This is a genomic window from Mesorhizobium sp. P2_B11, from assembly GCF_056404855.1.
Genome location: NZ_JBFUDF010000007.1, coordinates 330,041 through 387,035 on the forward strand (window position 1 = coordinate 330,041; position 56,995 = coordinate 387,035).

Consider the following 56,995-nt stretch of genomic DNA (forward strand, 5'->3'; position numbering starts at 1 on the left):
ACTCACCATGCGCTTTGACTCACCGCAAGAGCATGATGGCAGGAGCCTTTGCGCCAGCGTCGAAAATTGCCGAAAGCGGCTGAGCGCGCAATCTCCCCCCTGGGGGGCGATTGGCAGTTCGAGCGCCTAGCTCACGACGCGCAGGTTCGACAGCTCGTTGGCGATTTCCTTGAAATTGTCCGACAGCGTGGCGCCCGTGGCATTCCAGAACAGTTTCGCAGGCTTGCTCGCGTCGGTCGGATCCTTGCGGAAGCGCGAGTCGGACGAACACGTCTTCAGCGCGTCCATCGCGCTCTTGTCGCCGGCGTCGGTCGTCGACATGTCGAGCGCCACGGTCATCACCATGATGTTGGCCGCCTTGGCGTTGTTGCACAATGTCGCCATCTGCTCGTTGAGCGCGGCGGTGTAGTTGCTCGACGAATAGTTGAGCTGGCCGATGGCGCTTGACGTGCCGCCGAACAGGCGGGTGACCGCGGTGCCGTTGTAGCCGACGCCGGTATAGCCATAGGCGGCATAAGTCGACTTGTTGCCGGCGGGGTCGGAACTCAACGCCGAATAGGTGTTCTCGCCGTCGGTCAGCACGATGACCACCTTGTCGTTGCCGCGCTCGGTCTCCGGGCGTCCCTCGGTGAAGGGCTCGGTGTTGGAGACGGTGCGCCAGCCCCACGCCATGCCTTCCGGCACATTGGTGTTGCCGTTGGGCGCCATCAGGTCGATCGCAGCCTTGATCTTGGCCAGCCCGTCGGCGTTGGTGACATCGGTCAGCGGCGTGATCGGCGTCGTGGTGCAGCTGTAATTCGGCCCGGCGCCTTTCGACAGCACCGGCGCATTGATCGGCCGCGGCTGGAAATACTTGGCCATGTTGGACTGTCTGGTCTTGCCGGTGGTGCTCGACGGATCGTCGTTCCACCAGCTGTTGACAGCGCCATAGGTCTTGGGCGCCGCCTCGTCGGGATCCTGCGTGATATACCAGTGGTTGCCCGGCTCGTCCGGCGCAAACATCGGCACGAACATGGTCGCGGGGTCGCCGACGCCGGTGCCGGTGTTGTTCGGTCCGCCGGAGGCCGGCGCGTCGTTGACATTATAGGGGTAGGGGCGGACTTCGACGCAGCCCTGCCAGCTGGCGAACGGTCCGTATGTATCGTTGTAGTCGTACTCGTCGTGGCTGCGCTTGCAGGTGTGGTTGGACCGGTATTCGTCGCAGACCACGCGCTTGCTGCCAACGATGCGCTCGTGGCTGGTGACCACCTTCATGTCGCGGTAAAGCGAGAAGCGGGTCAGCATCTGCCCTTCCTCTTCACCCCAGCCAGTGCCTTTCTTGAACCAGATGCCACCGATCTTCTGAGCATATTTGTCAGCGGCGTTCAGCGTCGACCAGTCGAAGTTCTCATTGTGGATGGGCGACAGCCCATAGGCGTCGATCCATGACGCGTTGTCGTTGCTGGCGCCGACATTGACCGATGCGGCGAACGGCACCAGGCTGAACTGCACCGGCTTGTCGATCTGCTTGATCATCGCTGCCTGCGAGGCCAGCGTGTCGACCAGCTGCTTTGCGGCCTGCTTGAGAAGGTCGATGCGCTTTTGGCCGGAGCCGGTGCCGTTGTTCGACATCGAGCCTGAATTGTCGAGCACCATGGCCACTTCCAGCGTGTTCTTCAACCGCACCTGCGAGCACACGGAGTAATCGATGTTGCCTGACGTCTTGCCGATCAACATCGAGGCTGCCGGCAGGAAATAGGGCTTGTAGACCAGGCTGGCGCAAAGCTTGACGATGCCGCCGCCGGCTGTGCTGCTGGGCAGTGTAACGTTGAGCGTCGTGTTGGCGGGATCGACGTCGTTGAGGTTTGCCTTGAAGAAGTCGAGCGCATAGGCCCGCAACTGGTCGTCGGTGGCGCCTTCCACCAGCCGGCGCGCGGTGGCGAAGTTGGCGGCGTCGAGCGCGTTGACCACCTTCTGCTTCTCGCTGATCATGCCGCTGAAGTCGACCGCCATCGCCACGCCGCCCATCAGCGGCACCATGGCCAGAACGGTCATGAGAGCATAATTGCCGCGCCGGTCGCGCCAGAAGTCACGCCAGAAATTGCGCATGTGATGTAAGCGGCCCCGCCTGCGGATTCTTCAATGCCGCCACACTTTCACAAAACGCTGAAGGACGGGTTTGGGAAACCGCTCGATTGCGCGCTGAGCGCTTCACCAAGCGCTAACCAAAGGTGGCGGCCAGTGGATGACCGCTGCTCGCAGAAACGCCCCGCCGGGAAGACGGGGCGTTTCGTTTCCAAAGGGATTGTGCCGGTCAGCCGACGATGCGCAGGTTGGACAGCTCGTTGGCGATTTCCTTGAAATTGTCCGACAGCGTGGCGCCGGTGGCGTTCCAGTAGAGCTTCGCCGCCTTGCTCGGATCCGAGGGGTCCTTGCGGAAGCGCGAATCCGACGCGCATTCCTTCAGCGCGTCCATAGCCTTCTTTTCGTCCGTCTTGGTGTCGACGAGGTCGAGCGAGACGGTCATCACCAGGATGTTGTTGGCCTTGGCATTGGCGCAAAGCGTCTTCATCTGCTGGTCGAGCGCGGCGGTGTAGTTGGCGGAGGTATAGGTGGTGCTGGGAACGCTCGTGTTCATGAACAGGCGGGTGACGCTTCCCGATCCCGGATAAGTCAGGCCTGTGTAGCCATAAGCAGCGTAGGTTGACCTGTTGTTGGCATTGGTGGAATCGCTGACAGCGGTATAGGTGTTGGCGCCGTCGGTCAGCACGATGACCACCTTGTCGTTGCCCTTTTCGCTGTTCGACCGGCCCTCGGTGAAGGGCTCATTGCTCGACACCGTACGCCAGCCCCAGGCCATGCCTTCCGGAACGTTGGTGTTGCCGGTCGGTTCCATGGCGTCAATGGCGTCGTCCAGTTCCGTTTTCTGGTCGGTGTTGGTTACGTCTTTCAGCGGTGTGATCGGCGTGGTCGTGCAGCCAGCATTGGGACCATTGCCCTGAGGGGCGTCGGCTGAACCGTAGGGCTTCACCAGGAAATATTTTCGCATATCCGACTGCCGCTGCTTCGCGGTCGGATTGGCCGGATCGTAGGGCCAGTCAGCCCACCAGTTGTTGTCGGAGCTGTAGCTTGCCGATGAAACGTCGTTGACGCCGTCGCGATTGAAGTCGCGCCAGAGCGTGCCGGCCTCGTCCGGCCCGAACATCGGCACGAACAGCGTCGCCGGGGTCGCGGTCGTCGGGGTCGTATCGTCGTCATTGTATGGGTAGGGCCTTGCCTCCACGCAGCCCTGCCAACTCGCGTAGCGGCTCGTGGTGTAAACGTATTGCGGCGTCGGAGTAACCCAATGGCCGGACTTGCAGGTGCCGTCCTTCTTGGTGACGTCGCAGACATACTGCTTCGGAGGGGTCACATCTTCGCGGCCGGATTCGACGGTCATATCGGAATAAAGGCTGAAGCGGGTCAGCGGCTGGTCCTTAGTGTCTCCCCAGCCCGTCCCGCGTTTGTACCAGACGCCGTTGACCTTCTCGGCATACTTGTTGGGGTCGTTGGCGGCGGTCATCTTCGTCCAGTCGAAATCCTCATGCTGGATCGGCGAGACGCCCATCTGGTCCATCCAGGTGTCCTGGTCGTGCTCGGGGCCAACGTTGACCGACGCCGAAAACGGAACCAGGGAAAACTGCACCGGCTTGGAGATCTGCTTCATCTGCTGCGCCTGAAGCGCCAGCGTGTCGACCAACTGCTTGGCCGCCTCCTTGAGCAGATCGATGCGCTTCTCGCCGGTACCGGAGCCGAGGTAGGCCATCGACCCCGAGTTGTCGAGCACCAGCGCAACCTCGAGCGTGTTCTTGAGGCGAACTTCGGAGGTGGCGGTCATCTGGATATCGGTGCTGCCCGACGATTTGCCAAGCATCCAGGCCGCGACCGGCAGAAAGTATGGCTTGAACGTCAGCTTCGCCTGAAGTTTCAGTGTGCCGCCACCGGCATTGTTGTTGGGCAATGTCACCGTGAGCAACGTATTGGCGGGTTGGACGTGGCCGAGATTGGCCTCGAAGAAGTTCTTGGCATAGGCCTTGATCGCATCGTCGGTTGCGCCGGAAACGATCTGCCGGGCAGTGGCGATGCCTGCGGCATCGAGCGCATTCAGCGTTTGCTGGCGCTGGCGGACCAGCTCGGTGTAATCGATGGCAAGTGCCAGCGCGCCCATCAACGGCACCAAGGTTATCACGGTCATCAAGGCATAGTTGCCGCGTCGGTCGCCTAGAAATCTGCGGATCATGCCTACAGCACCCCTGCCAGGACCCAATTGTCGAATATCGGCGGGAAGATGCCCACAAATCGTTAAATTTCAGGTTTCTGAAATACGTCCAAGACCGGCCCATCTTTTCAAGGCTCGTTAACCATTCGGCCTGGTGATCGGCGATGCGACATTTCCTGATCGGCCGAAGCTTGGGCACAAGGCGCGCTTTCTGCGAGATGCAACCGCCATCAGCCCGTGGCGCGACGGCGTCGAAAACGCCGAAAGCTGGTGACAGGATGAAACGCTTCGGTTAATGCGGGGCCGGCTGCGGCGGACCGTCGGCTGCAGCTCTCGCAACGATCGTCACATCAGGAAAACGGCATGGCGGATTCGCCTGACATCATCGGCTCGCTCGCGGATTTGTCGGGAGCCTACTCGGCCATCCTGTGCGACGTCTGGGGCGTGATCCACAATGGCGAATGGCACTTTCCAGCAGCGGCGCTGGCGCTGGAAACCGCGCGCGCGGCCAAGCTTCCGGTTGTCCTGATCACCAATTCACCGCGCCGCAGCGCCGATGTGGTGGCGCAAATGAATGCGATCGGCGTTCCCGCCGCTGCCTACGACCGTGTCGTCACCTCGGGCGATGTGACCCGCGATCTCATCGCCGAAGGCCCGCGAAAAATCTTCCATATCGGCGCCGATCGCGACTTCACCCTCTATGACGGTCTCGACGTCGACCTCGTCGAGGAGTTCGAGGCGACCAGTGTCGTCTGCACCGGCCTGTTCGACGACGAGGTGGAAACACCTGAGGATTACGCCGAACTGCTGCGCCGGCTGCGCGCCAGGAACCTGCCTTTCATCTGCGCCAACCCCGACATCGTGGTCGAGCGCGGCGAGCGCATGATCTGGTGTGCCGGGGCCTTGGCCCGCGACTATGCCCAGCTCGGCGGCCGCACGCTGATTGCCGGAAAACCTTTTGCGCCGATCTATGACCTTGCAATGCGCGAAGTTGCCGGCCTTCTCGGCCGTGATGTCGCGCGTTCCGAGGTGCTGGCCATCGGCGACGGCATGATGACCGACGTCAAGGGCGCCGCCGACAAGGGCATCGACGTGCTTTACGTGTCGGGCGGCATTCACGCGCGCGACTATGGCGATCCCATGCAGCCGGACCCCGCCAGGCTTGCAGCCTTTCTGCAAAAGCACGGCTACCGGCCGGTCGCCGTCATTCCGAGACTGCGGTAGGGTCGCGTCCATGAGCGCAACCTTCGATCATATTTCCGCGACCGCGCCGCTGCCGGCGCACTTGCGTGGCGGCGTGGTGGCGATCGGCAATTTCGACGGCGTTCACCGCGGCCACCAGGCCGTGCTCGAACGCGCGCTTGCCGAGGCCGGGCGGCGCGGCGTGCCGGCACTGGTGCTGACCTTCGAGCCGCATCCGCGCAAGGTGTTCAGGCCCGATATGCCGCTGTTCGTGCTGACGCCGCCGCCGATGAAGGCGCGGCTGTTGTCGCATCTGGGCTTTGCTGCACTGGTCGAACAGCCATTCACGCGCGCCTTTGCCGGCCTGTCGGCCGAGGCTTTCGTGACCGATGTGCTGGAAAGCAATCTCGGCATCACCCATGCCGTCACCGGCTTCGATTTCCACTTCGGCAAGGACCGGCAAGGCGGCCCGGCCTTTCTGATGGCGGCAGGCGAGCGCCACGGTTTCGGCGTCACCTTGGTCGACGCTTTTCGCGACGAAGGCGCCGAGGTGGTGTCGTCGAGCCGCATCCGCGCATTGTTGTGCGAAGGCGAAGTCGCAGAAGCTGCCGGCCTGCTGGGTTACCGCTTCACCGTCGAGAGCGAAGTCATCGGTGGCCAGCAGCTCGGCCGCACGCTCGGCTTCCCGACAGCCAACATGAGGCTTTCGCCGGAAGCGACTCTGAAGGAAGGGATTTATGCCGTCCGCTCCCGCCGCGCCGACGGCACGCTTTATGACGGTGTCGCCAGCTTTGGCCGCCGCCCGACCGTCGACGACAATGGCGCGCCGCTGCTCGAAACCTATGTCTTCGACTTTTCCGGCGATCTCTATGGCGAGATCTGCGAGGTCTCGTTCTTCGGCTTCCTGCGCCCTGAGGTGAAGTTTGACGGGCTCGACGCGCTGGTGGCGCAGATCAAGCGCGACGAGACGGAGGCGCGCGCGCTTCTTGCCGGTGTCCGGCCGTTGTCGGAACTAGACAGCGCAATCGCTTTTTGACTTTCCGGCGAACTATCCGGAACGCTGTCAACTGTGAAACAGTTCATCGTGAGCCGCTAATATAGCGTGCAGTGTTCCACGATGAAGATCGACGTTTTCGTCTGGAGCATTGTGCTCGCATGCGCAGGCCTGTTCATCCTCTGCGATGGGCTTAGCGCGCATTGGGGCAAGACCGGCAGCGGCCGCAGCCTGGCATATGTCATGCTGCTGTCGCCGCTCTCCTACTGGGCCTTCGCGCTGATCAACACACGATTGAATCTCGCCGTGACCGGCGCGCTGGTCAACACCATCGTGGTGGCCGGCGCCGTGCTGGTCGGCGCGGTTGTTTTCAAGGAAGAGGTGTCGTCGCTACAGTATGTCGGGATCGCGCTCGCGCTGATCTCGGTGACGCTCCTCAACCTTTCCTGATTGGATCGTCAGCGGCTTACCGTTTCAGGGCAAGTCCGAGAGCAATGAAGCTCCAGCCCTGGAAGATCAGGTCGATGGCGAGGAATAGTCCGAGCACCCACAGGCTGTTGACTGGCCAGCCCATGGCGATGGTCAGGCCCGCCAGCACGCTGATCAGGCCGGCCGCGACGACCCAGCCCCAGCCATTTTCGGGCCGGTGGCTGTAGCCGACCCAGACCCTGAGCGCGCCTGAAGCGACCAGCGCCACCGCCAGCAGCAAGGTCAGCACCGTCGATGCCAGCAGCGGATTGTCGAAGGCAAAGAAGCCGGCAACCGCATAGAGCAGGCCGCTGAGCAGCCAATAGAAGAAGCGGCTCCAGCTCTTCACGCCGAAGGCATGGATTATCTCGATGATGCCGGCCATCAGCATCAGCCACCCCACGACATAGACCGAAGCGACGGTGGCGATGAACAGATTGCCGAAGGCAATGCCGCCGAAAATGAGCAGCAGCACGCCGAGCGCGACGAACCACCCCCATTTGTCTCGTGTCCGGCCGATCGCGTCTTTCAGGGTGTCACCGTCCAGGGTCATAGCCGCATCTCCTCAAAGTTGCTGTGCATCAAAGATTGCCGGGCTTGTCGCCGTCGCTGAGGTTAGTCCGGGCGTCGGCACCCGTCCAGCGATGGCGGCCAGCTGCAAACCGCGATCTCTGTCTCGGATTTAAATCAAATTTTACCAAACGGCCGTCAAAGCTGTGGCTGGGGCGCGGCTGTGTTGTGTTAGTGGAGTGACCATGAGTCCGGTCGGGAAAATGTCTGCGGTTGTGGCGGCGATCATGCTGGGTGCGCCGACGGTGGCAAACGCAGGCGAGGGGACCTTCGGCTGGTTCCACGGCGACTGGTATCTGACGCTTGGCGCCACCGGCATGGTCGCGCCGAAATTCGAGGGCTCCAACAGCCTTCTGCTCAGCGCCACGCCGATCATCTCGCTGGGCAAGGTCGGTCCCGCTGCCCGCTTCACCTCGCGCAATGACAACATTTCGCTGGCGCTGGTCGACGATGGCGGCGTCCGCGCCGGCCTGACCGGAAAGTTCCTGTTTTCGCGCAGCAGCAAGGACGAGCTGAAAGGCCTCGACCCGGTGCGCTGGGGCGGCGAGGTCGGCGGTTTCTTCGAATTCTACCCGACGGACTGGCTGCGCGCCCGCGCCGAACTGCGCCACGGCATCCGTGCCCATGACGGCTTTGTCGCCGACATCGCCGCCGATGCGTTCTACGATGTGACGCCGACGGTCAGGATTTCGGGCGGCCCGCGCGTGTCGTTCGCCTCGTCGGGCTATTTCGACTCCTACTACGGCGTCAACGCCAAGGAGGCCGCAGCCTCGGGCCTGAGCGAATATCACCCAGGTGGCGGCGTGAAATCGACCGGCCTCGGTGGCGCCATCACCTGGAAGGTGACCGAGCCGATGACCGCCAGCCTGTTCGGCGAATATGCGCGCCTGATGGGCCCGGCCGCCGATTCCAGCCTGGTCAATGAGCGCGGTCAGCGCGACCAGTTCACGGTCGGCGTCTCGACCACCTACCGTTTCAACTTTTCAATGTAGGCGATTTCCGCGCTTTATTCCTGCCGTGGCTTCGGCTAAAAGCCCAGCCATGACCAGCTTTTCGCGCCTTTTCGCGATTGCGATACGAATTACGAGCCCGGTGTTCCAGGCAGCTTGAAGGCTGCCGGAGCCGCCGGGAATCTTGGCGTGCGCTCTCGCACTTTTTCCAGATATTGATAATTCAACGCCCGAGCCTCTACGCCCGCCGGGCAATGCACATGGCAGACCAATGACCGACACTGTTGAAACGATCGACTATTCCAAGACGCTTTATCTGCCGCAGACGGATTTCCCGATGCGCGCCGGCTTGCCGGAGAAGGAGCCGCTGCTGGTCAAGCGCTGGCAGGACATGGACCTTTACCGCAAGCTGCGCGAAAGCGCGGCCGGCCGCGAAAAATACGTGCTGCATGACGGCCCGCCCTACGCCAACGGCAACATCCATATCGGCCATGCGCTGAACAAGATCCTCAAGGACGTCATCACCCGCTCATTCCAGATGCGCGGCTATGACTCCAACTACGTGCCGGGCTGGGACTGCCACGGCCTTCCGATCGAATGGAAGATCGAGGAGCAATACCGCGCCAAGGGCAAGAACAAGGACGAGGTGCCGGTCAACGAATTCCGCAAGGAATGCCGCGACTTCGCCGCGCACTGGATCTCGGTGCAGGGCGGCGAGTTCCAGCGGCTCGGCGTCGTCGGCGACTTCAAGAACCCCTACACGACAATGGCCTTTCACGCGGAGTCGCGCATCGCCGGCGAGCTGTTGAAGTTCGCCATGTCGGGCCAGCTCTATCGCGGCTCCAAGCCGGTAATGTGGAGCGTGGTCGAGCGCACCGCTCTGGCCGAGGCCGAAATCGAGTACCACGACTATGAGTCCGATACGATCTGGGTGAAGTTTCCTGTCCTTAACCGGGAATTTCATCGAGATGTGACAGGCGATGGCAACCATCACACCAAAGCGTATTTTGATACACATTCAGTCCCGGCAGAGCAGCAGATCTACGTGGTCATCTGGACGACCACGCCCTGGACCATCCCCGGCAATCGCGCCGTCAACTATTCGCCACGCGTCGCCTATGGCCTCTATGAGGTTACCGCGGCCGAGAACGCATTCGGTCCGCAGCCCGGCGAAAAGCTGATCTTTGCCGATAAGCTTGCAGAGGACTCCGCGACCAAGGCCAAGGTCACCTTGAATCGCCTTTGCAGCGTCTCGGCAGAAGTGCTTGGAAGCCTTGTACTTTCGCATCCGTTCAAGGGTTTTGGCGGCGGCTACGAATTCCCGGTGCCGATGCTGGCCGGCGACCACGTCACCGACGATGCCGGCACCGGCTTCGTCCACACTGCGCCCGGCCACGGCCGCGAGGACTTTGATGCCTGGATGGGGGCTGCGTCGGATTTGCGCCAGCGCGGCATCGATCCCGCCATCCCGTTCACCGTCGACGATGCCGGCTTCTTCACCAGGGACGCGCCGGGTTTTGGCCCGGACCGCGAGGGTGGGGCGGCGCGCGTCATCGACGACAATGGCAAGAAGGGCAACGCCAACCAGGCGGTCATCGACGAACTGATCAAGCGCAACGCGCTGTTCGCGCGCGGTCGGCTGAAGCACAGCTACCCGCATTCGTGGCGCTCGAAGAAGCCGATCATCTTCCGCAACACGCCGCAATGGTTCGTCTATATGGACAAGGACCTCGGCGACGGCACGACGCTGCGCAGCCGCGCGCTGAAGGCCATCGACGACACGCGTTTCGTGCCGGCTGCCGGCCAGAACCGCATCCGCGCCATGATCGAGGAGCGCCCCGACTGGGTGCTGTCGCGCCAGCGCGCCTGGGGCGTGCCGATCGCCGTCTTTGCCGACGAGGACGGCAATGTGCTGAAGGACGAAGCCGTCAACCAGCGCATCATGGATGCTTTCGAACAGGAAGGCGCCGACGCCTGGTTCGCGGAGGGCGCCAAGGAGCGTTTCCTCGGCAATCATGATGCCTCCAAATGGAAGCAGGTGATGGACATCCTCGACGTCTGGTTCGATTCGGGCTCGACGCATGTCTTCACGCTGGAAGACCGTCCGGACCTCAAATGGCCGGCCGACGTCTATCTCGAAGGCTCCGACCAGCACCGCGGCTGGTTCCACTCCTCGCTGCTCGAAAGCTGCGGCACCAGGGGCAGGGCGCCTTACGACACCGTCGTCACCCATGGCTTCACCATGGATGAGGAGGGGCGCAAAATGTCGAAGTCCCTTGGCAACACCGTCGTGCCGCAGGACGTCATCAAGCAGTCCGGCGCCGATATCCTGCGGTTGTGGGTGGTGACGACCGACTATTGGGAAGACCAGCGGCTCGGCAAGAACGTGCTGCAGACCAACATCGACGCCTACCGCAAGCTGCGCAACACCATCCGCTGGATGCTGGGCACGCTTGCCCATGACGACGGCGAGGAAGTGCCGCTGGAAAAGATGCCGGAACTGGAACGGCTGATGCTGCACCGGCTGGCGGAGCTCGATGAGGTCGTGCGCTCGGGCTATGACGCGTTCGAGTTCAAGCGCATCACCCGCACCTTGCTCGACTTCATGGTGGTGGAGCTGTCGGCCTTCTATTTCGATATCCGCAAGGACGCGCTCTATTGCGACGGACCTGCCAGCCTGAAGCGCAAGGCTTCGGTGCAGGTGGTGCGCCACCTCTTCGACTGCCTGGTGAAATGGCTGGCCCCGATGCTGCCCTTCACCATGGAAGAAGCCTGGCTCGACCGCCACCCCGATGCTGTGTCGCTGCATCTCGACCAGTTCCCGGACGTGCCGAAGAGCTGGAATAACCCTGAACTCAACGAAAAATGGAAAGCGATCAAGCAGGTACGTCGCGTTGTTACTGGTGCGCTTGAGATTGCTCGCGCGCAGAAGGTGATAGGTTCATCGTTGGAGGCCGTGCCAGTCGTGTATCTTGATTTCCCCTCGATCAACGAACTGATCGATGAGGCCGGCATGGCTGAGATCGCAATTACCAGCGGGCTGACATTCTCGTTTGAGAAAGCTCCTGAGGATGCCTTCTTCCTCAATGATGTGCCTGGGGTCGCCGTGGTCGTCGAAAAGGCCGAGGATCGCGGCCTGGTCAAATGCGCGCGCTCTTGGCGCTATACCGCCGATGTCGGGCAGGATGCCGAATTCCCCGACGTTTCGGCTCGCGATGCCGCGGTGCTGCATGAACTCAAGGCTCTGGGACGTTTGTGAGGCCACAAGCCGGTGCACAAAAGCCACGCCGCGTGGGCGAAAACCGCCCGCGCGTTGCCCTTAACGAGTGGTTGAGGTAAACACGCGAAACTCCGGAAGACAAATTGTCGCCGGATTTCCGTCGCAAGAGCGTGGACGATGGGGACCGGACCTTTGGCCGGTGACGATCGAGAGGCTGTCTAGAGTGGGACTTTTTGGCATGACCGACAGAATTTCCGTGCGCGTTGCGCTGCTGGCGCCGCTTGTCGCGTCCGGCCTCGCTCTGTCCGGCTGCATGGGTTCGCCCACCTACGGCACCGACAAGACGGCCGGCGAGCAGCTTGCCGGCGACCTGTCCGGCGCCTTTGCAATCTCGCCAAAGCACAAGCAACAGATCGACTACAAGCCGCGCCCGGAGCTGGTGAAGCCCGCGCCGGGGCAAAAGGAAGCGCTGCCGGCGCCGCAGGAAAGCATCGAGACGGCGAGCACCGATTGGCCCGAATCGCCCGAGCAGCGCCGCGCCCGTCTGCGTGCCGACGCCACCGCCCACCAGGACGACCCGGCCTATCAGTCACAGATTGTCGATGATGTGCAGAGCGATCCAGCGTCGGTGAAGAAGGCGCTGGCGGATTCGGGCTCGAGCCACCCGCCGCGCTGGTCGCCTGCGGATTCGGACAAGGGCCGCGCCGCCGAGATCCAGCGCCGCACGGCAGAAGGCAAGCAGGGCGATCCCACCACGCGCAAATATCTGAGCGAGCCGCCTTTGGCCTACCGCGCCGCCGCCGACACTGCGCCGGTGGGCGAACTCGGCGAGGACGAATACAAGAAGGAACGCCGCCTCAAGAAGGAAGCTGCCGCCAAGAGCAAGAGCGGTGGTCTCTTTGACTGGCTGCCTTCTTGGTAAGAAGCGCCGCCTTCCGCGTTTGAAGGCTCTACGGCTCGCGCCTTTCCCGAAAGAATTCCTTGAGCAGCATCGCCGCGTCGGCTTCGGCCATGCCCGGATAGATATCGGGCGTATGGTGGCAGGTCGGTGAGGCGAAGAAGCGCACGCCGTTGATCACCGCGCCGCCTTTCTCGTCGGCCGCGCCGAAATAAAGCCGGCGCAGCCTGGCGAAGGAAATGGCGCCGGCGCACATGGCGCAGGGCTCCAGCGTGACATAGAGGTCGTGGCCGGTCAGCCGCTCGCTGGAGAGCTTCTGGCAGGCCGCGCGGATCGCCAGCATTTCGGCATGCGCCGTCGGATCGGTAAGCTCGCGGGTGCGGTTGCCGGCGGATGCCACCACCGTATCGCCGCTGGCGATGACGGCGCCGACGGGAACTTCGCCGCGCAAGGCGGCGGCTTGCGCCTCTTGCAGCGCCAGCGCCATGAAATCCGGCCGCTTCACGCGGTTTCCATTCCGATTATCTCCTCGCCACTTAGCGGTGATCCTGTTATGGAGCGCGTCAACCCGAACATCGGAACAGATTTTCGGAAATGATCATGCGCCAAATCAAAGTGCTATAGCGTTCGTTGCGCGACGTCTCTAGATCGCGAGACAGAGCATGATGCGCCACGCTGTAGCAGCGCAAACGGACAAAGGCCACATGGACGACAACGACAAGAAATCTCCGCGCCACAAAGGCCCGGGCAAAAGCGGCCCGAGAGCCGTAGGGCCGCGCCGTGATGGCGCCGCCGGCAAAGGCGGCAAGCCTTCATTCGGGGCCAAGAAACCCTATGCGCCGCGTGGCGCCCGGCCGGCAGCGGCTGAAGGCGAGCGGCCGAAGCGCGACTTCAAGAGCGGCGATCGGCCGTTCAGCAAAGGGCCGCGTCCCGACGGCAAGCCTTTCGAAAAGCGCGAAGGGCCGCGCAAGCCCTATGCGCCGCGTGGCGACCGGCCGATGGCGGCCGATGGCGAGCGACCGAAGCGCGATTTCAAAAGCGGCGACCGGCCGTTCAGCAAGGGGCCGCGCCCCGAGGGCAAGCCCTATGAGAAGCGCGAAGGGCCGCGCAAGCCCTATGCGCCGCGCGGCGACCGGCCGATGGCGGCCGATGGCGAGCGACCGAAGCGCGACTTCAAGAGTGGCGACCGGCCGTTCAGCAAGGGACCGCGTCCCGAAGGCAAGCCCTATGAGAAGCGCGAAGGTCCCCGCAAGCCCTATGCACCGCGCGGTGACCGGCCTGCGGCCGCCGAAGGCGAAAAGCGTTTCGACCGGCCAAAGCGCGATTTCGGCGATCGCGCACCGCGCGACGCCGGAGATCGCCCGCAGCGCGACGCCGGCGATCGTCCGAAACGCGACTTCAGCGATCGTCCCAAGCGCGATTTCGGTGGTGACCGGCCGCAAGGCGCATCCGGCAGCGGTTTCAAGCCGCGCCCGCGCACCGCTGAGACTGAAGAAGCCGGCGAGCGTATCGCCAAGCGGCTGGCCCGCGCCGGCCTGGCGTCGCGCAGAGACGCCGAGGACCTGATCGCTGCGGGCCGCGTCAAGGTCAACAACCGGGCTTTGACCTCTCCGGCCTTCAACGTCATGCCCGGCGACATCATTCATCTCGACGGCATGGAAATCCCGCCGATCGAGCGCACAAGGCTGTTCCTGTTCCACAAGCCGGCCGGCGTCGTCACCACCAACCGCGACCCCGAGGGACGCAAGACCGTGTTCGACGTGCTGCCGTCCGAATTGCCGCGGCTGATGACGATCGGCCGCCTCGACATCAACACCGAAGGCCTGCTGCTGCTCACCAATGATGGCGGTCTGTCGCGCGTGCTCGAACTGCCGGCCACCGGCTGGCTGCGCCGCTACCGCGTGCGCGTTCATGGCAAGGTCGAGGAAAGCATGCTCGCAGGCCTGCGTGAAGGCATTGCCGTCGACGGTGTCTTCTACGGCGCCATCGAGGCGACGCTCGACCGTGAGCAAGGCACCAACGCCTGGCTGACGATCGGCCTGCGCGAAGGCAAGAATCGGGAAGTGAAGAACATCCTTGGTTCGCTCGGCCTCGACGTAACGCGGCTGATCCGCATCTCCTACGGGCCGTTCCAGCTCGACGACCTTGCCGAAGGCCATGTGCTGGAGATCAAGGGCCGCGTCTTGCGCGACCAACTCGGCGAACGCCTAATCGAGGAGTCCGGCGCCAATTTCGACGCCGAGATCACCAAGCCGTTCTCCAATCATCCGGTGCGGCGTGAGCGCGAAGTTGAGCCGGATCGGCCGAAAGTCACCCGCGAGGGCGACCATCGGCCAATCGGCGAGGGCGGCCTGATCAAGAACCGCAAGCGCAGGGAAGGCAGCCGCGACGAGGCGCTGGGAAAGCTGTCGACCAGCCCCGAGAGGGGGGCACGGCCGGAAAAGAGCTTTGGCGAGCGTGGCCCGAGACCCGAGCGGAGCGAGTTTCGCGATAAGCCACGTGGCGATTTCGGCGACAAACCGCGCGGTGGTTTTGGCGATAAACCCCGTGGCGCCTTTGGTGACAAACCGCGTGGCGGCAAAAAACCCGAGCGCGAGCAGAAGCCGATCGAGCCGCCGGGCCAGCGCAAGGCCAATGTCTGGATGGCGCCGGGGGCGCGTCCGATCGGCAAGGGCAGGGCGGAAGCCGATGCCGCCAAGGCGGCCGACGCCAAGGCGCGCAAGGCCTCGTTCAAGCCAGCCTATGGCAAGCCGGCCTATGGCAAGCCTGGCGGCGCCAAGCCGTTCGGCAAGCCGCGCGGCGAGCGTCCGGATGGCGGTCGCGGCGGTGAGCGGCCGCGCAATGGTCCCAAGGGTCCGCGGACCAGATGAGAGCCGTTTAGATGAGAATCGTCGGCGGCCAGTTTCGCGGGCGTCCGCTGGCGACGCCGCGCGACCAGGCCATCCGCCCGACCACCGACCGCGCCCGCGAGGCCGTCTTCAACGTGCTGGCGCACCGCTTCGCCGACAAGCTCGAAGGCGCCCGCGTGCTCGACCTGTTCGCCGGCACCGGTGCGCTCGGCCTCGAAGCGCTGTCGCGCGGCGCTTCCTATGGCGTCTTCATCGAAGAATCGGCGGAAGGGCGCGGCCTGATTCGCACCAATGTCGAAGCCTTTGGCCTCACCGGCCGCACCAAGATCTTTCGCCGCGACGCGACGGCCTTGGGCGAGGCCGGCACGCTTGCGGCCTTTGGCCTGATCTTCGCCGATCCGCCCTATGGCAAAGGCCTCGGCGAGCGCGCCCTGCGTTCGGCCAAGGCAGGCGGCTGGCTGCTGCCTGGCGCGCTCTGCGTGGTCGAGGAAGCCGCCTCGGCGCCCTTCGAGGTTGGGCCCGAATTCTCGGTGGTCGATGAGCGCAACTACGGCGAGACGGTGATCCGGTTCATCGAGGCTGCGTGAGGGCGGCGCGGTTTGCGCCTTCAAAATGACGCACAATTCACTTTGCCTCGGTGGCTAACCTTGCCTATCGTCGCGCAATCACAACCGGAGCCATTAATGACACTTCATACTGAATGGCTGCGGAGAGCGTTGCTCACCACCGCGCTGACCGTGGCCGGCCCGGCACTTGCCGCGGACGACGGCAAGGTGGCGAACTTCCTGCTGGACAACGGCATGGAGGTGGTGGTCATCCCCGATCACCGTGCCCCCATCGTCACCCATATGGTGTGGTACAAGATCGGCAGCGCCGACGAGCCGCCGGGCAAATCCGGCATCGCGCATTTCTTCGAACACCTGATGTTCAAGGCCACGACCAACCACGTTGCGGGCGAGTTCGACCGCGCCATTTCGGACATAGGCGGCTCCAACAACGCCTTCACGTCCTATGACTACACCGCCTTCCACGAGACGGTGACGCCGTCGGCGCTCGAACAGATGATGAGCTTCGAGGCTGACCGCATGCGCAACCTCATCTTGACCGACGAGGTCATCAAGACCGAGCGCGACGTGATCCTGGAAGAGCGCCGTTCGCGCATCGACAGCAACCCCGAGGCCGTGCTCGACGAAGAGGTCGATGCCACACTCTGGCAGAACCAGCCCTACCGCATTCCGGTGATCGGCTGGATGCAGGAGATGGAGCAGCTGAACCGCACCGATGCGGTTGCTTTCTATGACAAATACTACCGCCCCAACAATGCCGTGCTGATCGTTGCAGGCGATGTCGAGCCGGATGCGGTGAAGGCGCTGGCCGAAAAGACCTATGGCAAAGTCGCGCGCGGCCCGGACCTGCCGCCGCGCATCCGCCCGGTCGAGCCGGAGCAGAACACCAAGCGCACGGTGACGCTCACCGATGCGCGCGTTTCGGTGCCGAGCTTTTCGACGCAATGGGTGGTTCCGTCCTACCATACCGCAAAACCCGGCGAGGCCGAAGCGCTCGACCTGTTGGGAGAAATCCTTGGCGGAGGCACCCGCAGCCGCCTCTACCAGCAGCTGGTGGTCAAGCAAGGCATCGCATCGGGGACCGGCGCCTTCTTCCAGGGCACCATGCTCGACGCCACCAATTTCACCGTCTATGGCGCGCCGCGCGGCGACGCGAAGCTGAGCGACGTCGAGGCGGCAGTCGACGCCGAGATCGCCCGCATCATCAAGGACGGCGTCACCGCCGACGAGCTGGAGAAGGCCAAGGCCCGCTATATCAGGGCCATGATCTTCGCTCGCGACAAGCAGGACGAGATGGCCAATCTCTACGGCGCCGAACTCGCCACCGGCGGCAACGTCAGGGATATCGAGGAATGGCCGGACCGCATTCGCAAGGTTACCGCGGACGATATCAAGGCGGTCGCCGCACGCTATTTGCTGCTCGACCGTTCGACCACCGGCTATCTCTTGCCGCAGCAACAGGCGGGGAATTGATTTGATGACGAACCTGCATAACGCTGTGTTGCCTTCTCGCCTTATGCGCCACTTCCCTTCTCCCCTTGTGGGAGAAGGTGGATCGGCGCGCAGCGCCGAGACGGATGAGGGGTGGGTGAAAGATCGCCGTCGTCGCCAAGCTGGAACACCCCTCATCCGACCGAGCTTCGCTCGGCAACCTTCTCCCACAAGGGGAGAAGGGGGAGCCTGGCGGAGAGAAGGTATGGCCCTCCGCGTCTTCACCACGTTGTTCCTTTCCATCTTGTTCCTCGTCCTGCCGGCGCTTGCGGCGCGCGCGATGGACATCCAGCCGGTGACCTCGTCAAAGGGCATCAACGCCTGGCTGGTCGAGGATCACTCCATTCCGATCATCGCCATTCGCTTCGTCTTCGACGGCGGCTCGACGCAGGATCCGGCGGGGCGGGAAGGGCTGGTCAATCTGATGACCGGCCTCTTCGACGAGGGCGCCGGCGATCTCGACAGCGATGCCTTCCAGACCAGGCTCGACGATGCCGGCGCCGAAATGGGCTTCGACGCGGCCCGCGACGGCACTTATGGCGCCATGCGCATGCTGGCCGAGCAGAAGGATGCGGCCTTCGACCTGCTGAGGCTGGCGGTCACCAGTCCGCGCTTCGATCAGGCGCCGATCGACCGCATCCGCTCCCAGATCCTGTCCGGCATCCTCGCCAGTGAGCGCGACCCCAACACCGTCGCCCAGACCAAATGGCTGCGCGCCATCTATGGCGACCATCCCTATTCCAGGCCGGACCAGGGCACCAAAGACAGTATCGCCACCATCACCGCGGCAGATCTGGTTGCCTTCCACAAGGCCAATTTCGCCCGCAACGGCCTGCATGTCGCGGTGGTCGGCGACATCGACGCCGCGACGCTGAAACAGAAGCTCGACCAGGTGTTCGGCGATCTGCCGGAGAAGCAAATCCTGCAGCCGGTAGCCGACACCGAGCTGAAGCTCGACCAGCAGCTCGAGGTCGATTACGACCTGCCGCAGACATCGCTGCAGTTCGCCTATCCCGGCGTGAAGCGCGATGCGCCGGATTTCTTCGCCGCGGTGCTGATGAACCAGATTCTCGGTGGCGGCACCTTTACCTCGCGCCTCTATGACGAGGTGCGCGAAAAGCGCGGCCTGGCCTATAGCGTCGATTCCAACCTGGTCGATCACCAGCATTCCAACGCGCTGATCATCACCACGGCGACGCGTTCGGACCGCGCCGCCGAGACGCTCGCCATCGTCAAGGACGTGGTCAAGAAAATGGCCGAGGAGGGCCCGACCGAGGCCGAACTGGACGCGACCAAGAAATACATGGTCGGCTCCTATGCCATCAGCAATCTGGATTCTTCCAGCGGTATCGCCGCCACGCTGGTGGAATTGCAGCTCGACAATCTCGGCATTGACTACGTGCAGCGCCGTGCGGCGCTGATCAACGGCGTGACGCTCGATCAGGTCAAGGCGGCGGCGAAGAAGCTGCTGTCGCCGGCCCCCGCGATCATGAGCATCGGCCCCAAGCTGGAGGCCAAATGACAGGTCCCACGTTCGGCATCGCCTTTGGCGGCGGCGGCGCCCGTGGCCTGGCTCATATCCACATCGTCGAGGCGCTGGACGAGCTCGGCATCAAGCCGGTGGCCATTGCCGGCTCCTCGATCGGCGCCATCATGGGTGCCGGCATGGCCTCTGGCATGAGCGGCAAGGACATCGAGGACTATGCCCGTTCGATCCTGAGCCGCCGCGCCGAGGTCGCCGCGCGTATGTGGCGCTCGCGGCCGGGCACCATCGCCGAGGCCATGCAGGGCGGCATCCGCGTCAGCCAGTTCAACATCGAACGCATCCTGAAGGCCTTCCTGCCCGAAGCCATTCCCGAAACCTTCGCCGAACTGAAGATCCCGCTCAAGGTGACGGCGACCGACTATTTCGGCCACAAGCTCGCCGTCTTCGACGATGGCGATCTTCATTCGGCCTTAGCGGCTTCGGCCGCCATTCCCGCCGTGTTCCGCCCGGTGACGCGCGACGACCGCGTGCTGATCGACGGCGGCATCTACAACCCCGTGCCGTTCGACCTGATCGAAAACGCCGCCGACATCATCATCGCCATCGACGTCGTCGGCGCGCCGAGCGAAGCCGAGCGCAAGCACCCGACCACCGTCGACCTGATGTACGGCGCCACGCAACTGATGATGCAGTCGATCATCGCCCACAAGCTGAAGCAGAATCCGCCCGACATCCTGATCCGCCCCAACGTCTCGAAATACCGCGTGCTCGATTTCATGAAGATCGACACGCTGATGGCCGAGACGGCTGAGATCAAGGACGAGCTGAAGCGCGAAATCGAGAAGGCGGTTGAAGCGCGGGCCGGCAAGAGCAAACGCGGCACGCGCGCCACCGGGCGCGGCGCGCTTTAGCCTCGGCCAACGTCGACAAACGCCAGAACGACCACGCGCGGAGCAACGCAGTAAACAAGCCTCGCTCCGCGGCCTGTCCTGGTCATCGCGGCGCCTGTGGTCAGATCCACGACGATATCCTCATAGCCCAGCACTTCGCGATCAAGCGGATACACCGCCTTGTAGACGGCTTCCTTGGCTGAAAAGAGAATACGGCCGGCGAGGTGTCGATTGACCGGGTCTGTCCGGTCCGCTCCAGTTGCAACAAGCGCGAAGATGTCGTCGGGCAAGGGGTGGGCGGGCTCGACATCGATGCCGAGCGAGGCGATGTGGGAGACCGGCGCGACTGCCGCCACGGCCATTTCGTCGTCATGAGCCAGCGAACCCGTTATCCCCGGCGGCCATACCGGCGCGCCGGAGGATGCGCGCAAGACATCCACACCGTTCAAGCCCATATCCGCCAGCAGCCCGCGCGCGATCCACCGCGCCGCGCCGCTTGCCCGCCGCATCAGCGGCTGGCGTGACGGGATGGAGCGTGCTTCCTGCGGCAGCAGGTGGTTCTCATCGCCTTCGCGGATCGTGCGGCAGCCGAGCCGAACCCCGGTCGGCGCCATGGCGACCATCGCCGCCAGCAGGGTCGCCTGCGCCGACAGGCTCGCGCCGGCGTCTGGCTGCGGTGTCATGGCCGGTCGATCCGTCTAGAGCGTTTCACCGTTTCACGGAAACGGCGAACTGCTCTATCTCTTTGTTTGAGCATGATCTTTCCCGAAAACCGGGTTCCACTTTTCGGGATCATGCTCTAGGCAAAGCGAGGTCGGCGATCATTTCGCCGTCCTCGTCCAGCCCTTCCTCGACGAAGCCGGCGGCGCGATAGAGCTGGCGTGCCGCTTCATTTTCCGGTTCGTAGCAGATCGAAACGTGCCTGATGTGGCCGAGCCTCATGATTTCACCCAGCACTTCACGCAAAGCAGTCTTGCCGTAGCCTCTGCCTTGCCAGGCGCGGTCGATCATGAAGCGGTAGATCCGCGCCTCGTCCTCGTCGCGCGGCGCCTCATACATCAGGAACCCGACGACACGATCCCCGGCCATGATTGCGCGCGGGCGCGCGTCCCTGTCGGATCTGGCCTCGCGCAGCGAGGCCTCGTTGCTGGCGACGAAGTCCATCTGCTCAGGCGCCAGCTGCAGTGCCGTCACCAAGGCGCGATTGGCCGGGGTCACCGGGGCGACCCGGATGTCCATTGTGCTTCCGGATCGCTCTGTCACGAGCGTCAGACCCTGGAGCCGTCATCCGAAATCGGCTCGACGAACCGATGCAGCTTGGCCGGGTTACCGCGCCAGATCGAATTGGGCTCGAGCTCCTCGCCCTTCATCACGAAGGAATCGGCATCGACCATCGATCCCTTGCCCATCACGACGCCGTAATGGATGAAGGCCGACGGCCCAAGCGTGCAGCCATCGCCGATGCGGATGTAATCGGACTTGAAGGCGCCTTCTTCCAGCGAATGGGCCTGGATGACCGAGCCTTCGTTCAGCGTGACGTCGTCGCCGATCTCGACCAGCGAACGCTCGGTCAGGTTGGCGCCGCCGTCATAGACCCTGCTGCCGACCTTGACGCCCAGCAGGCGCAGGATCATCGGCCGGAACGGCGTGCCGGCGAACAGCCGCACGATCGGAGAATCCGCCAGCTTCCAGTGGCGTTCGTGGCGCCAGAAGTCGACGTCGTAGATCGTTGTTATCCGTGGCTTCAGTCTCCTGAAACCAAGGCTTGCCCGCTCGACGAAGATGTAGAACGGAATGGTGATGATCGAGGTCAGGATCACCGCCACGAAGAGCGCGACCTCGGCCCATTCGGTATAGTAGTTCAACGCGCGGTCCCAGATCGCCAGCGTGACGAACAGCATGACCCATTGCGTGGCCAGGAACAGAAGGATCGTCACCAGATTGTGACGGTTCTTGAACGGGATGCGCTTGCGCCGGTCGGCCTCGTCGACGCCGGCGATCAGCTCCTTGTCGCGGTTGACCATGCGCGGAATTTCAAAGGATGGCGAACCGAGTAGCCCGACATTCTCGCGCACCGGCCCATCGATGGGGACCATCACCTTGGTGCCGAGCAGCACGTTGTCGCCCGTGCGGCCATCCGGCGGATAGTAGATGTTGTTGCCGAGATAGTTGCGCTCGCCGATCCGCGTCGGCTCGAGCCGGAAGGCCGAGGCGGACTTGTGCAGGTTGATCATGAACAGGCCGTCCGAAACCATGGTCTCGGTGCCGATCTCGCACAGGAGCGGGTTTTCGTGCTGCTGGTTGGAGCCGAAATTGGAACCGGTCTGCACCACCTTGTTGAGGTTCCAGCCGATGGCGCGCATGTAATAGACAATGGCCGAGCTGTCGCCGAACAGCAGCCCGAGCACACGCGAGTTGCTGGAAAACTCTGAGACGGTCTGCAGCCAGTAGCGGAAACCGTAGAGCGTATAGGTGCGGCCAGGCTTCAGGATCAGGCTGATCACGCGCGGCACCACCGTGGCGGCGAAAAAGGCGAGCGCGCCATAGCCGAAAAGCGTGACGGTCGTGCCGATCGCGACCAGGCCGATCGTTTCCTGATAGTCATCGCCGACATATTCCCAATAGCTATGGAACAGCAGCGGCAGCGGGGTGACGACAGCGAACAGCAGCACCAGCTGGACGGCTTCGTAGAGGAAACGCCGTACCTCATAAGCGTTCGCGTTGCGCACCTTGCAATAGTCGGCCGTGGTCGGCACAGCGGGCGATCCATGCCAGTGCTCGCCGTCCGGAATGCTTTGTCCGCGCTGCAGCGAGGAGGAATGGCCGAGCTGGCCGCCGTCGCCGATCGAGGTGTCGATGTCGAGCGTGGAGCCGACGCCGACAAAGGCATCGCGGCCGATGGTCAGCGGCCCAGTGTGGATATAGCCGGCCTGCGCGCGATAGCCGAGGATCATCGATTCCTTGCGCAGGATGGTGTTGTCGCCGATCGAAATCAGGTCCGTGCAGACCGGCACGGAACGCGATTCGATGACGGCGTTGTGCCCAAGCTTGGTGCCGAGTAGCCGCAGATAAATGCTGTAGAGCGGGCTGCCGCGGAACAGCACGACAGGTGCGGTGCGGATCAGCGTCTTGACGACCCAGAAGCGATAGTAGCGCCATCCCCAGATGGGAAACGCCTCGGCCTTCCAGCGGCCGATGAGCACCCATTTCGCCAGGACGGCAAAGCCCGACATGCCGAAGAACACGGCGGCCGAAAGCGCCACGCACCTGACATAGAGCTGCAGCGGCTCGTCGAGCGCGTCATAGACCCAGTTGAGGCCGGTGTTGATCGCCCACAGCGCGACATAGCTGTAGGCGAGGTAGAACGAAAGCTGGGCCATGCCGCAGGTCCAGTAGACGAGGTTCGAGGCCCGGCGGGTCAGCACTGGCTCGAAGGTGGCCGTCGTCATCTCGCCTGGAATGGCCAGATGCTCGGCCAGGCGCGCGACCGTCGGATAGAGATAGATGTCGCGCATGGACGTCGTCGCCCACTCCTTGCGGGTGCGAACGCGGGCACAGAAATGCGCCATTAGCAGCGAGTTGGCGCCGAGGTCGTCGAAGAAATTTTCATCGACCGACACCTCTTCGACTGTCAGCACCCCGGCCAGGGCGTCGGCCAGGAAACGCTCATCCTCATTGCCGGGCGGCACCATGGCACGGTCGGCCGAAAGCCTGGTGCTTGTCGGCTTCGGCAACTGGCGCAGATCCACCTTGTTGGAGACCGTCATCGGGATGGCAGGCAGTTCCTCCAGATAGGCGGGCACCATGTAGTCCGGCAGACGCCGCTTCATCGTCTGGGCAAGGTCCGCGCGGGAAATTGCCGCTACGCCGGTTTTAAGCGCGTAATAGGCAACGAGTTCGACGCGGCCGGGCTCGATCTCCCAGGTGGTGACGGCGGCCTGGGCGATCTCGGGCTGGTCGAGCAGCACGGCCTCGATCTCGCCGAGCTCGATGCGATACCCCCGGATCTTCACCTGTGTGTCGATGCGCCCGGCATACTCGATCTCGCCCCTGGCGTTGATCCGGCCAAGGTCGCCGGTGCGGTAGATGCGCTGCGACGGGTTGTTCGGCAGGCCGACGAAATCGGCAATGAATTTCTGCTCGGTCAGGTCCGGCCGGTTGAGATAGCCGACGGCGAGCCCGATGCCGGCAATGCCGATCTCGCCCAGTTCACCCGGCTCGGCAAGTTGCGGCAGCGAGGCGTCGAGAATGACGATCGAGTAGGTCGGCAACGGCGCGCCGATGGTCACCGGACTGTCAGGCGTCAGCGCCCCCATGGTCGCGGTAACGGTCGCTTCGGTCGGGCCATAGGTGTTGAGGATCTGCCTGCCCGGCTTCGACCAGCGCACCACCAGATTGTGCGGGCAGGCCTCGCCACCCACCAAAAGCGTGCGCAGGCTGGGCACGTCCGATGTCATCGACGACAGCAAGGTCGGGCTGCAGGCCATGCAGGTGATATCATGGAGGCGCAGGAAATCCGCCAGTTCCTCTCCCACCAGTGGCATCTGGCCAGGTGCGGGCACCACTGTCGCACCAGCGACGAACGGCACCCAGATCTCTTCGGAGGAGAAGTCGAAGGCGATGGTCATGCCCTGGTAGACCCGGTCGCCCGGCCGGTATCCGTAGGAGGAGGCGGCGACCCGGATGAAGTTGACAAAACTCTGGTGCTTGATGACCACGCCCTTGGGCTTGCCGGTGGTGCCTGAGGTATAGAGGATGTAGCAGATGTCGTCGGCGGTCTTCGCATGCGGCTTCAGCGGCGCGGGCGACTGAGCGCAAATCTCTGCGGCGGCGCTGTCGATCAACACATGCGGAACGGCCAGTTGACCGGCGCGTGACGCGTAGGCGGCGATGGTGACGATCATGCTCACCCCGGCGTCTTCGATGATAAGCGCCATCCGCTCCTGCGGAAATGCGGTGGCCAGCGGCACGAAGGCGGCTCCCGCCTTCATCACCGCCAGCAATGCGACATAAGTCTCCGCCGACCGGTCGAGAATGAGCCCGACCCGGTGGCCCGGCCGCACGCCGTGCTTGATCAGCATGCGGGCAAACTGGTTGGCACGGCCGTTCAGTTCCTCATAGGTCCAGACACGCCCGTCGGAGATCACCGCCGGCAACGCGGCGAACGCTTCGGCGAGTTGCTCGAACACCGTATCGAGCCGCTCACCCGGCAGGCCATGCCGGACAAAGTCGGCGCCCGTCAGGATCTGGCCATGGGCGGCCCTTGCCGGGCCGTGAGCGATCCTTGCCAGCGCATCGATGCTTGCCAGGCCGTCGATCGGCGTTGCCGTGTCGCTGTCCAGTTCGGCGATATCGTAGTCCATTTCCATAACTCTCTTGTCCTGGCCAGGCGGCTGTTCATGCCGCCGCTCGAGCAGGCCGCCGCTGAGATTTTGTTGGTGGAGGACCGACGCTTCCAAAAAGGAAGAACCCGGAATCCCGATCGGGAGGCTTATGCCAGCCGATCTTTTCGCCAGTTTTTCCGAACGGTTGAATTTTGTTTCTGGATTGTGTCTGGGCGGGGGAGGGCGAAGGGTGGTGGAGGCGCGCGCCGAGGGAAACTGCTGATCTCCCCCCTTGTGGGGGAGATGGCCGGCAGGCCAGAGGGGGGCGCCGTAGAGCGCCGGCCTGTCAACAGAATCGCTGTTTTCCAGTCGCTACGATATTGGTCGGTCTTCGCGCTTGGAACGTCCGAAGTCGCGCTCCTTCGCGCCCCCGCTGCCCTGCCGGGCGTTCGTCATTCGGAAAGCCAAGCAATTGGCTTTCCGTCCGCTTCGCGGACCACTCCTCAACCCCCACAAGGGGGAGATTAGCTTACTTCCCAGCCGTATATTCCAGCGCCACCACGCCATTGCTGAACGTCATGGCCGAGATCGGCTCCAGGGCCACAGGCATATCGGACGGAAACAGCTTCTTGCCCTCGCCAACAGTGCCGGGGTAGCTGAGTAGCCTGACGCGATCGACAAGGCCGTGGCGCAGCAATTCCTGGGCGACGCTGAGGCTGCCATGCACATAGATGTTGCCGCCGCTGCTCTGCTTCAGTTCGCTCACCGCTTGCGGCAACGGCCCCTGCAGCAATTCCGCAGGCCCCCAGTCCAGCGCCTTCAGGCTGGTCGAGGCGACAAATTTCGGCAGCGCGTTGAACCGGTCGGCAAAATCGCCGGTTTCGCTCGGCCACGAGCCGGCAAAGATCTCATAGGTCGTGCGCCCCAGAAGCATGGCGCCGCTGTCGGCAAGCTCATCCTCCTTGAACCCTTGCATCTCATCGTTCCAGGTCACTTTGGGCAGCTTCTCGACCTCGGCAATGCCGTCGACGCTGATGAATTCGGTGACAATCAGTTTTCGCATGGCGTTCTCCTTCTATGGCCAGAGGACGGATGGCGCCGAGCCGATGCGACACGCTGCGGCAAAAAACGCCGCACTTGTTGGGCCGTGCTGAGGGTGCAACGCGCCTTCAAAGTCCCGCCATGGGAAAAAACCTCTCGCTGGGCCGGAGGCATGGATCAACATGGCTATCCAAGCTTGGCCGGGAAGGGCTTCCCCAACGGAACAAGCGGATGTAGAAGGGAACATTAGCAAATCATTAAGTATAGAATTTGGAGTGAGCGAAGGGTGTTAGGTCATGAACCTCAAGAGTCTTATGAAGCGTGCCGCGAATTCCGACAAGGCATTTGAGAAGATCGAAGCCGAGTTGGCGGATGCGGTCGATGAGTGTCTTGAACTGGGCGATCTGTCGTCGCCGCAAGACGGCCCTGTTCCCGACGAGAACCTTGCCGCAAACAATGAGCGCTTGCAGCCAGAGGACATTCCCCGGGCTGGCGACGGCACAACGCCGGCCGAGAGCGCACGGCGGCTGACGCCGCATGCGCAAAGCCGGCTGGCCGCATTGAGCGCGGTGGATGGGCTCTTTCACAATGCGCAGGACTATCTGGACGAGATCAACGCGAAACTCTCGGACATATCTAATTCGCACAATCTCACCCGCGATTACCTGAACCTCCTGCACGGCGACGTTCTTCGCGCCAACGAGCTGGAGCTGGCAACCATCGACCTGACCGCGCAGCAGGGAGCGTTGTCGGAACAGCTCCACGACGCAACCAGGAAGCAGCGCGAGCGCGAAGCTGCCTTCGAGGTCCTGAAGCAGCGCGAGGCAAGCCTGGTCCAGGACCGGGAGACACTTCGCGAGGCACTTGCGGCGGTAAGGCTGGAACTCGTGAAGTCAGCCAATGCAAGCGCCAAGCGCGAGGCCGAGTTCGGCGACATCGTCAAGGCGCTGACGGCCAAGACGGTCGAAGCCAACAGACGGGCGCGCGAAAACAAGCTGCTGCGCGAAAAGCATGTCAGCCTGGCGATGGATGTCGACACGGCGCGCAAGCGCGAAACCGGAGCGCGCCACAGGCTGGACGAGCTTTCTGCGATCCACACCACCGAGGTGGCGCGGCTTTCGGAACTGCTGGCGGCACTCGGCAAGAGCGAGAAGGAGGAACTGCGGTTGCAGAGATCCCTTGAGCAGGCGCAGACCAAGCTGGCGGAAATGACTGAAGCGGCTTCCATGATGGAAGCCGACACGCAGGCCGAACTCGCCCGCAACCAGCTGGAGACAAGCGGCTTGCGTTCCGAGATCCAGAGCCTGCAATCGAGGCTGGAACTGGCCTCGAACGAGAGCAGCGCGGCCTCAGCCGAGGCCGCCAGGCTCAAGGCTCAATGGGGCGACGCCGTTGCTGAAAAACAGATCGCGGACGAAAGGCTGGCTGCTCTGATGAAGGAGAGCGAAAGCGACAAGATGAGCCTTTCGACCGCGAACGCCGATCTATCGCAGCTTTCGCTGCTGCACGCCTCCCAACAGATGGAGTTGGATGTCCAGCGGCAGGAATGCGAGGAACTGCGAGCCGAGGTCGCGGCTCTCAATGCCCGCGTCAAGGAACTGCTGCCCTTTGAGCGCCTGCACAAGGTTGCCAGCGCCAAGCCGCGCGAAGGCGTCGTGGTAGAAATCAACGGCCCGGTGGCGGGAGCCGCCCGCGCCGCAAGCCGCCGCCGCGCGCGCCGCAACCTGCGCGCCACGCCTTAGCGGCGTTGCTACGGCGGCCGACAGCATTGCAAGGACGGGTCCTGCAGCTAGGTCAGACCCGAAGGAGGGTCTTGATCGCGCGGCGCTCGTCCATTGCGCGGTAGCCTTCGGCGACATCGGCCAGGGGCAATTCCAGATCGAACACCTTGCCGGGTTGGTCCGACGCGGCGAGCGAAACCCGGGCATGTCCATGGCCTCTTGCAATGGCCGAATCCTTCGCCTAATCTCACGTTGAGAAAACCTTTTCCCAAACTGCGCCTTTGCTCACGGCCTCTCCAGTCGGCAATGAGCAAGGCGATAAGAGAAAACCTTTTCCCAACTAAGGAATCCGCGTCGCAAAATGGTTTCCGATGCCGCGCCTGCGCCCGCCAAGACCCCCGTCACCTTGCGTGAGGTGGCGTCCGCCGCCGGCGTCAGCGTGGCGACGGCGTCGAAGGCGCTGAACGGGCAGGGGCGCATGACGGCGGAAACGCGCGAGCGTATCCGCGAGACGGCGCAGCGGCTGGGCTTCCGGCCGAACAGCCTGGCGCAGAGCCTGTTGCGCAAGCGCTCCTTCACCGTCGGGCTGCTCACCAACGATACATACGGCCGCTTCTCGCTGCCGCTGATGGCCGGCGTATCCGATGCGCTGGTCGATGCCGGCGTCTCGGTGTTTCTGTGCAATGTCGAGGACGACCAGCGGCTCGGCCAGCTGCATGTCGAGGCCATGCTTGACAAGCGCGTTGACGGCATCATCGCCACTGGCAAACGCATCGACCGCCATCTGCCGGTCGATCTCGCCAATTTGCGCATTCCGGTGATCTACGCCTTCACCCAGCCCGATCCCGACGCCATCGGCTTCGTCTCAGACGATGCCGGCGGGGCGCGGCTGGCGGTCGAGCATTTTTGCGCGCTCGGGCGCCGGCGCATCGCCCATGTCAGCGGTCCGGCGAGCTTCGCCGTGGTGCATGAGCGCGCCCGGGCCTACCGCGAGGTGCTGGCCGAGCATGGCCTGCCGGTTGCCGAGCCGCTGCTCGGTCACTGGTCGGAGGCCTGGGGGCATGAGGCCGTCGCAAGACTGTTCGACGGGAGAGCGGGCAGGGCGGAGAAACCCGACGCCGTCTTTTGCGGCAACGACCAGATCGCGCGCGGCGTCATCGATGCTCTACGCGAGCGCGGGGTCAGTGTGCCCGGCGAAGTCGGCGTCATCGGCTTCGACAATTGGGAGATCGTGGCCGAAGCGACGCGGCCACCGCTGACCTCGGTCGACATGAACCTGTCAGCGCTTGGCCGCGAGGCCGGGCTGGCGCTGCTTTCGCTCGTTGGCGGCCAACCGGCCGCGCCGGGCATCCGAAAACTGCCGTGCCGGCTGGTGGTGCGTCAGTCATGCGGCCGCCCACCGGGCGGCTAGGCGAACGCGCGGCGCGATCTGCGCCGCAATAGGGAGGAGAACAGAACCAATGAGGAGGAGAACCATGAAGACCATGATTGCCGGGCTCGCGCTCGCCGCAAGCATCTTTGCTCTGCCCGCTTTTGCCGCCGACACGGCCAATATCTGGGTCCGCGCCGACGGTTCGAATTTCATGCCGCGCATCGTCGATGCCTTTAACAAAGGCCATGAGAACCAGATCAAGCTCGACATCATCCCCAATGCCGAGATCATTCCGAAATATGGCGCAGCGGCCGCCGGCGGCACCGCGCCCGACGCGCTGTCACTCGACCTGATCTACACGCCGGCCTTTTCCGCCGCCGGTCAGCTGGAAGACATCACCGACTGGGCGAAGTCGCTGCCCTATTTCGCCAGCCTGTCGCCGGCGCACGTCAAGACCGGCACCTACAAGGGCCGCATCTACGGCCTGCCGTTCTCGGCCGATAGCTCGGTGCTGATCTGGAACAAGAAGCTGTTCAAGCAGGCCGGGCTCGACCCAGAAAAGGGCCCGACCAACTGGGCCGAAATCGAGGCCGACGCAGAGAAGGTCAACGCGCTCGGAGGCGACATCAAGGGCTTCTACTTCTCCGGCAATTGCGGCGGCTGCAACATCTTCACCTTCACGCCGCTGATCTGGGCCTCGGGCGGCGACATCCTCTCCGAGGACGGCTCCAAGGCGACGCTGGACAGCCCGCAACTGCGCGGCGCCATCGACCTCTACCGCTCGATGGTCAAGAAGGATCTGGTGCCGGCCGGCGCGCAGACCGATACCGGTTCCAACTTCTTTGCTGCCTTTGCCGCCGGCAACATCGGCATCTCGCCCTCCGGCGCCTTCGCCATCGGCGCGCTCAACACGCAGTATCCTAATGTCGATTACGGCGTCACCTTTCTGCCGGGCAAGGATGCCGGTTGGTCATCCTTCGCCGGCGGCGACAATTTCGTCGTCACCAAGGGCACCAAAAAGCTCGCCGTGGTGAAGGAGTTTCTTGACTTCGCCTATTCGCTGGAGGGCCAAACCATCCTGGCGAAATACGGCAGCCTGCCGGTGCGCGGCGACATCGCCAAGGAGGCGCTGAAGGATCTCGACCCGCGCTACCAGATCGCCGCCGAGGCGATGGCCAAGGGCCGCACGCCCTATTCGGTGGTGTTCAACGATTTGATCAACTCCGCCAACGGCCCGTGGACGCAGATGGTCAACGAAGTCTTCTTCGGCGACGATGTCGACGGCGCGATCGCCAACGCACAGGAGACCATGCAGTCGATCATCGACCAGGCGCCGCAGAAATAAGGGCTGACGGGACGGCAGCGGTGGCGCAACGCCCTGTCGTCCGAGGTCCTGATCCGGCCGCCCGCCCGTCTCCCTGGACGGGCGGCCGGATGTCGCATCGCCCTACCTCCCCTCGAGGGGGAGGGGAACGTAGCGCCAACGGAAGAGCAGGCATGACATCAATCGTAGCCACAACCTCCGCCCCGCCCCGCGCCAGAAAACTGGTCGGTGCCGGCCGCCGGCAGTGGATCGGCTTGCTCTATGTCGCGCCGGCCGTGGCACTGGTGGTTGTCTTTTTCATCATCCCGCTCGGCATGACGGCGTGGATGTCGTTGCACAACTGGCCGCTGATGGGCGAGCACAGCTACATCGGACTGGATAATTATTGGGCCATCCTGCGCGACACCAGGTTCTGGAACGCGCTGCGCTTCACCGGCCTCTACACGGTGGTGGTGACGATCGCCATCTTCGCCGTCGCCTTTCCGCTGGCGCTGTTCATCGAGCGTCCGAGGCGGCTCACCAGCCTCTACCGCACGTCCTTCTTCATGCCGGCCGTCGTCGGCTTTGCTTCGGCGAGCCTGCTCTGGTCGTGGCTTTTGAATGTCGATTCCGGCCTGTTCAGCCCGGCCGCTTACGACCTCGGCCTGATCGGAAAGAAATTCAACCTTCTGGCCACCTTCCAGCCGGCCTTCTGGTCGATCATCGCCATGGTCGTATGGAAGGTGGCCGGCTTCACCATGATCATCCTGATGACCGGCCTGCAGTCGATCCCGACCGATCTGCAGGAGGCGGCGATGATCGACGGAGCAGGGCCGTTCGCGCGCTTCCGCGCCATCACGCTGCCCTTGATGCGCCGCACGCTGGCGCTGGCGCTGATCCTGTCGGTCGCGGGCTCGATCCTCGCCTTCGACCAGTTCTACATCATCCTGCGCGGCGGCCCGCGCAACCAGACGCTGACCGCCGTCTACTGGATATTCAACCAGTCCTTCGTGTCGTTCAAGCTGGGCTATGGCGCCGCACTGTCGATGATCCTGCTCGCCATCCTGGTCGCGCTCAGCACGTTCCAGCTCTGGCTGCTGCGCAAGCCAGAGGGGGTCGACTGATGGCGCAGGCAAGAAGCCGCAACAGCCGCTTGCGCCTCGGCATCGCCGAGCACGCAACCGGCATCATCGCCTCGGTGCTGTTCCTGGCGCCGATCGTCTGGACGGTGCTGTCGGCCTTCAAGCCGGCGCAGGAGGCGCGCCTGCCGCCGCTGCCGCCGTGGCCGACCACGGGCTTCTCGATCGAGAATTACGGCACGCTCAACACCTTCGGCGACGGGCTCTGGCTGCCGGCGCAAAACAGCATCTATGTCTCGGTCATGACGGTGGTGTTTTCCGTCATCGTCAGCGTGCTTGCCGGCTACGGCTTCTCGCGCTTCCGCTTTCCGTTCAAGGACCTGCTGTTCGTCGTCATCCTGTCGACGATCATGATCCCGTTCCAGTCGATCCTGACGCCGATCTTCCTGGTGCTGACCAAGGTCGGCCTGCACAACACGCTGACCGGTCTGGTCTTCGTCTATGTCACACTGCAACTGCCGTTCTCGATCTTCATGATGCGCAACGCCTTCGACGCGGTGCCGCGCGAGATCGAAGAGGCCGCCCGCATGGACGGCGCCAACAATCTCACCATGCTGCTGAAGGTGATGCTGCCATTGGTTTGGCCCGGCATCGTCACCATCGCGCTGTTCGCCTTCCTCGGCGCCTGGAACGAATTCCTGGCCGCCCTGGTGCTGATGACCGACCAGTCGAAATTCACGCTGCCGATCATGATGACCGCACTTCAGTCCGGCCGCTTCGGCGCCATCGACTGGGGCGCCGTTCAGGCCGGCGTCACGGTGATGATGGTGCCTTGCCTCATCCTCTTCCTGTTGCTGCAGCGCTTCTACATACGCGGCCTGATGGCCGGCGCCGTGAAATGACCCGCAGTGAAACGACAATGACGAAATCGAACGGAGCCAGCCGATGACCGCACACAAATCCGCCGCCCGGAAGACGGGAAAACTGAGCCTCGCCTTCCGCCCGCTGCCGGTGCCGCAGGTCGATGTGCGCGGCTTCTGGGGCGACCGGGTCGACGCGGTGGCGTCACGCACCGCCGACATCCTCTACGAGCGCTGCGTCGAAGCCCGCATGCTGGAGCAGATCGATCCGGACCGGCCGTCGCCCGGCCTCGTCATCCCCTTCCATTCGCCGTCGCCCGACGAGGCGGCCACGCCCGGCTTCACCGGTTCGACGGTGACGACGCAGATGTTCTGGGATTCCGACTGGGGCAAGACCATCGAGACCGCCGCCTATTCGCTCTACCGCCGCCGCAACGAGCGGCTGGAGAAAAACATCGACGCCGTCATCGACATGTACGAAAAGCTGCAGCAGCCCGACGGCTATCTGTCGAGCTGGTATCAGCGCATCCAGCCCGGTCTGCGCTGGACCAATCTGCGCGACTGCCACGAGCTCTACTGCGCCGGCCATCTGATCGAGGGCGCAGTCGCCTATTTCCAGGCCACCGGCAAGCGCAAGCTGCTCGACATTATGTGCCGCTATGTCGACCATATCGCCGACAATTTCGGTCCCGAGCCCGGCAAGAAGAAGGGCTATTGCGGCCATGAGGAGATCGAGCTGGCGCTGGTCAAGCTGGCGCGGGCGACCGGCGAGCAGAAATACATGGACCTGGCCAAGTATTTTATCGACCAGCGCGGGCAGCAGCCGCACTATTTCGACGAGGAGGCGCTGGCCCGCGGCGCCGACCCGAAGGCCTATCATTTCAAGACCTACGAATACAATCAGTCGCACAAGCCGGTGCGCGAGCAGGACAAGGTCGTCGGCCATGCGGTCAGGGCGATGTACCTCTATTCCGGCATGGCCGACATCGCCACCGAATATGGCGATGACACACTGCGCACAGCGCTCGACCGGCTCTGGGACGACCTCACCACGAAAAGCCTCTACGTCACCGGCGGCCTCGGGCCCTCGGCGCACAATGAGGGTTTTACCAGCGACTACGACCTGCCCAACGAGACCGCCTATGCCGAGACCTGCGCCTCGGTAGGGCTGGTGTTCTGGGCCAGCCGCATGCTCGGCATGGGGCCGAACGCTCGCTACGCCGACATGATGGAGCGCGCGCTTTACAACGGCTCGATCTCGGGCCTGTCGCTCGACGGCTCGCTGTTCTTTTACGAGAACCCGCTGGAAAGCCGGGGCAGGCACAATCGCTGGAAATGGCACCGCTGCCCATGCTGCCCACCCAATATCGGCCGCATGGTGGCGTCGATCGGCAGCTATTTCTACGGCCTTGCTGACGATGCCCTGGCCGTCCATCTCTATGGCGACTCGACCGCCCGCTTCGACATCGCGGGCACGCCGGTCAGCCTCGTCCAAGCCAGCAACTATCCGTGGGATGGGGCCGTCTCGATTCGGGTCGAGCCGGTAGCGCCTGTCACCTTCACCCTGCATCTGCGCGTGCCGGCCTGGTGCCGCAAGGCGTCGCTCAAGGTCAACGGTGCGGCGGTCGATCTGGCTTCCATCACCAGCGACGGCTACGCGGCGATCCGGCGCGAATGGAAAAAGGACGACCGGGTCGAGCTCGACCTCGACATGTCGATCTCGCGCCTCTTCGCCAATCCGGAAGTGCGCCAGGACATCGGCCGCGTCGCGCTGTCACGCGGCCCGCTGATCTATTGCGTTGAGGAAACAGACAATCCTGGCCAACTGCACCGCATCAGCTTGCCGCGCACGGCCAGGATAGAAGCGCACCCGGAACCGAACCTGCTCGGCGGGGTCGTCACGCTTTCGGCCACGGCCGACCGCGAAGCGGCGGAAGGTTGGGAGAACGGCCTCTATAGAAGCGAGCCGCCGGCGCAGGAGGAGATCAGGCTCACGGCGGTCCCCTACTATGCCTGGGACAATCGCGACCCGGGCGAGATGCTGGTGTGGTTGCGGGACGGGTGAGCTACAAGCTCACATACGCCGTCAGCGGCAGGTGATCCGACGCAACCCGCGACAGCGGCGTGTCATGGGCTTCCACCGACGAGACCATGCCGTGGCGGTTGGCCATGATGCGGTCGAGCGCCAGCACAGGCAGGCCCGAGGGGAAAGTCGGCACCGCCGGCGGCGTGGCAAAGGTTGTGTGCAGCGTCTTCAGCGCCGAGCGGTTGCCGAGGCGCCATTCGTTGAGGTCGCCGAGCAGCAAGGTCGGCCTTTCATCCTGGCTGCTCATAATGTCGAGCACGACGCGGGCCTGCTCGGAGCGCGAGCGGCGCAGCAAGCCGAGATGGGCGGCGATGACGCGCAGCGTGCGGGTTTCGTCGAGGTCGATCTCGGCCACCAGCGCGCCGCGCGGCTCCAGCCCCGGCAGCTTGATCTGGTGGACGTCGCGCACCGTGCCGCGCTTGAACAACAGCACGTTGCCGCGCCAGCCATGACCCTTGCCGTTTCCCGAGACCGGCACCGGCACCAGCCCGGTTTCGTGTTCGATCCGGGCAAGGTCGAGCAGGCCGGCGCGGTCGCCGAAGCGGTTGTCGGCCTCCTGCAAAGCAATGACGTCGGGGCCGATCTCGCGGATGACGCGCGCGGTCCGCTCTGGGTCGAACCGGCGGTCGGTGCCGATGCATTTGTGGACATTGTAGGAGGCGACCACCATCTGGGCGCCGTCGACCCGCTTGCGCGGCGTCGCGTTCGCCTTGCGCGCTTTCCTGCCGCGGATCGACAGGAGCACGGTCTCAGGAAGGCTGCGTCCGTTTATGTCCATAGGCCTGCGTTCAATCTGTCCTGATTCCTTGTTTTATGCATATCGTTCTCTCAAGACCGGGACCACTTTTGAGCGATATGCATTAGAGATAGGGCGATCCCAGCCATAGCAACCGGTCAAAGACACGGATGACAAATGGCCGCGCTTTCAAGGTTGCGAGTGTGACGGGTTTGGCCGAAGCGATTGCCGCTCCGATGCGGGTTTCGATCTCGGCGGCAAAACCTGCATCCAGCACCTCCAGGTCGATCTCGAAATTCAGCCTGAGCGACCGGGCGTCGAGATTGGAGGAGCCGACATAGGCCCAGACGCCATCGACCGACAGCAGCTTCGAATGGTCGAACGACCCTTCGTGGCGCCACACCCGGCAATAATGCTTCAGCACCTGGTCGTATTGCGCCGTCATGGCGCGGCCGACGAGGAAGAGATTGTTGACAGCCGGCACAACGATGTCGATCTCGACGCCGCGCCGGGCCGCCGTGGTCAGCGCGCTGATAAATTCCCGGTCGGGCAGGAAATAGGGCGACATGATGCGGATCGATTTGCGGGCGACGGAAAATGCCCCCATCAGCAATTTGTGGTTGGTTTCGATGCTGGAATCCGGGCCCGACGCCACGGCCCGCACCAGGATTGGCTGACCGGGAGGCGGCGCGTGCTTTTCAATGTGCCAGCCTTCGTCCTTGAGGGCTTCGTTGCCGGCAAAGCGCCAATCCTCGGCGGCGACCGCAAACAGGTCGGCCACGACCGGTCCGGTGACCTGAAAATGCGTATCCGCCGAGGTGTCGGCGCCTGCGAATTCGGCCGAGAATCCCTTGCGGATGTTCATGCCTCCCGTGAATGCCACCGCGCCGTCGACGATCAGGATTTTTCTGTGGGTTCTCAAATTCGCATAGGGAAGTCTCAGGCCCATGACGATGTTGCCGTTGAAGAGGTCGACGGTGACGCCGGCTTCCCGCAGAGTCGCGAGGATGCTGGGCACGGAATAGCGCACGCCGACGGCATCGATCAGCACGCGAACGGTGACGCCGCGCCGGACCGCGCCGGCCAGCGATTCGACGAAACGCTGGCCGATCTCGTCATTGTCGAAGATGTAGGTCTCAAGCAGGACGCTGCGCTGTGCGCCCTCGATCGCCTTGCGCATGGCCGCGTAGGCGTCGTCGCCCGTTCTCAGCATGGCAATTGCATTGCCCGAAAGCAGGCCGCGTCGCGCCACCCTGTCGCCCAATGTCTTCAGGCCGGCAAAGCGCTGGCCGAATTCGGCTGAGATGAGCGCTTCGAGCGCAATGTCGCGGTCGTGTTTGGCTGTCTCGGTTTCGCCGGCCACGGGCCGCATGGCGCTGATCGTGGCGCGGCGGATGCGGTTGATGCCTGCAATGGCATAGATGATGGCGCCCAGGAACGGCGACAAGATCATCACGCCGACCCAGCCGGTGGCGGCGCGGACGTCTTCCTTGGTCATGATGGCGTGAACGATGCCGATAGCGGCCATCAGCATCGGAATGATCACGAGGATCAGAGGCCAGTAGGTCACAAAGGTCTGCCACATCGGCAGGACTATCGAGCCAGCCGCCGCAGAAGGCAATGCGGGAGGTGCTCCGGTCTAAACCAACGCTCCCAAGACTGAAATTTTGATGCTACGTCTACGGCGAATATTGGCAAAGTTGCAGAAAAATCATGGGATTCGGGGTTTTCATTCACCGTCCAGATTCCATCTACAATGATCGCCCAGCAGAGCAATATCAGTTCCCCGGCGTCTACCTGCGTCGTGTCGAAGCATGTGTCGGTGATTGGATCGTCTACTACGAGCCTAGAAAGGTAAATGATACGCGGGGGTATTTCGCAGTAGCTAAAGTCCAACGGGTCATTCCCGATCCCGCATCTCCTGACATGTACCTCGCTTTGATCGAAGCCGGAACCTACCTCGATTTCGCCAATCCTGTCCCATTTAGCGGGGCTGATGGCCTCGTGGAGCGAGGTTTGATCAACAATGAAGGACGGATTTCCGGCCGCGCCCAATCGGCTGTCCGCCCACTGAATTCAAGCGACTTCAACCGCATCATCGATCTCGGCCTTGACACAAATGAGCCCTTGCTGCCGCGCGTTGGCGAAATTGGAACCGAGCTGCAGGAAGAGCAGGCGCCATTCGAATTCGAGCAGATACGCAGTCGCATCAGCTATCTTGGCTCGCGGATCATGCGGGACCGCGTTTTCCGCAGCATCGTATTGCGCGCCTATGACGAGCGCTGCGCGATCACCGGACTCAAATTGATAAATGGCCGCGGCCGAGCAGAGGTGTCAGCTGCCCACATCCGACCAGTCGAAGAGAATGGCCCGGATGTCATCAACAACGGGATCGCTCTATCGGGTACTGCGCATTGGATGTTCGATCGTGGGCTGATTAGCCTATCCGACGATCTGGAGATCCTGATTTCGCGACAGGTCAATGATGCGGACAGTGTGCAGGCATTCATAAACAAGACGCGCCGCGCACTCGCGCCGAACCGCCAGTTTGAACGCCCACATCCTCGGTTCTTGCAATGGCACCGCGATCACTGTTTCAAGCAGTGACGTGGGCAGGAGGGAAGCGCCGTAGCCAGCCAGTGCCGGCTGGCCGCCTCAGTCCTTCGCCCGCTCCACATAGGAGCCATCGGCCGTCATCACCACCACGCGGGTGCCAGGCGCAATGTGCGGGGGGACCGCCGTGCGCACGCCGTTGGACAGCACCGCCGGTTTGTAGGAGGACGATGCCGTCTGTCCCTTGGTCGTCGGCTCGGTCTCGACCACTTCGAAGGTGGCGCGCTGCGGCAGCACCAGGGCAATCGCGATGCCGTTGAACTGCGAGATCTGCACCGCCATGCCTTCGAGCAGATAGGGCGCCATGTCGCCGACCACGCTTTCCGACACCGCGACCTGGTCGTAGCTCTCCGGATTCATGAAATGATAGCCTTCGCCATCGGCGTAGAGGAAGGTGTGCTCGCGATCCTCGACATAGGCGCGCTCGACCTGCTCGGTGGTGCGGTAGCGCTCCGAAACCTTCACCCCGTCGGAGATGCGGCGCATGTCGAGCTGGGTGACCGGCGTGCCCTTGCCAGGGTGGATGTTTTCGGCAAAGAGGATCACGTAAAGCTTGCCGTCCTTGTCGACGACGTTGCCTTTACGGAGCGAACTGGCGATGACCTTCACCACGGTTTTCAATCCTAGACTTCGTTGGCCTGAAACGATTGTTCGGCGCAAATCGGCTGCGAGAGCCGTCGCCGTAGCGCATCTTGGCGCGAACCGCCAGCCCTGTCAGCAATTCCGTTGCCTGGCAAAGCCATGATCGAGGCGTCGCCCTGGTGGACGCCCGACGTTCACGCCGACCGCCGGCCGCGGCTGATGGCGCGCAACGCCATCGCGGCCGCCATGCGCGACTGGTTCGGCGAACGCGATTTCATCGAGGTCGAGACGGCGGCGCTGCAGATCTCACCCGGCAATGAGGCCCATCTTTCGGCCTTCGCCACCGAGGCCATCGGTTCTGATGGCGCGCGCCGGTCGCTCTATCTCCACACCTCGCCGGAATTCGCCTGCAAGAAGCTGCTGGCCGCCGGCGAACGGCGCATCTTCAGCCTGGGCGCCGTCTGGCGCAACCGCGAGCGCGGCCCCTTGCATCATCCGGAATTCACCATGCTCGAATGGTACCGGGTCGGCGAAACCTATGAGAACCTGATGGCCGATTGCGCCGAGTTGCTCAAGCTGGCGGCCGAGCGTGCCGGCGCGAAGACTTTCAGCTTTCGCGGCCGCGAGGCCGACCCGTTCGCCGAGCCGGAACGGGTGAGTGTCGCGGAGGCTTTTCAACGCCATGCCGGCATCGACCTTCTTGGCACGGTGGCCGCTGATGGCAGCACCGACCGCGACGCGCTTCATCATGCGCTGGTCAGGGCTGGCCTGCGCACGGCGCAGGATGACAATTGGGCGGACCTGTTCAGCCGCGTGATGGTCGAAAAGGTCGAGCCGGTGCTGGGGCAGGGGCGGGCCACCATCCTCTATGGCTATCCGATCTCGGAAGCGGCACTCGCCCGGCCAAGCGCCGAGGACCCGCGCGTTGCCGAGCGCTTCGAGCTCTATTGCTGCGGCGTCGAGCTCGCCAACGCTTTCGGCGAGCTCACCGATGCGGCCGAGCAGCGTCGGCGCTTCGCCGCCGAAATGGACGAGAAAGAGCGCGTCTATGGCGAGCGCTATCCGCTGGACGAGGATTTTCTCGCAGCCCTTGCCCTCATGCCGCAAGCCAGCGGCTCGGCCCTCGGCTTCGACCGGCTGGTGATGTTGGCGACGGGCGCGAGCAGGATCGACGACGTGATCTGGACGCCGGTGGCCTGAAAGGCGGGCAGGGGCGGCTATATCCCTGGGCGCGGCCGCTTAGCCGCGTCGCGCCAGAACCTTGGCGACGAAAGCAGGACTATCTGACCCCCAAGGATCGTTCTGAAATGATGCCGATCCTGCCCAGCTGGAATCTGTGTGCCATAAATTAAATCAACTTGATTTTCTAAAGTGGTATTCTATGGTTATGGAGCACGGTAACAAGCCATATGACATCCAGAAAAGCCATCTCCGGCACCAATCTCGAACAGGCCAAGTCGCACAACAGACGCGTGGTGATCGAGGCGATCCGCACCAACGGCGCCCTGTCGCGGGCGTCGATCGCGCGGCTGACGGCGCTGTCGTCGCAGACCATCTCAAACATCGTCGAGGAGCTGGAGCGGACCGAACTGCTGCGCCCGGAGGCGACGCTGAAGGGCGCGCGCGGCCAGCCGGCGGTGCCCTATTCGATCAATCCCGATGGCGGCTATTCGATCGGCCTGCAGCTTGACCATCAGCTTGCCGTCGGCGTCGTCACCGATCTCTCCGGCACGATGCGCGCACGCATCGAACGGCCGGTCGACCGGCCGACGCCGGCTGAGGCCATGCCGCTGCTCGCGGCAATAGCCGCCGAGCTGATCGCCACCTCGCGTCTCGACCGGACACGGCTGCTCGGCATCGGCATGAGCATGCCAGGCCCCTTCGGCGTCGAGGGCCTGACCTCGGTCGGCCCGACGGCACTGCCGGGCTGGCACGATTTTCCGGTGGCCGAAGAGTTGCAGCGACTCACGGGCATCCCGGTCATCGTCGAAAACGACGCCACCGCCGCGGCCATTGGCGAACGCCTCTACGGCGTCGCCAAAAACCTCGACAGCTTCGTCTATCTGTTCATCGGCACCGGCCTCGGCGCCGGGCTGTTTCTGAACGGGCATCTCTACAAGGGCAGCCGGCACAATGCCGGCGAGATCGGCCACATCATCGTGCGGCCGGGCGGCCTTGCCTGCGGCTGCGGCAAGCGCGGCTGTCTGGAGCGCTACGTGTCGCTGCGCGCCGCTTATGAGACACTCGGTCTGCCGGACCCCGACCATGCCTCGCCCGACCTGCTCGAGGAATTGCTGGCCAAGGGTGACAGCCGCCTCGACGCCTGGATCACGGATGCCGTCGAGCCGCTGCGCCAGGCAATCGATGTGCTGGAACTGGCGCTCGACCCCGAAACCGTGGTGCTCGGCGGCTTCATGCCGCTGCCGGTGATCGAGGAACTGGCAAGCCGGCTTGAGCCACTGCACCTCTCCGTCAGCGCGACGAGCGCCCGCACCACGCCGCGCGTGCTGGTGGGCGCCGCCGGCAAGGACACGTCCGTCCTCGGTGCCGCCGCTCTGCCGATCTTCTCGGAAACCAACCCGCAATTCGACGTGCTGCAGAAACCGTTCGGCTGAATGGCGGTTCGATCGATCATAAGATTTCCCAATCCGCTCCTGATGCGACAAAGCCGGGGATTTATGCCAATCCGTCTGTCATCCAGGCTTCGCCCGAAATGATCCGTCATACCGAAGGCAGCGTTTCGATGCCCGGCGTCACCGAAGAGATCGAGCGGCACGCAAGCGTGCGTGTTCGCTATCAGGATCTCGACGGCAACGAGCGCTTCGAGGATGCCGATGGCCTTCTGGCGGTCTGCCACCAGCATGAGATCGATCAGCTCGACGGGATCTTCTGGACGCAAAAACTGTCGCGCCTGAGGCGCGACCGCCTGATCAAGCGATACGACAAACTGATGCGAGCTTCTTGACCTGACGTCCGGCGCTAGGACAACCCGTAGAGAACCGGCATCAGCCCGGCCAAAGCACTGAACCGCTCCCACGACTTGTCCTCCGGCGTGGTCCATCCGGTTTCGGCAAGGGCTGAAAGCCGGGGGAAGACCAACCGGTCGAAGACAGCGCGGTCGGTCATCGGCTCCGACCAGATGCAGCACTGCACGCCGAGAAAGTGCTTCTTCTGCGCCGCGCTCCAGCCTTCGACGGGATCGAAGCCGTAGAGCTTTTCGGGCGACGACCAGCCGGCCCAGGCAGCGCCCGGTTCCGACCATTCCTGGCTGTTGGCCATGTCGAGGTAATAGACCTGTCCCGGATTGACGACGATGTCGTAGCCTTCGCCGGCCAGCGCCGCGCAAACCTCGACGTTGCGCCAGCCATTGAGATAGCTTTTCGTCTTGTCGATGACATTGCCGTGCGCGGCTTCTTCCCAGCCGCCGGTGATGCAGCCTCGCGATGCCAGGAAGGTCTGGATCCGCTTGAGAAACTGGGCTTGCAGAACGGCAGCACCCGAGCCGTCGATTTCGTCGGCACCATGCGTGTTGGTGACCACGCCGAGCCGCTTGGCATGCGACTGCGCCAACGCCTCGCCGCCAAGCTCTGCAAGCCGTTTTAACGCCTGCGGCGAGCCCGACCATGCGCCGATCGGCACTTCGTCGGCGCCGACATGGATCGCCTTGAACGGGAACAGCTCGATCATCTCGTCGAAGATCGTTTCGAGCACGCGGTAGGTCTCCTCGCGCGCCGGGTTGAGGCAGTTGTTGGGAAATCCCTGCACGGAAAAATACTCGCCGTGTTCGCCGGGGTCGCGCAGCTCCGGCAGCGCCTTGAGCATGGCGTAGCAATGGCCGGGCACGTCGATCTCAGGCACCACCTCGATGCCGAACTGGCCGGCCAGCGAAACGATCTCGCGGATCGCGGCCTTCGAATAGTAGCCGCCGGTCTTACCGGGACCTGAGCCAAGCAGCGGGGGGATCGGCAGGCCGTGGCCTCGCCAGGCGCCGACACTTGTCAACTCAGGATAGGCCGATATTTCGACCCGCCAGGACTCGTCGTCGGACAGATGCCAATGGAAGCGGTTGAGCTTGTTCCAGGCGAAAATTGCGAGGAACTGTTCGACCTCGGCCGAGGCGTAGAACTGACGTGCCGTATCGAGATGGCAGCCGCGCCAGCCCATCGATGGCTCGTCGCGGATTTCTCCCTGCGCGGGGAAGACAAAGGTTGCTGGATGTTCTCGGGCGCCGCGCAGGATCTGGCCGAGCGTGATCAGGCCGTAGAGGAAGCCCGTGCGCGTCGAGGCGGAAACCGTCGCCGCGTCGGTCGCAAAATCGACCGCATAGGCTTCCGGTCCGAACCCATCCTTGCGAGACAGATTGACGGGAAAGCCGCCTTCGGCCGCCGGGCGCACAAGGCCTTCGACCGGAAACAATCTGGCGCTAAGCTCGGCAAAGGCGGTCACAGCTGCCTTGGCCTGTTCACCTTGCGGCCTCGGGTCGATGCCCGCAGGCACGGGCAGGGCGCCGGACACGTCGACTTGGCGCGGCCAGGGGATGACCGAAATGGTGACGGGCGCCACCGCCGGCACCGGATAGGGCTCGGCGCCGCGCTTCAGCGGCGCGTTGTCGCCTTTGGCTTTCGTAGGCTCGACGGAAAGGCGCTGGACGCTGCCATCGGCCAGCACGACGTACGCGCCGGTGGCGCCGTCGGTCCAGTGGCGCAGCGGATAGCTCAGGCCGCGCGCGGTCAACGTCCAGGCGGCACCCGGTTCGAGCACGAAGCCGGCGGGTGGCGCGAACTCGGCATGGTTCGACAGCCGCTCGACCAGCGTCGCGCCTTCGACGGCCGCCGCCGGGTCGATGCGCGCCGGGCCGCTGATGCAGAGCCGGAATTCTCTAAGCGTTCGGCCTGAGGCGTTGGTGAGTTTCAGCGAATAGGCCAGCGCCTCGTTGTCGGATGCGGGCGTCCAAAAACTCTCCAGCCGCAGGGCAAGTCTCTCGGTCATGGCAATCTCATCTGTAAGCGTGAAAGGTCAGTCGGCTGATTTCAGCAGGCCGGCATAGATGCCGGGCTCCGAATTGGGGATTTGCGTCGCGCCGACGGTACGTTCGTAGAATTCGGATGGGCCGACATCGCCGATGATGGCGTAGGCGTAGCCCATGGTTTTCAGATCGAGCAGCGAGGCCAAAAGCAGCGCATGGCCGATGCCCTGGCCGCGCACCGCCTCGTCGACACCGGTCGGGCCGAAAAAACCACGGGCGATCGATTCATGGCAGGCGAAGCCAACCAGCCTTTGTTCCCGTGTGGCCAGAAAACAGGTCGGTGGCTGGCGCATCATCGAAACAGCCGTCTCGCCCGCCCAGCCGGGGCTGAATTTCCGCCGCACCCAGTCGGTGACCAACTCGTATTCCGGGGCAAGTGCGCGGCGGATGGTGACGCCCGCCTTCGCCACGCGCTGGTCGAGCGTCGGATCGGATGCAAGCACAGAGAGGTTGACCAGATAGTCCATTGCAATATCCGTCGCTTGAGCAATTCCAGGAAAAGTGTGACGCGGTTTTCCGTCCGGAATTGCGATGAAACTTTCTAAGAAGCCGCGCCGAGCGCGCGTACAAAATGGTCCGGCCCGACTTGGTCCACGACTTTGGATGTCGGGCGCGAGCGCCGCCGCACCTCCTCGGCATGGCCAAGGAAACGCGCGCTGTCGCCCGGCACGAAGGGACGGTCCGGGTCGGGCACGGCCGACAGCAGAAGCTGCGTATAGGGATGGCGAGGATCGCCGATGACGGCATTCGTCGCGCCCCATTCGACCATCTGTCCCGCGAACATCACGATGACGTCTTCCGCGACATGGGCGGCCGTGGCGATATCATGCGTGATGTAGAGCATGGCCAGGCTCTTCTCGCGCTTGATGCGGGCAAGCAGGTCGAGAACGCCGAGCCGGATCGAGACGTCGAGCATCGAGGTCGGCTCGTCGGCGACCAGCACTTCCGGCTGTACGGCGAGCGCCCTGGCAATGTTGACGCGCTGGCGCTGTCCGCCCGACAGCTCGTGTGGAAATTTATGCGCCGTCAGCTCTGGGTCGAGGCCGACGCCGGCAAGCAATTCCGACACGCCTTTGGTCAGTGCCGCCTTGCCCTTGGCATGGCCATGCAGCGCCAGCGGCCGTGCCAGATGGTGATGCACAGTGAACACCGGATTGAGCGACGCGAACGGGTCCTGGAACACCATCTGCACGGCGCGGCGATAGGCGCGCTCTTCCGCGGCGGTGCCGGCTTTGGTCGCGTCGCGGCCGCGAAAGGACAGCGTTCCTGATGTCGGGTGGTCCATGCGGGCGATGATGCGGGCGCAAGTGGTCTTGCCGCAGCCGGATTCGCCGACCAGCGCCAGCGCCCGGCCGGGCCGCAGCGACAGTGTGATACCGCGCAGCGCTTGCACGAAGCCGAAGCTGCGTTCGATCGCATCCAGGGCGATAATGGGTTCGGCATTGACCACTGCCGAGAGCGAGGAGGGGAGCGCGTTCATACGGCCACGCGCGCCCGCGCCGGCAGTTGCGGGATAGAGCCCCACAGCTTTCGCGTATACTCATGTTTGGGTGCGTGGCTCACCTGTTGCACATTGCCGACTTCCACCAATTCGCCTTTCAACATCACGCCGATACGGTTGCACAGTTGCGACATCAGATGCAGATCGTGGGTGATGAACAGCACGGAAAAGCCGTGGCTGCGCTGCAGGTCGATTACCTGTTCGAGGATTTCGCGCTGCACCACCACGTCGAGCGCCGTCGTCGGCTCGTCCATGATGATCAGCTCCGGCTCCAGCGCCAGGCAAATGGCAATGACGATGCGCTGGCGCATGCCGCCGCTGAACTGGTGCGGATAGTCGCGCAGCCGGTTGGCGGCGATGCCGACCAGCTTGAACATCGCCTCGGCGCGCGCCCGCGACTGCGCGCGGCTGAAGCTGTTGTGCCGGCGCAGCACGTCGTGAAACTGGTCCTCGACCCGCATCAGCGGATTGAGTGAATTCATCGCGCTCTGGAACACCATGCCGATGCGGCTCCAGCGCACTTTCTGCAGCGCTGCTTCGGTCAGTTTCAAAAGGTCCTGGCCGTCGAGCAGGATCTCGCCGCCCGCCACCCAGGCCGGCGACTTGGCCAGCCTCGTGATGGCATAGGCGATGGTGCTCTTGCCGCAGCCGGATTCGCCGGCGAGACCGAACAGCTCGCCGCGGCCGATGTCGAACGACACGTTCTTCACCGCGCGGAAGGCGCCTTTTTCAAGCAGATAATCGACGCTGAGGTCGCGGACTTGCAGCAGGGGGCCGCTCACCGTGCCGCCTCCAGCTCGCGCTTGCGCAGCCTGGTCAAGCGCAGCCAGCGGGTGAGCGCCGGGCCGGAGCGCAACTGCGGATTGGCGATCTCGTCGAAGGTGAAGTTGAGCAGTGCCAGCCCCAAGCCCACCAGCGCAATGCCGGCGGCCGGCGCGCTGATGTCCCACCATGCGCCGACGATGATCGCCGACGAGTTCTGCGCATTGTAGAGCATCGTACCCCAGGTGACGTTGAGCGGGTCGCCGAAGCCGAGATATTCGAGCGTTGTCTGCGCCACGATTGCATAGATGATAGAGCCGACGATGTTGATGCCGATCAGCGGCACCAGATTGGGCAAGATCTCGACGAAGATAATGCGCCATGACGGCTCGCCGACCATGCGCGCGGCGGTGACGAATTCACGGTTGCGCAGTCCCATCATCTGCGCCCGCGTCATGCGCGCCCCCCACGGCCAGGAGGTCAGCGTGATGATCGTCATGATGGTGATCGGCCCCACCGTTCCGGCAAAGGACGCCAGCAGAATAAGCAAGGGTATATTGGGAATGACCAGCACCGCATTGGTGGCAAGATCGAGCGTGGCGTCGATACGGCCGCCGAAATAGCCGGCGAAGAGGCCGATCACCGTGCCGAGTGCCGTAATGGCCAGGCCCGTGGCGAAGCCGACAGCAAGCGAAGAGCGGGCGCCCCAGACGAACTGGCTGTAGACATCGCGGCCCATCTTGGTGGTGCCGAAATAATGCTCGACCGTCGGCGGTTGATGCGAGCGCCCGACACGCGCACCGGGATCGTTCGGCGCCAGTATGGGTGCTGCCAACGCCATCAGGCAAAGCGCTGCGACGATGATGAAGCCGGCCACCGCCTTCTTTTGCCGGAGCAGGAGTTGCAGCCCGAACCTCATGCCCGCTCCTCGCTGACGCGCGGGTCGACCACGCCATAGATGATGTCGACCAGCAGATTGGCGCCGAGCGTTGCCAATGTCATCAAAAGAAGCTGGCCCTGGATGACTGGATAGTCGCGCGCCACGCTGGCCGTAAACAATGTCAGGCCGAGGCCGGGATAGTTGAAGACGATCTCGGTGACGATCGAGCCGCCGAACACCGCGCCCAGCATCAGCGCCAGATTGGTCAGAACCGGCAGCATGGCGTTGCGCGCCGCGTAGGAGAACATCACCGCCGTTTCCGACAGGCCCTTGGCGCGGCCCATCGTGACATAGTCCTCGCCCAGCACCGAGATCATCGAGGAGCGCATCGTCGTCTGGAACTCGCCGATCATGAGAGGCGACAGTGTCAGCACCGGCAGGACGGCGTGCCAGAACACGCTGCCGAAGAACGTGAAATTGAGCCCCGGATCGAGGTCCGGATTATAGGCGTAGCCGACCGGAAACCAGCGCAGCGACACGCCGAAGGTGAACAATGCCGCGAGCGCGAAGATGACGGGCGGAATGGCCTTCAGGACGACAGAAAACGGCGAGACGAACGCATCGAAACGTCCGCCCCGCCGCCAGGCTGCCACTGCGCCGAGGGAGACGCCGACGCAGAGGGAAAAGATGATGGCACAGGTGATCAGCAGCGCTGTCCAGCCCGCGGACCTCGCCAGCACCTGCGTAACGGTCTGCGGATAGTATTTCACCGAGACGCCGAGATCGAAGGTGGCGAGCCCCTTGATGTAGTCGACAAACTGCAGCCAGACAGGCTGCTGCACGGCACCAAAACGGGCCTTGATCGCCTCGATGGCCGCGGGGGTGGCGCGCGGCCCAAGCTGCGCGATCATCGAGTCCACCGGGCTGCCAGGCATCAGCCTGGGAAGAGTGAAATTTACGACGACGGCAAACAGGAAGGCGGCGAAATAAACGCCCAGCCGCCGAAGAGGTATCCGCATCGTCATTCCCCGTTGGTCTCCGTTTCGACCGGTGTGACAAGCAGTGCCAACAGGGCAGTGCGAACAGAAGAGTATCCTGATCCGCTTCGCCTGCCCGTGCAAATGGCGCCACCTTCCCCTCGCAATCGAGAGGGGAAGGCGGCTTTGCTGTTTATTGCACTGGCTTCAGCCGCAGGAGATGCATCAACCGCATGCGGTTGTTGTCATGGTCCTCGGGGTTCATCACCGGCTCATCCTTGGTCACCCAGCCGGTGAAACGCTTGGTCGAGTACTGGTACCAGGTCGGGCCGTTGAACACCGGCACGACAGGGAAGGCGTCGGCGATGATCACCTGCACCTGGTCGAACAGTTTTTTGCGCTCCTCGTCGGTCGTCGCCTTGCGGTAGTCGTCGAAGATCTTGTCGAGGTCGGGGTTCGAGTAACGCGACGGCGCGCTGGTGATGCGTCCGCCAAAGGCCGTCGACAGCGACTGGTAGTAGCCGCGGAACGGCGTCGGGCCGTCGGCGCGGGAGTTCATGACGGCATCGAAGGAGCCATCGAGAATCTGCTTCTGCCACTGCTCATATTCGGGTGTCGCGACCGAAGCGTTGACCCCGATCTTGCGCAGGCCTTCGGCGGCGATCTGCACCGCGTCGATCCAGTCGGTCCACCCATTGGGAACGATGATCGAAAACGCGATCGGCTGGCCCTTCGGCGTGGTGCGCATGCCGTCCGCGCCCTTCTTGTAGCCGGCGTCGTCAAGCACCTTGTTGGCCTTGTCGACGTCGTAGGTCATCCACACATCCTTGTCGCCTTCGGCCGCCTTGTTGCGCCAGGCGTCGAAGCGCGGCGGCAGGCCGCTGGCGTGCAGATTGACCACCGGATAGCCAAACCCGGCAATGTCGACCATCGCTGTGCGATCCATGGCCAGGCTGAAGGCATGGCGGAAATTGATGTCGGCGAAAGCTTCGGCCAGCCCTGGATTGGCGGTCTTGAAATTCATTTGGAAAGCGATGGTTTCCGCCGGCGGCTGCCAGTAGCCATTGTGGTCCTTGTCGAGCGCGACATAGGTCTTGTCGATCTCGGGCAGGAACGAGCCGATCCAGTCCATCGAGCCTTCCGGCAGCAGCGCCAGCATCTGGTCGTTGCCGGAAATCTGCGGCAGTTTCAGGCAGTCGACATGCAGCGAGGCGGCGTCCCAGTAATTCGGGTTGCGGCACTGCTCATAGACCTGCGGTGTGAAGCGGCGGATCTCGGTCATCGGGCCGGAGCCCACCGGCTTCTCGTTCTTGAAGGTGAGCGGGTCGGCAATATCTTTCCAGATGTGCTCCGGCACGATGGGGAAATCGGCCATCGATTCGGGGAAATGCGTGTCGACGTCCTTCAGCGTGATCTTCACTTCCGTCGGCGAGGGTGCCTCGACCGAAGCCACGCTTTCGCTGACGCCGACGGTATCGACGGCCTTGTTCTTGAGCATCAGCTCGAGCGTGTATTTCATGTCGGCCGAGGTCAGCGGCTGGCCATCGGACCATTTGACGCCGTCGCGCAGCGTGTAGGTGATCGACTTCAGGTCATCGGAGAATTTGTAGCCTGTCGCCAGCCGGAAGATCGGCTTGCCGCCATCATAGTCGTTGAAGATGACCAGCGGCTCGTAGACGAAGTCCATCGTGCTCTGGCGGCGGCCGCCAAGATCGAACGGATTGAAGTTCTGCACCCAGCTCGTCTGCTCCTCAATATGCATGGCGAGCACGGATTCGGCCGCTGCCGGCTTCATCCCCGAGGCGAGGGCGACCGAGGCAAGAGCCACGCCGCCCAAAGCCAAAAATCGGCGCCGGCTGAACTGCTTGCGCCCTGATACCGACTGGTTGAACGATTGCACGCGACCGAGCATCTTTTCTCCTCCCTGAGCAGACTGGTCTATGATGTAAATCAAATTGATTTAATCGTAGGCGAAAGCGGGCGTCAACCCTGCGTCCTGTGGAAAGGGCGGCTGTTTCGAGAAAGTTCGGCGCCTTGCCGCCGCGCGGTCGGCTTACCGTCACCATCGCCTTGGCCTGGGCTGCGAGCGCGGCGATGAGGACCGGCTTTGCGTTCTGCTCGGGCGCTATGCCGCAGCGGCGCAATTGCCCGTGCGCCATTGCACAAGCCGCATTGGGACAATAGATGGTGCAGCAGCCGCTACCGCCCGGCGCGGCTTGAAGCCAGGACCATGTGCATGACCAATACATCAGAGGCAGCGAAATTGACCGACCGCGTCGCGGCCCTGGTCGAGGCTGCCAAACGGGCCGGCGCCGATGCGGCCGACGCGGTTGCCGTGCGCGGCCGCTCGACCGGCGTGTCGGTGCGGCTGGGCAAGGTCGAGAACACCGAATCCTCCGAAGGCGACGATGTCTCGCTGCGCGTCTTCGTCGGCAACCGGGTGGCGAGCGTCTCGGCGACGGCGGCATCGGACCCCAAGGCACTGGCCGAACGCGCCGTGGCGATGGCGAAGGTCTCGCCTGAGGATCCCTATCAGGGCCTCGCCGATCCGGCCTTGCTTGTCGGCAAGGTGCGCGACCTCGATTTGTTTGACGCCACCGAGGTGTCGGCCGATCAGCTCAAGGAAGCGGCTCTGGCTGCCGAGGAAGCCGCCCTTGCCGTCAAGGGCGTCACCAATTCGGCCGGCAGCGGCGCCAGCGCCGGGTTGGGCGGGCTGGTGCTCGCGACGTCGAACGGCTTTGTCGGCCACTATGTCGCCTCGCGCTTTTCGCGCTCGGCCAGCGTCATTGCGGGTGAGGGCACCGGCATGGAGCGCGATTATGAATATTCCTCGCACCAGCATTTTTCCGATCTCGACGCCCCCGAACTGATCGGCCGCAAGGCCGGCGAGCGCGCCGTGCGCCGCCTCGGCGCCCGCAAGGCAGCGACCGGTCCGGTCGACGTCGTGTTCGATCCGCGCGTCGCGCGCGGCATTGCCGGCCATCTCGCCGGCGCCATCAATGGCGCCTCGGTGGCGCGCAAAACCAGTTTTCTGCGCGAGATGATGGGCAAGCAGGTCGCCTCGGCTGATATCACCGTCACCGATGAGCCGCTGCGGCGCCGCGGCCAGGCCTCGCGGCCCTTCGACGGCGAAGGTGTCGAGGGCGAAAAGCTGCTGATGGTCGAAAATGGCGTGCTGAAGCACTGGTTCCTGTCGACTTCGGCGGCGCGAGAACTGGGGCTGACCACCAATGGACGCGGCGCGCGCAGCGGTTCCTCGGTGTCGCCGTCATCGACCAATCTCGCCATCGAGCCGGGCGAAAGGACGCCGGAAGATCTGATCAAGTCGCTGAAATCAGGCTTTTATGTCACCGAAGTGTTCGGCCAGGGCGTCGACATGGTCACAGGCGAATACAGCCGCGGCGCGTCCGGTTTCTGGATCGACAATGGCGAGCTTGCCTATCCCGTGGCCGAGGTGACCATCGCTTCCAATCTGAAGACGATGTTCCTCAACATGGTGCCGGCGAGCGACCTCGACCGCAATTTCGGCACCGCCGCACCGACGCTGCTGATCGAAGGCATGACCCTTGCCGGCGCGTGACCCGGTCATATCGGCTGGAGAAGACCTCGAGCTCTTGCGCGATGCCGCCCGCGAGGCCGGCGCGATCGCCATGCGCTATTTCGGCAAAAACCCGCAAGTCTGGATGAAAGGCGGGACGTCGCCGGTCAGCGAGGCCGACCATGCGGCGGACGCCTATCTGCGCCAGACCTTGCTTGCGGCGCGGCCGGACTATGGCTGGCTGTCGGAGGAAACGATCGACAATCCGGCACGGCTGCAGGCACGCCGCACCTTTGTCGTCGATCCTATCGACGGCACCCGCGGCTTCCTTGAAGGCCTGCGCTCCTGGTGCGTCAGCGTCGCCGTGGTCGAAAATGGCCGCACGCTCACCGGCGTGCTCGAATGCCCGGCCAAAGACGAAACCTATTGGGCGCTGCCCGGCCATGGCGCTTTCCGCAACGGCAAGCCGATTGCCGTACGCCGCGCGGCCGAGACGGTTGAGATCGGCGGGCTGAAGCAGCTGATCGACCTGATGCCGGCGGAGTGGCAGAGCCGGGTGCACCGCGCGGCGCACATTCCCTCGCTTGCCTACCGGCTGGCGATGGTCGCCAACGGCACGCTCGACGCCACCTTCGTCAAGCCCAACGCGCATGACTGGGATATTGCCGCCGCCGATCTTATCTTGCGCGAAGCCGGCGGCGCCGTGCTCGACGGGCATGGCCGTGCGCCGCTTTATGCCGGCGAGGTGATCCGTCACGGAGCCCTGGTCGCCGGCAGCGGCGCGCTGCTCACCGTGCTTGCCGGCGTCATTGCCGATAGGGAAGCGTGATCGAAGGTTCCAAAGTCGGCAGCTTTGGTCTAGACCTGTCACAAACTCACAATATGTGAAGGACCGAAATGGCCGCGGAAGACGGAAAGAAACAGCTTTTGCACCTGGTGTTTGGCGGCGAGCTGAAGAAGCTGGGCAGCACCGAGTTCCGCGATCTCGACGCGCTCGACATTGTCGGCGTCTATCCGGACTACCAGACCGCGCACAGCGCGTGGAAAGCCAAGGCGCAAGCCAGCGTGGACAATGCCCATATGCGCTATTTCGTCGTTCATCTGCACCGGCTGCTCGACCCCGAAAATAAGGCGGTCGGTTGACTTCGATGGATCATGATCTGGCGAAAAGGCCAGCGAATGAAGCCGCACCCACGGGTAGAGGCGGCAGTCGTACGACCAAGGCGTTCTGGCGCAAGATTCGCGAACCGCTTGCACAGTCGCGATTCGTCAAAAACGCCATTGCCAGTCTGCTCGCCCAGTACGTTCGGCTGGTGCGCATAACCAGCCCGCTGGTCACCGGATCGGCACGCTTTTCGGCCGGTGGCTATTCGGAGTTCGAACCCGGTATCATCGCGCTTTGGCACGGCCAGCATCTGCTGACGCCGGCCTATTATCCCAAGCGCAAGCCGCTGGTCGCCATGGTGTCGCGCAGCGCCGATGCAGAGCTCAATGCACTGATGCTGGAGAAATTTGGCATCGAGGCCGTGCGCGGTTCGGGCGGGCGTGAAAGCACGAAGCATCTCGATAAGGGCGGCGCCAAGGCGCTCATTGCTCTTAAAAAGTCACTCGTCGCCGGCAAGAACGTCGCCATGATTGCCGACATTCCCCACGGCACGCCGCGCGACGCGGGGCTTGGTATCATTCTTCTGGCACGCCTCTCGGGTCGGCCGCTCCTGCCGGTCGCTATCGCTACCAGCCGCCGCAAGGTGCTGGAAAAGAGCTGGGACAAAACCACCATCAACCTCCCATTCGGCCGTTCCGCTGTTACTATAGGCACGCCGATCTTCGTGGCGGCGGATGCCGATGAGTCTGAAATGGAGCGCAAGCGCCTGGAAGTCACGGCCGCGCTCAATGCCGCGACCGCCGAGGCCTATCGCCTCGTGGACGGCATCCATGAGTGAGCGCTGGGCGCGCGCCTTCCTGACGGCGTATCGGTTCGCCGGCGCGGCCGCCTATCCGCTGATCGGGCCCTACGTTGCCTGGCGCACGTCACAGGGCAAGGAAGACCGCAGCCGCAGCCGCGAGCGCTACGGCGTCGCCGGACGGCCGCGTCCCGAAGGCCCGGTGATCTGGATCCATGCCGCGAGCGTCGGCGAGACCATTGCGGTCGTGCCGCTGGTGCAAAGCATCCTCGACTACGGCGTCAACATCGTGCTGACGACCGGCACGGTGACCTCTGCGCAGGTCGCCGACGAGCGGCTCGGCGACCGCATCATCCACCAATATGTTCCGCTCGACCTCAAGCCGGCGGTCAGCCGCTTCCTCGATCACTGGCGCCCGGACCTGGCGATCATCGCCGAATCCGAGATCTGGCCAATGACCATACTGGAACTCGGCGCCCGCCGCGTGCCGCAGGTCCTGGTCAACGGCCGGCTGTCCGACCGCTCGTTCAAATCCTGGAAGAAGCGCGCCAACATCGCCGAGGCGCTGTTCGAGAACCTGGCCCATGTCGTTGCCCAGTCGGATGTCGACGGCGAACGGTTTCGCGCGCTTGGCGCCCGGCCGGTCACCGTGTCCGGCAACCTCAAGGTCGACACCTTGCCGCCGCCGGTTGACGAAAGGGCGCTGGCGACGCTGAAGCGGCAGATCGCCGGCCGCCCGACCTGGGCGGCGATCTCGACGCATGATGGCGAGGAAGTGGTCGCGGCGGAAGTTCACGCCACGCTCCACAAGCGCCACCATGGCCTGCTGACGATTATCGTGCCGCGCCATCCCGATCGCGCCGAAGCGCTTGCCGCGCAGATTTCCGGCATGGGGCTGAAGCTGGCGCGACGCAGCAAGGGCGACAGGATCACCGCCGACACCGATATCCTGCTTGGTGATACGATCGGCGAGATGGGGCTTTATCTCCGGCTGACGGAAATCGCCTTTGTCGGCCGCTCGCTGACCTCGGAAGGTGGCCAGAACCCGTTGGAGCCGGCGATGCTCGACACCGCCGTGCTTGCCGGCCGCAACGTCCAGAATTTCCGCGAAGCCTATCAGCGCCTGCTCGACAGCGGTGGCGCCAAGCTGGTGCGCGACCGCGACATGCTGGCCGGTGCCGTCAATTTCCTGTTGAGCAATGAAGTCGCCCGCCATGAGATGATGGCGGCCGGTGCCGCCACCGTCGATCAGATGCGCGGTGCGCTGGCGCACACGCTGAAGTCGCTTGAGCCTTACATCCAGCCATTGATCGTCAAGTCGCGCCTGAAGGGCGCCGACGGGCGCTAGGGTGGCGTCCGAAGCGCCACCTTTCTGGTGGGAAGCGCCCGACTGGCGGGTCTTTGCGCTGTCGCCGCTGTCGGCGGTCTACGGCATGGTCGCCGGCCGCCGCATGCACCGGGCGGTCCGTGAAAAGATCGACGCGCCAGTGCTTTGCGTTGGCAATTTCACCGTCGGCGGCAGCGGCAAGACGCCGGTCGCGATCGCACTGGCAAAGCAGGCCAGGCGCATGCAGCTCAATCCCGGCTTCCTGTCGCGCGGCCATGGCGGCTCGTTCGCGCAGCCGCATGTCGTTGATGCCGGTCACGACGCCGCCAAACATGTCGGCGACGAGCCGCTGCTTTTGGCCGAACACGCGCCGGTTGCGGTCAGCCCCAACCGCGCCGCCGGCGCCAAGCTGCTCATGGAAGCGCATGGCTGCGATTTCCTGATCATGGATGACGGCTTTCAGAGCGCGCGAATCCATATCGATTATGCGCTGGTCGTCGTCGACGCCCGCTACGGCATCGGCAATGGCCGTGTCATTCCTGGCGGACCGCTTAGAGCCAACATTGTCGACCAGCTGGTCTTCACCGACGGGCTGTTGAAGATGGGCGAGGGCACAGCCGCCGATCAGGTCGTGCGCCAGGCCGCGCGCGCCGGCCGGCCGATCTTCGAGGCGCATGCCGAGCCTGGGGCCAAGGAACGCTTCGCCGGCCGGCGCTTCCTCGCCTTTGCCGGCATCGGTCATCCCGAAAAATTCTTCGACACGCTGCGCGGCACAGGCGCAGAGGTGGCGCTGAGCCGGTCGTTTCCGGACCACCACTTCTATGCCACTGACGAGCTCACTGAGTTGGCGGCAACCGCGCGCCGCGAGGGACTGGGCCTCGTCACCACGGCCAAGGACGCGGCCCGGCTGCGCCATGGCGCGGCCTCGGCCGAATTCCTTGGCCAACTCGACGTGCTGGAGATCGACGCCACGTTCGAGCTCGACAATGTGCCCGAACGCATCATCGACGAGACGCTGGACGCCTGGCGCCAGCGCAAGCTGCGGGGCTGATCGAGCAAGCCCTTCCGGACTATTCTCGCCGCTTTTCTCGATTATGAGCCATATCGGCTTTAGCGCGGAGGGGTGGGATGATTAGTTTACGGGCATTCTTTGTCTCTTGTGCCGTTATGGCGATGGCAAATTCATCGTCGGCGCAAACATCCACCCCGGGCGACAGCGAATTTCTGGTCTCCGTCACCGATGCGGACGGTGCTTCCCATGTCGTGGCCTCCAACGTGGTTCCGCTCATTCCCGATCGCGCCTGCTATGAATGGCGTGTCCGGCTGGGGCAGGGCGACAGACTGGTATCGGTCACGGAGGTGTTCTCGCTTCCCGCGGAGCCGAAGCAGTGGGGCGGCGTCGACGGGAACGAATACAGCTTGAGCAAGCTATCGGGCGACCGGAAAGTCTCCGAGACCACCATGTTCTACAAGCCGCTGGATGGATGGATCTCGCACGGCTGGTGCGTGGCCGAGGGAGACCCGACCGGGCCGTATTCCATCAAGGTGCTCGTTGGTGACCGGCTGATCCACGAATTCGATTTCAAAGTCGTGCCGGCATCCCAAACGCCGTAGCGGATCTAGCGCCTGCTGCGCATCTCCGGGTGCGTTTCGATCTCGCGGCGCAGCGAGGCTGCAGCGTTGATATAAGGCTCCTGCCTGGCGACGCTCCAGTATTTGAGTTCGTCCAGCGGAATGCTCTCGCCGGTCACAGCGCAGCGCACGAATGCGCCGGGGCTGGTGACCTGGAAGTCGCCGTCGAGATAGCGGATCCGGGCTTCCTTGCCGCCAGGGCCTTCGAAGCGGTTCATCATGGGGTGGTGCCAAAAGGGGCTGAGACTGACTTCATTTCTGATTTCATCGCCATAAATTGCCGCCAAGGTCAAGCTTGACGCAATGCTGAGGCTCTATTGTTGGCTCAAACCATCCCTATGGGACCGGCATGGACATTTCATCCGCCCGCCTGACCGCCCTGCTGCGCGAAGCCATGATATTGGCGGCTGCCCCGTCGGCAAAGGCCGATCCGGCGAAAGCAGCGCTGATCAAGGCGCTGGTTCAGCCGCCGGCGCCGTCCGGCACGCCTTTGCCGCCGGCAGCGGCGCCAGCGCTGCAGGCCCTGTTGTCCGGCACCTCTGCCAAGACACAGCAGACAGGATCCGCTGAAATCCTGCAGGCTTACCTGGCAATTGCCGAACCGGGCGCCGAGGCGCCGGATGGTGCCCCGACAAGGGCCGCGGCACCGCCACCGGCAAACGACGACGCACAGCGCGGTCTGGCTGTGCCGCCGGCAAGGGCCGAGGACGGCAGCGCCACAAAACCCGCAGGACTGCCATGGCTTGCCTTTCTCGTCCCTGAAGCTTCGCCACAACGCCGCGCCTCCGGCATCGACGCGGCAACAAAACGAGGGCAGGCGACGTCTCGGCCGCATGACGCGGCCGAGCCCGAAAACCGGCAACAAATGCGTGTCGGTCTGATGGCGCTGGCGGCCGGGTTTTTGGCCGTCGCGATCATCGGCTTCGTTCT

47 protein-coding genes and 2 pseudogenes (1 of these 49 only partly in view) are annotated in these 56,995 nt (G+C 63.7%); 29 read left to right on the forward strand and 20 right to left on the reverse strand.

From position 1 onward, the window contains the following. Nucleotides 1-126: 126 nt before the first annotated feature. Both AC1DYJ_RS24515 and AC1DYJ_RS24520 read right to left on the reverse strand, forming a co-directional pair. Nucleotides 127-2,088, reverse strand: a complete 1,962-nt coding sequence (locus AC1DYJ_RS24515; protein WP_477282327.1) for a TadE/TadG family type IV pilus assembly protein — start codon at nt 2,086-2,088, stop codon at nt 127-129. A 205-nt stretch (nt 2,089-2,293) separates the two neighbouring features. Next, complete coding sequence (locus tag AC1DYJ_RS24520; protein ID WP_477282329.1) at nt 2,294-4,258, reverse strand: pilus assembly protein TadG-related protein; 1,965 nt, start codon at nt 4,256-4,258, stop codon at nt 2,294-2,296. Nucleotides 4,259-4,600: 342 nt separating this feature from the next. Here AC1DYJ_RS24520 and AC1DYJ_RS24525 point away from each other — a divergent pair, with 342 nt between their 5' ends. The 3 genes from AC1DYJ_RS24525 (at nt 4,601) to AC1DYJ_RS24535 (ending at nt 6,863) form a co-directional block, all read left to right on the forward strand. Continuing rightward, nucleotides 4,601-5,461, forward strand: coding sequence for a TIGR01459 family HAD-type hydrolase (locus AC1DYJ_RS24525; RefSeq protein ID WP_477282331.1), 861 nt, complete (start codon nt 4,601-4,603; stop codon nt 5,459-5,461). A 10-nt stretch (nt 5,462-5,471) separates the two neighbouring features. Next, nucleotides 5,472-6,455: a bifunctional riboflavin kinase/FAD synthetase gene (locus AC1DYJ_RS24530; protein WP_477426280.1), complete on the forward strand. Its 984-nt coding sequence runs from the start codon at nt 5,472-5,474 to the stop codon at nt 6,453-6,455. A gap of 81 nt (nt 6,456-6,536) precedes the next feature. Beyond that, a complete protein-coding gene (locus AC1DYJ_RS24535; protein ID WP_477282334.1) occupies nt 6,537-6,863 on the forward strand; it encodes a hypothetical protein in 327 nt (108 codons plus the stop codon). A gap of 16 nt (nt 6,864-6,879) precedes the next feature. Here AC1DYJ_RS24535 and AC1DYJ_RS24540 read toward each other — a convergent pair whose 3' ends face one another. After that, nucleotides 6,880-7,434 carry an HdeD family acid-resistance protein gene (locus AC1DYJ_RS24540; RefSeq protein ID WP_477282336.1) on the reverse strand — a complete coding sequence of 185 codons (555 nt, stop codon included), beginning with the start codon at nt 7,432-7,434 and terminating at the stop codon, nt 6,880-6,882. A gap of 202 nt (nt 7,435-7,636) precedes the next feature. Between AC1DYJ_RS24540 and AC1DYJ_RS24545 the strand changes: the two genes are divergently transcribed. From AC1DYJ_RS24545 to AC1DYJ_RS24555, 3 genes are all read left to right on the forward strand, one after another. Further along, nucleotides 7,637-8,443, forward strand: coding sequence for a MipA/OmpV family protein (locus tag AC1DYJ_RS24545; RefSeq protein ID WP_477282338.1), 807 nt, complete (start codon nt 7,637-7,639; stop codon nt 8,441-8,443). 229 nt (nt 8,444-8,672) lie between these two features. Further along, a complete protein-coding gene (gene ileS, locus AC1DYJ_RS24550; protein ID WP_477282339.1) occupies nt 8,673-11,660 on the forward strand; it encodes an isoleucine--tRNA ligase in 2,988 nt (995 codons plus the stop codon). A gap of 199 nt (nt 11,661-11,859) precedes the next feature. Beyond that, nucleotides 11,860-12,543 carry a hypothetical protein gene (locus tag AC1DYJ_RS24555; protein ID WP_477282341.1) on the forward strand — a complete coding sequence of 228 codons (684 nt, stop codon included), beginning with the start codon at nt 11,860-11,862 and terminating at the stop codon, nt 12,541-12,543. Between the two features lie 28 nt (nt 12,544-12,571). Here the strand turns inward: AC1DYJ_RS24555 and AC1DYJ_RS24560 are convergent, their stop codons facing one another. Next, nucleotides 12,572-13,024 carry a nucleoside deaminase gene (locus AC1DYJ_RS24560; RefSeq protein ID WP_477282343.1) on the reverse strand — a complete coding sequence of 151 codons (453 nt, stop codon included), beginning with the start codon at nt 13,022-13,024 and terminating at the stop codon, nt 12,572-12,574. A gap of 199 nt (nt 13,025-13,223) precedes the next feature. Here AC1DYJ_RS24560 and AC1DYJ_RS24565 point away from each other — a divergent pair, with 199 nt between their 5' ends. The 5 genes from AC1DYJ_RS24565 (at nt 13,224) to AC1DYJ_RS24585 (ending at nt 19,822) form a co-directional block, all read left to right on the forward strand. Next, nucleotides 13,224-15,389 carry a pseudouridine synthase gene (locus tag AC1DYJ_RS24565; protein ID WP_477426282.1) on the forward strand — a complete coding sequence of 722 codons (2,166 nt, stop codon included), beginning with the start codon at nt 13,224-13,226 and terminating at the stop codon, nt 15,387-15,389. Between the two features lie 11 nt (nt 15,390-15,400). Continuing rightward, nucleotides 15,401-15,955: a 16S rRNA (guanine(966)-N(2))-methyltransferase RsmD gene (rsmD, locus tag AC1DYJ_RS24570; RefSeq protein ID WP_477282347.1), complete on the forward strand. Its 555-nt coding sequence runs from the start codon at nt 15,401-15,403 to the stop codon at nt 15,953-15,955. 96 nt (nt 15,956-16,051) lie between these two features. Continuing rightward, a complete protein-coding gene (locus AC1DYJ_RS24575) occupies nt 16,052-17,407 on the forward strand; it encodes a M16 family metallopeptidase (protein WP_477282349.1) in 1,356 nt (451 codons plus the stop codon). A 223-nt stretch (nt 17,408-17,630) separates the two neighbouring features. Continuing rightward, nucleotides 17,631-18,947 (forward strand): M16 family metallopeptidase, encoded by a 1,317-nt coding sequence (locus tag AC1DYJ_RS24580; protein WP_477282351.1) that lies wholly within the window; start codon nt 17,631-17,633, stop codon nt 18,945-18,947. Further along, nucleotides 18,944-19,822, forward strand: coding sequence for a patatin-like phospholipase family protein (locus tag AC1DYJ_RS24585; protein WP_477282353.1), 879 nt, complete (start codon nt 18,944-18,946; stop codon nt 19,820-19,822). Before AC1DYJ_RS24580 ends, AC1DYJ_RS24585 begins: the two co-directional genes overlap by 4 nt. On the opposite strand, the gene AC1DYJ_RS24590 is transcribed toward AC1DYJ_RS24585, so the two are convergent. The 4 genes from AC1DYJ_RS24590 to AC1DYJ_RS24605 form a co-directional block, all read right to left on the reverse strand. Then, on the reverse strand, nt 19,819-20,484 hold the full coding sequence (locus tag AC1DYJ_RS24590; RefSeq protein WP_477282355.1) for a 4'-phosphopantetheinyl transferase family protein: 666 nt from the start codon (nt 20,482-20,484) through the stop codon (nt 19,819-19,821). The genes AC1DYJ_RS24585 and AC1DYJ_RS24590 overlap by 4 nt on opposite strands. 109 nt (nt 20,485-20,593) lie before the next feature. Then, entirely contained in the window at nt 20,594-21,040 is a 447-nt protein-coding gene (locus tag AC1DYJ_RS24595; protein WP_477282357.1) for a GNAT family N-acetyltransferase, read from the reverse strand. 29 nt (nt 21,041-21,069) lie between these two features. Next, complete coding sequence (locus AC1DYJ_RS24600) at nt 21,070-25,170, reverse strand: Pls/PosA family non-ribosomal peptide synthetase (protein WP_477282359.1); 4,101 nt, start codon at nt 25,168-25,170, stop codon at nt 21,070-21,072. 484 nt (nt 25,171-25,654) lie between these two features. Further along, on the reverse strand, nt 25,655-26,188 hold the full coding sequence (locus AC1DYJ_RS24605; protein ID WP_477282361.1) for a dihydrofolate reductase family protein: 534 nt from the start codon (nt 26,186-26,188) through the stop codon (nt 25,655-25,657). Between the two features lie 274 nt (nt 26,189-26,462). Between AC1DYJ_RS24605 and AC1DYJ_RS24610 the strand changes: the two genes are divergently transcribed. Next, nucleotides 26,463-27,908, forward strand: coding sequence for a coiled-coil domain-containing protein (locus AC1DYJ_RS24610; RefSeq protein WP_477282363.1), 1,446 nt, complete (start codon nt 26,463-26,465; stop codon nt 27,906-27,908). A gap of 52 nt (nt 27,909-27,960) precedes the next feature. Here the strand turns inward: AC1DYJ_RS24610 and AC1DYJ_RS24615 are convergent. Next, nucleotides 27,961-28,065, reverse strand: a pseudogene (locus AC1DYJ_RS24615) (IMP dehydrogenase); the annotation flags it as partial. A 183-nt stretch (nt 28,066-28,248) separates the two neighbouring features. Between AC1DYJ_RS24615 and AC1DYJ_RS24620 the strand changes: the two are divergent. From AC1DYJ_RS24620 to AC1DYJ_RS24640, 5 genes are all read left to right on the forward strand, one after another. Further along, entirely contained in the window at nt 28,249-29,298 is a 1,050-nt protein-coding gene (locus tag AC1DYJ_RS24620; protein ID WP_477282365.1) for a LacI family DNA-binding transcriptional regulator, read from the forward strand. A gap of 64 nt (nt 29,299-29,362) precedes the next feature. After that, nucleotides 29,363-30,604, forward strand: a complete 1,242-nt coding sequence (locus tag AC1DYJ_RS24625; RefSeq protein ID WP_477282367.1) for an ABC transporter substrate-binding protein — start codon at nt 29,363-29,365, stop codon at nt 30,602-30,604. Between the two features lie 152 nt (nt 30,605-30,756). Further along, the gene (locus AC1DYJ_RS24630; protein ID WP_477282369.1) at nt 30,757-31,686 is read left to right on the forward strand and encodes a carbohydrate ABC transporter permease; all 930 of its coding nucleotides are present in this window, start codon (nt 30,757-30,759) and stop codon (nt 31,684-31,686) included. Then, the gene (locus AC1DYJ_RS24635) at nt 31,686-32,543 is read left to right on the forward strand and encodes a carbohydrate ABC transporter permease (protein ID WP_477282371.1); all 858 of its coding nucleotides are present in this window, start codon (nt 31,686-31,688) and stop codon (nt 32,541-32,543) included. Before AC1DYJ_RS24630 ends, AC1DYJ_RS24635 begins: the two co-directional genes overlap by 1 nt. Before the next feature lie 43 nt (nt 32,544-32,586). Further along, nucleotides 32,587-34,566 carry a glycoside hydrolase family 127 protein gene (locus tag AC1DYJ_RS24640; protein ID WP_477282373.1) on the forward strand — a complete coding sequence of 660 codons (1,980 nt, stop codon included), beginning with the start codon at nt 32,587-32,589 and terminating at the stop codon, nt 34,564-34,566. Between the two features lies 1 nt (nt 34,567). Here the strand turns inward: AC1DYJ_RS24640 and AC1DYJ_RS24645 are convergent, their stop codons facing one another. Together AC1DYJ_RS24645 and AC1DYJ_RS24650 are read right to left on the reverse strand one after the other, a co-directional pair. Further along, the gene (locus AC1DYJ_RS24645; protein ID WP_477282375.1) at nt 34,568-35,365 is read right to left on the reverse strand and encodes an endonuclease/exonuclease/phosphatase family protein; all 798 of its coding nucleotides are present in this window, start codon (nt 35,363-35,365) and stop codon (nt 34,568-34,570) included. Between the two features lie 82 nt (nt 35,366-35,447). Then, nucleotides 35,448-36,908 carry a phospholipase D-like domain-containing protein gene (locus AC1DYJ_RS24650; RefSeq protein WP_477282377.1) on the reverse strand — a complete coding sequence of 487 codons (1,461 nt, stop codon included), beginning with the start codon at nt 36,906-36,908 and terminating at the stop codon, nt 35,448-35,450. 128 nt (nt 36,909-37,036) lie between these two features. Between AC1DYJ_RS24650 and AC1DYJ_RS24655 the strand changes: the two genes are divergently transcribed. Beyond that, nucleotides 37,037-37,930 (forward strand): HNH endonuclease, encoded by an 894-nt coding sequence (locus AC1DYJ_RS24655; protein WP_477282379.1) that lies wholly within the window; start codon nt 37,037-37,039, stop codon nt 37,928-37,930. Between the two features lie 48 nt (nt 37,931-37,978). On the opposite strand, the gene efp is transcribed toward AC1DYJ_RS24655, so the two are convergent. After that, nucleotides 37,979-38,548: an elongation factor P gene (gene efp, locus AC1DYJ_RS24660; protein WP_142866998.1), complete on the reverse strand. Its 570-nt coding sequence runs from the start codon at nt 38,546-38,548 to the stop codon at nt 37,979-37,981. Nucleotides 38,549-38,677: 129 nt separating this feature from the next. Here efp and epmA point away from each other — a divergent pair, with 129 nt between their 5' ends. From epmA to AC1DYJ_RS24675, 3 genes and pseudogenes are all read left to right on the forward strand, one after another. Further along, nucleotides 38,678-39,718, forward strand: a complete 1,041-nt coding sequence (gene epmA, locus AC1DYJ_RS24665) for an EF-P lysine aminoacylase EpmA (protein ID WP_477282381.1) — start codon at nt 38,678-38,680, stop codon at nt 39,716-39,718. Nucleotides 39,719-39,927: 209 nt separating this feature from the next. Beyond that, nucleotides 39,928-41,133 carry an ROK family transcriptional regulator gene (locus tag AC1DYJ_RS24670; protein WP_477282383.1) on the forward strand — a complete coding sequence of 402 codons (1,206 nt, stop codon included), beginning with the start codon at nt 39,928-39,930 and terminating at the stop codon, nt 41,131-41,133. A 44-nt stretch (nt 41,134-41,177) separates the two neighbouring features. Continuing rightward, nucleotides 41,178-41,483 (forward strand): annotated as a pseudogene (locus tag AC1DYJ_RS24675) (peptide deformylase); the annotation flags it as partial. 14 nt (nt 41,484-41,497) lie between these two features. Here AC1DYJ_RS24675 and AC1DYJ_RS24680 read toward each other — a convergent pair. The 7 genes from AC1DYJ_RS24680 to AC1DYJ_RS24710 form a co-directional block, all read right to left on the reverse strand. Further along, nucleotides 41,498-43,507 carry a beta-N-acetylhexosaminidase gene (locus tag AC1DYJ_RS24680; protein ID WP_477282385.1) on the reverse strand — a complete coding sequence of 670 codons (2,010 nt, stop codon included), beginning with the start codon at nt 43,505-43,507 and terminating at the stop codon, nt 41,498-41,500. A gap of 27 nt (nt 43,508-43,534) precedes the next feature. Next, on the reverse strand, nt 43,535-44,011 hold the full coding sequence (locus tag AC1DYJ_RS24685) for a GNAT family N-acetyltransferase (protein ID WP_477282387.1): 477 nt from the start codon (nt 44,009-44,011) through the stop codon (nt 43,535-43,537). A gap of 74 nt (nt 44,012-44,085) precedes the next feature. Continuing rightward, nucleotides 44,086-45,024: an ABC transporter ATP-binding protein gene (locus AC1DYJ_RS24690; RefSeq protein WP_477282389.1), complete on the reverse strand. Its 939-nt coding sequence runs from the start codon at nt 45,022-45,024 to the stop codon at nt 44,086-44,088. Then, the gene (locus AC1DYJ_RS24695) at nt 45,021-45,827 is read right to left on the reverse strand and encodes an ABC transporter ATP-binding protein (RefSeq protein WP_477282391.1); all 807 of its coding nucleotides are present in this window, start codon (nt 45,825-45,827) and stop codon (nt 45,021-45,023) included. Before AC1DYJ_RS24695 ends, AC1DYJ_RS24690 begins: the two co-directional genes overlap by 4 nt. Next, complete coding sequence (locus AC1DYJ_RS24700; protein ID WP_477282393.1) at nt 45,824-46,726, reverse strand: ABC transporter permease; 903 nt, start codon at nt 46,724-46,726, stop codon at nt 45,824-45,826. Before AC1DYJ_RS24700 ends, AC1DYJ_RS24695 begins: the two co-directional genes overlap by 4 nt. Then, entirely contained in the window at nt 46,723-47,706 is a 984-nt protein-coding gene (locus tag AC1DYJ_RS24705; protein WP_477282395.1) for an ABC transporter permease, read from the reverse strand. Before AC1DYJ_RS24705 ends, AC1DYJ_RS24700 begins: the two co-directional genes overlap by 4 nt. Nucleotides 47,707-47,857: 151 nt before the next feature. After that, nucleotides 47,858-49,459: an ABC transporter substrate-binding protein gene (locus AC1DYJ_RS24710; protein WP_477282647.1), complete on the reverse strand. Its 1,602-nt coding sequence runs from the start codon at nt 49,457-49,459 to the stop codon at nt 47,858-47,860. 441 nt (nt 49,460-49,900) lie between these two features. On the opposite strand from AC1DYJ_RS24710, the gene AC1DYJ_RS24715 reads away from it, so the two are divergent. The 7 genes from AC1DYJ_RS24715 to AC1DYJ_RS24745 all read left to right on the forward strand — a co-directional run bounded on the left by AC1DYJ_RS24715 (nt 49,901) and on the right by AC1DYJ_RS24745 (nt 56,047). Further along, on the forward strand, nt 49,901-51,244 hold the full coding sequence (locus tag AC1DYJ_RS24715) for a TldD/PmbA family protein (RefSeq protein WP_477282397.1): 1,344 nt from the start codon (nt 49,901-49,903) through the stop codon (nt 51,242-51,244). After that, on the forward strand, nt 51,231-52,031 hold the full coding sequence (locus AC1DYJ_RS24720; RefSeq protein WP_477282399.1) for a 3'(2'),5'-bisphosphate nucleotidase CysQ: 801 nt from the start codon (nt 51,231-51,233) through the stop codon (nt 52,029-52,031). Before AC1DYJ_RS24715 ends, AC1DYJ_RS24720 begins: the two co-directional genes overlap by 14 nt. A gap of 68 nt (nt 52,032-52,099) precedes the next feature. Next, nucleotides 52,100-52,345, forward strand: a complete 246-nt coding sequence (locus AC1DYJ_RS24725) for a DUF4170 domain-containing protein (protein WP_477282401.1) — start codon at nt 52,100-52,102, stop codon at nt 52,343-52,345. Nucleotides 52,346-52,350: 5 nt separating this feature from the next. After that, entirely contained in the window at nt 52,351-53,145 is a 795-nt protein-coding gene (locus tag AC1DYJ_RS24730) for a lysophospholipid acyltransferase family protein (protein ID WP_477282403.1), read from the forward strand. Continuing rightward, entirely contained in the window at nt 53,138-54,454 is a 1,317-nt protein-coding gene (waaA, locus tag AC1DYJ_RS24735; protein WP_477282405.1) for a lipid IV(A) 3-deoxy-D-manno-octulosonic acid transferase, read from the forward strand. The genes AC1DYJ_RS24730 and waaA overlap by 8 nt, the downstream gene beginning before the upstream one ends. A gap of 1 nt (nt 54,455) precedes the next feature. Then, the gene (gene lpxK, locus AC1DYJ_RS24740; RefSeq protein ID WP_477282407.1) at nt 54,456-55,484 is read left to right on the forward strand and encodes a tetraacyldisaccharide 4'-kinase; all 1,029 of its coding nucleotides are present in this window, start codon (nt 54,456-54,458) and stop codon (nt 55,482-55,484) included. A gap of 77 nt (nt 55,485-55,561) precedes the next feature. Further along, nucleotides 55,562-56,047 carry a hypothetical protein gene (locus AC1DYJ_RS24745; RefSeq protein ID WP_477282409.1) on the forward strand — a complete coding sequence of 162 codons (486 nt, stop codon included), beginning with the start codon at nt 55,562-55,564 and terminating at the stop codon, nt 56,045-56,047. Nucleotides 56,048-56,052: 5 nt separating this feature from the next. Here the strand turns inward: AC1DYJ_RS24745 and AC1DYJ_RS24750 are convergent, their stop codons facing one another. Further along, nucleotides 56,053-56,286, reverse strand: coding sequence for a DUF2093 domain-containing protein (locus AC1DYJ_RS24750; protein WP_477282411.1), 234 nt, complete (start codon nt 56,284-56,286; stop codon nt 56,053-56,055). A gap of 128 nt (nt 56,287-56,414) precedes the next feature. Here AC1DYJ_RS24750 and AC1DYJ_RS24755 point away from each other — a divergent pair, with 128 nt between their 5' ends. Beyond that, on the forward strand, nt 56,415-56,995 hold the 5' portion of the coding sequence (locus AC1DYJ_RS24755; protein WP_477282413.1) for a hypothetical protein. The gene runs 16 nt beyond the window's last position; only the first 581 of its 597 coding nucleotides appear in the window; it begins with the start codon at nt 56,415-56,417; the stop codon falls past the right edge of the window.

Excerpts from the sequence above, each read along its gene's own strand:
- AC1DYJ_RS24515 (WP_477282327.1), bottom strand. The coding sequence starts at position 2,088 with ATGCGCAATTTCTGGCGTGACTTCTGGCGCGACCGGCGCGGCAATTAT.
- AC1DYJ_RS24520 (WP_477282329.1), bottom strand. The coding sequence starts at position 4,258 with ATGATCCGCAGATTTCTAGGCGACCGACGCGGCAACTATGCCTTGATG.
- AC1DYJ_RS24525 (WP_477282331.1), top strand. The coding sequence starts at position 4,601 with ATGGCGGATTCGCCTGACATCATCGGCTCGCTCGCGGATTTGTCGGGA.
- AC1DYJ_RS24530 (WP_477426280.1), top strand. The coding sequence starts at position 5,472 with ATGAGCGCAACCTTCGATCATATTTCCGCGACCGCGCCGCTGCCGGCG.
- AC1DYJ_RS24535 (WP_477282334.1), top strand. The coding sequence starts at position 6,537 with ATGAAGATCGACGTTTTCGTCTGGAGCATTGTGCTCGCATGCGCAGGC.
- AC1DYJ_RS24540 (WP_477282336.1), bottom strand. The coding sequence starts at position 7,434 with ATGACCCTGGACGGTGACACCCTGAAAGACGCGATCGGCCGGACACGA.
- AC1DYJ_RS24545 (WP_477282338.1), top strand. The coding sequence starts at position 7,637 with ATGAGTCCGGTCGGGAAAATGTCTGCGGTTGTGGCGGCGATCATGCTG.
- ileS (WP_477282339.1), top strand. The coding sequence starts at position 8,673 with ATGACCGACACTGTTGAAACGATCGACTATTCCAAGACGCTTTATCTG.
- AC1DYJ_RS24555 (WP_477282341.1), top strand. The coding sequence starts at position 11,860 with ATGACCGACAGAATTTCCGTGCGCGTTGCGCTGCTGGCGCCGCTTGTC.
- AC1DYJ_RS24565 (WP_477426282.1), top strand. The coding sequence starts at position 13,224 with ATGGACGACAACGACAAGAAATCTCCGCGCCACAAAGGCCCGGGCAAA.
- rsmD (WP_477282347.1), top strand. The coding sequence starts at position 15,401 with ATGAGAATCGTCGGCGGCCAGTTTCGCGGGCGTCCGCTGGCGACGCCG.
- AC1DYJ_RS24575 (WP_477282349.1), top strand. The coding sequence starts at position 16,052 with ATGACACTTCATACTGAATGGCTGCGGAGAGCGTTGCTCACCACCGCG.
- AC1DYJ_RS24580 (WP_477282351.1), top strand. The coding sequence starts at position 17,631 with ATGGCCCTCCGCGTCTTCACCACGTTGTTCCTTTCCATCTTGTTCCTC.
- AC1DYJ_RS24585 (WP_477282353.1), top strand. The coding sequence starts at position 18,944 with ATGACAGGTCCCACGTTCGGCATCGCCTTTGGCGGCGGCGGCGCCCGT.
- AC1DYJ_RS24590 (WP_477282355.1), bottom strand. The coding sequence starts at position 20,484 with ATGACACCGCAGCCAGACGCCGGCGCGAGCCTGTCGGCGCAGGCGACC.
- AC1DYJ_RS24595 (WP_477282357.1), bottom strand. The coding sequence starts at position 21,040 with ATGGACATCCGGGTCGCCCCGGTGACCCCGGCCAATCGCGCCTTGGTG.
- AC1DYJ_RS24600 (WP_477282359.1), bottom strand. The coding sequence starts at position 25,170 with ATGGAAATGGACTACGATATCGCCGAACTGGACAGCGACACGGCAACG.
- AC1DYJ_RS24605 (WP_477282361.1), bottom strand. The coding sequence starts at position 26,188 with ATGCGAAAACTGATTGTCACCGAATTCATCAGCGTCGACGGCATTGCC.
- AC1DYJ_RS24610 (WP_477282363.1), top strand. The coding sequence starts at position 26,463 with ATGAACCTCAAGAGTCTTATGAAGCGTGCCGCGAATTCCGACAAGGCA.
- AC1DYJ_RS24620 (WP_477282365.1), top strand. The coding sequence starts at position 28,249 with ATGGTTTCCGATGCCGCGCCTGCGCCCGCCAAGACCCCCGTCACCTTG.
- AC1DYJ_RS24625 (WP_477282367.1), top strand. The coding sequence starts at position 29,363 with ATGAAGACCATGATTGCCGGGCTCGCGCTCGCCGCAAGCATCTTTGCT.
- AC1DYJ_RS24630 (WP_477282369.1), top strand. The coding sequence starts at position 30,757 with ATGACATCAATCGTAGCCACAACCTCCGCCCCGCCCCGCGCCAGAAAA.
- AC1DYJ_RS24635 (WP_477282371.1), top strand. The coding sequence starts at position 31,686 with ATGGCGCAGGCAAGAAGCCGCAACAGCCGCTTGCGCCTCGGCATCGCC.
- AC1DYJ_RS24640 (WP_477282373.1), top strand. The coding sequence starts at position 32,587 with ATGACCGCACACAAATCCGCCGCCCGGAAGACGGGAAAACTGAGCCTC.
- AC1DYJ_RS24645 (WP_477282375.1), bottom strand. The coding sequence starts at position 35,365 with ATGGACATAAACGGACGCAGCCTTCCTGAGACCGTGCTCCTGTCGATC.
- AC1DYJ_RS24650 (WP_477282377.1), bottom strand. The coding sequence starts at position 36,908 with ATGTGGCAGACCTTTGTGACCTACTGGCCTCTGATCCTCGTGATCATT.
- AC1DYJ_RS24655 (WP_477282379.1), top strand. The coding sequence starts at position 37,037 with ATGGGATTCGGGGTTTTCATTCACCGTCCAGATTCCATCTACAATGAT.
- epmA (WP_477282381.1), top strand. The coding sequence starts at position 38,678 with ATGATCGAGGCGTCGCCCTGGTGGACGCCCGACGTTCACGCCGACCGC.
- AC1DYJ_RS24670 (WP_477282383.1), top strand. The coding sequence starts at position 39,928 with ATGACATCCAGAAAAGCCATCTCCGGCACCAATCTCGAACAGGCCAAG.
- AC1DYJ_RS24680 (WP_477282385.1), bottom strand. The coding sequence starts at position 43,507 with ATGACCGAGAGACTTGCCCTGCGGCTGGAGAGTTTTTGGACGCCCGCA.
- AC1DYJ_RS24685 (WP_477282387.1), bottom strand. The coding sequence starts at position 44,011 with ATGGACTATCTGGTCAACCTCTCTGTGCTTGCATCCGATCCGACGCTC.
- AC1DYJ_RS24690 (WP_477282389.1), bottom strand. The coding sequence starts at position 45,024 with ATGAACGCGCTCCCCTCCTCGCTCTCGGCAGTGGTCAATGCCGAACCC.
- AC1DYJ_RS24700 (WP_477282393.1), bottom strand. The coding sequence starts at position 46,726 with ATGAGGTTCGGGCTGCAACTCCTGCTCCGGCAAAAGAAGGCGGTGGCC.
- AC1DYJ_RS24705 (WP_477282395.1), bottom strand. The coding sequence starts at position 47,706 with ATGCGGATACCTCTTCGGCGGCTGGGCGTTTATTTCGCCGCCTTCCTG.
- AC1DYJ_RS24710 (WP_477282647.1), bottom strand. The coding sequence starts at position 49,459 with ATGAAGCCGGCAGCGGCCGAATCCGTGCTCGCCATGCATATTGAGGAG.
- AC1DYJ_RS24715 (WP_477282397.1), top strand. The coding sequence starts at position 49,901 with ATGACCAATACATCAGAGGCAGCGAAATTGACCGACCGCGTCGCGGCC.
- AC1DYJ_RS24725 (WP_477282401.1), top strand. The coding sequence starts at position 52,100 with ATGGCCGCGGAAGACGGAAAGAAACAGCTTTTGCACCTGGTGTTTGGC.
- AC1DYJ_RS24730 (WP_477282403.1), top strand. The coding sequence starts at position 52,351 with ATGGATCATGATCTGGCGAAAAGGCCAGCGAATGAAGCCGCACCCACG.
- waaA (WP_477282405.1), top strand. The coding sequence starts at position 53,138 with ATGAGTGAGCGCTGGGCGCGCGCCTTCCTGACGGCGTATCGGTTCGCC.
- AC1DYJ_RS24745 (WP_477282409.1), top strand. The coding sequence starts at position 55,562 with ATGATTAGTTTACGGGCATTCTTTGTCTCTTGTGCCGTTATGGCGATG.
- AC1DYJ_RS24750 (WP_477282411.1), bottom strand. The coding sequence starts at position 56,286 with ATGATGAACCGCTTCGAAGGCCCTGGCGGCAAGGAAGCCCGGATCCGC.